Below are 57,008 nucleotides of genomic sequence, written 5' to 3' on the forward strand. Positions count from 1 at the left end.
GTCGGCGCACCGCGCCGGTGGCTGAAGAGCGTCTTGTCCTCGATGGTGCAGCGCGGGTCGACCGCGACCCCGGCGACCCCTGCGGCCGCGAGCTGCCTGCGGATACCGGCCCTGAGGTCGAGCGCCGGGGTGCCGCGCACGGTGGTGGCCGCGCTGCCGGGCAGGTGCGCCTCGACGTCGGCGCGCATGGCGGCGGGCACCTCGTACTGCCTGCCGGAGGCGGCCGGGCCGAGGAAGGCGCCGATCCGCTCGACCTGCGCGCCCACCGAGGTCATGGCGTCGAGCACGCGGGGCACGATGCCGATCCTGGCGCCGACCCGGCCCGCGTGCACGGCGGCGATCACGCCCGCCTCGTCGTCGGAGAGCAGCAGCGGGACGCAGTCCGCGGTGAGCACCACCAGCGCCAGGTTCGGTGCCGTCGTCACCAGCGCGTCGGTGGCCGGCACCGGCTCGGCGCGCGGGCCGTCGACGATCTCGATCGAGCGACCGTGGATCTGCTCCATCCAGACCAGCCGCTCCGGGGCGAGGCCGATGCCGTCGGCCAGCCGCTCCCGGTTCCGCCGCACCGCGGCCGGATCGTCGCCGACGTGGTCACCGAGGTTGAAGCTGTCGTACGGCGCGGCCGAGAATCCGCCGGTGCGCGTCGTGGTGACCCGGCGGACGGTGAGCGCGGGAGCGGAAGTCATGGCTCCGAGCTTAATCCGCGCCCGCGCGGGGCGATCGGTGCGCCGGACGCGCGCGGCCCCCGGCTCCGGGGCGGAGGCGGGGGCCGCGGACGGTCAGTGCCGCATGAAGTCGGGCACGTCGACGTCGTCGTCGTCCGGCGGGTCGACGCGGGAGCGCGCGTCGTTCCTGAGGGTGGGCTCCGCGGCCGGGCGCAGCCGGTCCGGTTCCCGGTAGTTCGGCACCGCGCCGCGGCCGCTGTCGTACGACGGCGGGTCGACGCCGCGCGCGAGGTGATCGCCGCCGCCGCGCTGGCCGATCTCGCCGGCCCGGCCGGAGCCGATGGTGCCGCGCACCGACCCCGGGTCGAAGACCCGCTTGGTCGGGCCGCCGCTGTCGAAGCCTGCGGCGATCACCGTGACCCTGACCTCGTCGCCGAGCGAGTCGTCGATCACCGTGCCGAAGATGATGTTGGCCTCGATGTGCGCGGCCTCCTGCACCAGCGAGGCCGCCTCGTTGATCTCGAAGAGCCCGAGATCGGAGCCGCCTGCGATCGAGAGCAGCACGCCGTGCGCGCCGTCCATCGACGCCTCCAGCAGCGGCGAATTGATCGCCGACTCCGCCGCCTTGACAGAGCGGCCCTCGCCGCGCGCCGAGCCGATGCCCATGAGCGCGCTGCCCGCGCCGGACATGACGCTCTTGACATCCGCGAAGTCGACGTTGATCAGCCCGGGGGTGGTGATCAGGTCGGTGATGCCCTGGACACCGTTGAGCAGCACCTCGTCCGCCGAGCGGAAGGCGTCCATCAGGCTGACCGCCGCGTCGCCGAGCTGCAGCAGCCGGTCGTTCGGGATGACGATCAGGGTGTCGCAGGACTCGCGCAGCGCGGCGATGCCGGTCTCGGCCTGGTTGCCGCGGCGCTTCCCCTCGAAGGAGAACGGCCTGGTGACGACGCCGATGGTGAGCGCACCGAGCTTGCGCGCGATGCTGGCGACGACCGGCGCGCCGCCGGTGCCGGTGCCACCGCCCTCGCCCGCGGTGACGAAGACCATGTCGGCGCCCTTGAGCACCTCTTCGATCTCGTCCTTGTGGTCCTCGGCGGCCTTCCGGCCCACCTCCGGATCGGCACCGGCACCGAGCCCGCGGGTGAGCTCGCGGCCGACGTCGAGCTTCACATCGGCGTCGCTCATCAGCAGCGCCTGCGCGTCGGTGTTGACCGCGATGAACTCGACTCCCTTGAGTCCCTGTTCGATCATTCGGTTGACGGCGTTCACGCCGCCGCCACCGATGCCGACGACCTTGATCACAGCAAGGTAGTTGTGCGGGGGCGTCATGAGCTCTCGCCTTCCTTCGATCTCGAGCCTGTCGTGTGCGGATCCCGGACCTCGGGCGGCGCCGTCCGGGAACCCGGCAAGCGGGCCTTCCCGGGGAACGGGCCGTCCCCCGGGCAAACCCTAAAGCTGAACCATAGGGTTAGCGTTATGTCAAGTCTCCGACTGGTACGGAACGCTATTCGCCGTGCTCGCGATCCGCTCGCAGGCGCGCCGGTACCGGATCGGGATTGTGTCGTGATCCCGCCCGCGCCTGCGCACCCCACACCGTAGCCCGCGCCATGCTCCCGACGCTCGGGCCGGGAAGACAGCGCAGGTCCGGAGCGCGGAGCGGGTCCCGCGCCGAGCGCCCGCGTCATCGAACGGTCACCAGGTTCGGGCTGGAGACGTCGAAGATCGTGCCCTCCCTGGTGAGCAGCGGCCCGACCACGGCCGCCTTGCGGGCGGCGTCGCCGGCGCCGCCCCACAATACGGTACGGCCGTCCCGGAGGGTCAGCACGATGTCCGAAGCCGAGCGCGCCTCCACCTTCGCCACCTCCGCGGTGAGCGCGGGCGGCAGCGCGGTCAGCACCGTCACGGCCACTCGACGGATCGCGGGCGCCGCACCGGCGGCGGCCAGCTCCGGGACACCGGCGGGCGCAGGCTCCACCGCGTACTCGATCGACTCGGCGTCCACCAGGTGCGCACCGCCGGGGCCGGTGAACCAGAGCACCGGGGTGCGCTCCCGCACGGTCACCAGGACGGTGCTGGGAAAGACCCGCTGCACCCGCGCGGTGCTGATCTTCGGGATGCTCGCCACCCGCGCGGCCATGGCCGTGGTGTCGATGCGCAGCATGGAGAGGCCGTCGGGCACCCCGAGCTCCGCCCGCACCTGGTCCTCCGGCACCGCGGCCGCGCCGTCCACCCGGACCGTCCGCACCGCGAAGACCGGCGTGAAGTACGCGACGGCGACGACGGCGACCAGCACCGCGACCCCGAGCGCGACCCGGGCCGGAACCCCGGGCAGCCCGCGCCGGCCCGCCGGCCGCGGTGCGCGCGGCCGCCGCCTGCCCGGCCGGGCCGCGAACCGGCCCGGCCACGCGGGCATCCACCTCACCGTCCGGCGTGCGGGCGCGCCCGCAGCCCGTCGAGGATCTGCCCGCCGAGCATGGTGACGTCGCCCGCGCCCATGGTGATCACCACGTCGCCGGGCAGCGCCAGCGCGGCCACCTGCCTGCCGACCCGGGACATGTCCGGCTGGTAGTGCACCGGGACGGTGACCCATTGCGCCACCAGCGCGCCGTTCACCCCGGGCAGCGGCTTCTCCCGCGCCCCGTACACGTCGAGCACGACCACCTCGTCGGCCAGGCTGAGCGCGGTGCCGAACTCGGCGGCGAAGGCGGCGGTGCGGCTGTAGAGGTGCGGCTGGAAGACCACGATCACCCGGCCCGGCCGCGCCCGCGCGCCGTCGGCGGCCTCCTGCTGCACCAGCTCGGCGGCGGCGCCGAGCACGGCGCGCACCTCGGTGGGGTGGTGCGCGTAGTCGTCGAAGACCCGGACGCCGTTCTCCCGCCCGGCGAACTGGAACCGGCGGTGCACGCCGCCGAATCCCTCCAGGCCCTGGATCAGCTCGTCCACGTCGGCGCCTGCCGCCCGGCCGGCCAGCAGCGCGGCCAGCGCGTTGGTCGCCATGTGCCTGCCGGGCACCGCGAGCCGCAGCGCGCGCGGCGCCGGCTCGCCGTCCAGCTGGAACTGGGCCAGCCCGCCGACGTCGCGCGGCTCCCAGCTCTGCAGTCTGGCCCCGACCGGGACCGGGGCGTCGGCGAGCTCGCCGGAGCCGAAGCCGAGCACCGCGACGCCGCGCTCGGCCAGCCGGGGGGCGACCCGCTCGGCGAGCGCGCGCGAGCCCGGGTCGTCCAGGCAGACCACGAGCAGCCCGCCGGGAGCGAGGCGGTCGGCGAAGTCGTCGAAGACCTGGGTGTAGGCCTCCGGGGTGCCGAAGAAGTCGAGGTGGTCGGATTCCACGTTGGTGACGACGGCGACGTCCGGGTCGTACTGCAGCAGCGAGCCGTCGCTCTCGTCCGCCTCGGCGACGAAGATGCCGCCGGTGCCGTGGTGCGCGTTGGTGCCCGCCTCGTTCAGCTCGCCGCCGACCGCGAAGGACGGGTCGAAGCCGCAGTGCTGCAGCGCGACGATCAGCATGGAGGTGGTCGAGGTCTTGCCGTGCGTGCCGGAGACCAGCAGGGTGCGGTGCCCGTGCATGAGCGCGGCGAGCACGGCGGGGCGGAGCAGCACCGGGATCTCGCGGCGGCGCGCCTCGACCAGCTCGGGGTTGGTCTTGGGGATGGCGGCGAAGGTGGTGACGACGGCGGTCGGGCCGCCGGGCAGCAGGTCGAGCGCGTTCGCGTCGTGCCCGATCCGCACCTCGGCACCGCGCGCCCTGAGCGCGAGCACGCCGCGGCTCTCCTTGGCGTCCGAGCCGGAGACGGCGCCGCCCCTGGCGAGCAGGATGCGCGCGATCCCGGACATGCCCGCGCCGCCGATGCCGACCATGTGCACGCGCTCCAGCTCCGCGGGCAGTGCGGAGCGCGCGGCGTCCTCGGCGATCGCCGCGGCCGAGGGGACGTGGCCCGCGGGTACAGCGGCAGCCGCGCCCCCCGCTTCCGGCTCGGTCATCGGCCCGCCACCTCGCGGACGATGCGGGCGACCTCGTCGGCGGCGTCGCGATGCCCGGCGCCTGCCGCGGCGCGGCCCATCCCGGTCAGGCGTGCGGGGTCCTGGAGCAGCGGAATCACCTCGTCGATCACGTACTTCGGCGTCAACTCCGAATCGGGGACAATTCTGCCACCACCGGCGGCGACAACGGGGCGCGCGTTGAGCTCCTGCTCCCCGTTGCCGTGCGGCAGCGGCACGTAGAAAGCGGGCAGCCCGACCGCGGAGACCTCGGCCACCGTCATGGCGCCGGAGCGGCAGACCACCGCGTCGGCGGCGGCGTAGGCCAGGTCCATCCGGGTCAGGTACGGCACGGCCACATATCCGGGCTCGGCCACGTCCAGGGTGTTCTTCGGGCCGTGCGCGTGCAGCACCGCGATGCCGGCGGCGGCGAGCTGCGCGGCCGCGCCGGAGACGCCCTCGTTCAGCGTCCGCGCGCCCTGCGAGCCGCCGAAGACCAGCAGCACCGGCCCGTCCGCGGGCAGCCCGAAGTGCGCCCGCGCCTCGGCGCGCAGCGCGGCGCGGTCCAGCGAGGTGATCGAGCCGCGCACCGGGATGCCGAGCACCTCGGCGTCGAGCCCGGAGCCGGGTACCGCGGCGAGCACCCGCGTCGCCAGCCGCGCGCCGATCTTGTTGGCGATGCCTGCCTTGGCATTGGCCTCGTGCACCACCACCGGCACCACCCGTCGCCTGCCGAGCAGCCCGCGCCCGGCCGCCAGGTAGGCGGGGAGCGCGACGTAGCCGCCGAACCCGACGATCACGTCCGCGCCGACCTCGTCGATCACCGCGCGGGTGCGGGCCACCGACGCGCGCACCCGGCCGGGCAGCCGGAGCAGGTCGGCGGTCGGCTTGCGCGGCAGCGGCACCGGCGGGATGAGTTCGAGCGGGTAGCCGCGCTCCGGCACCAGCCGGGTCTCCAGGCCGCGCTCGGTGCCGAGTGCGGTGATCCGCACGGTCTCGTCCTGCCTGCGCAGCGCGTCGGCGACCGCGAGTGCCGGCTCGATGTGGCCGGCGGTGCCACCACCCGCCACGATCACCGAAAGCCCGGATCGCCGCGCGGGTCGCACGTCACTCACCTGGATCTACCTCGTTCTCTCGCATGGGGCATGGGATAGCTCGGCTCCCAGGCCCTGGTCGCGCGGAGCGACCCGGTGCCACGGGATTCTCCGGAGCGCCTGCGTGGCGGCTCCGGAAGGTCGGGGCGGCCCCTGCCCTTGCGGCCGCCCTCGGCGCCGCCGCGGCCGTTGGGCGGGCGGCCGGGGCCGCGGCGGTTCACCGAGCGGGCCCGCGCCTGCTCGGCCCGCACCGGCGAGTACACCTCGGGCTTGGGCAGCCGGAGCAGCCTGCTCACCCGGCCGTCCTGCCCGGCGTTCAGCGCGGAGACGGCCTCGGGTTCGTGCCTGGCGGCGTTGGCGATGATGCCGAACATGAACAGCGTGATGGCCAGCGACGATCCGCCCGCGGAGACCAGCGGCAGCTGCAGCCCGGTGACCGGGAGCAGCCCGACCACGTAGCCGATGTTGATCAGCGCCTGGCTGGTGATCCAGGTGGTCGCGGTGGCGATCAGGATCTTCAGGAACGGGTCGACCGAGCGGGTCGCGATCCGCAGCCCGGTGAAGACGAAGAGCGCGAACAGCCCGAGGACGAGCATGCAGCCGAGGAAGCCGAGCTCCTCGCCGATGATGGCGAAGATGAAGTCGTTGTGCGAGTTCGGCAGGTAGCTCCACTTGGCCCGGCTCTGGCCGAGCCCGCGGCCCCAGATGCCGCCGTCGGCCAGCGAGTACATGGCCTGGCGAGCCTGGTAGCCGATGCCCTGTGGGTCGTCGCCGGGGTTGAAGAAGGCGCGCATGCGGTCCGAGCGGTAGCCGGCCGAGAGCGCGAGCACCACCGCCGCCACCACGCCGGAGGCGGCGATGGTGACGAAGAGCCGGGCGGGCAGCCCGCCGAACCAGAGCAGCGCCATGAGCACGATGCCGAGCGCGATGGTGGTGGAGAGGTTGGGCTGCAGCACGACGAGCAGGCAGACCAGCAGCCCGGCCGGAACCAGCGGGACGAGCAGCTCCTTGAGCGTGGCGCGCTCGGAGCGGCGCGAGGCGAGCAGGTGCGCGCCCCACACCACCAGGCTGACCTTGATCACCTCGGAGGGCTGGATGGAGATCGGCCCGATCACCAGCCAGCGCCGCGCGCCCTGCACCTCGGAGCCGATGCCGGGCAGCAGCACCAGCAGCAGCGCGAGCATCGAGAGCGCGAAGACCGGAAAGGACCACTGCCGCAGCCTGCGCAGCGGAATCCGGAGCGCCAGGTAGAACAGCACCAGCCCGATCCCGGCGAACATGGCCTGCTGCACGAAGAGCGAGTAGGCCGAGCCGCCGTCGGCGTACGCCTCGACGCTGGAGGCGGAGAGCACCATGACCAATCCGAGCACGGTGAGCAGGGTGGCGATCGTCACGATCAGGTGGAACGACGCCAGCGGGCGCGCCAGCCAGGCGCCGAAGCGCGTCGCGGTGCTGTCCAGCCGCCGGGTCGCCGTGGTCACGAGCGCCGCCCGATATCGCTCTCCTGGAGTGCGTTGACCGCCTCGGCGAAGCTGCGGCCGCGGTGCGTGTAGTCGGCGAACATGTCCAGCGAGGCGGCGGCGGGGGCGAGCAGCACGGCGTCGCCCGAGTCGGCGAACCCGGCGGCCAGCCGCACCGCCTCGGCCATCACCGCATCCGCCTTCATGGTTGCATCGTCTCGCGCCTGCACCTCGACCACGGGGACTTCCGGGGCGTGTCGCGCCAGCGCGGCCGCGATGATCGGCGCGTCCACCCCGATCAGCACCGCCCCGACGAGCCGCTCGGCGACCTCCTCGACCAGATCCTCGACCGCGGCGCCCTTGAGCTGGCCGCCCGCGACCCACACCACCGAGGGATGCGCCAGGATCGACGACCGCGCGGCGTGCGGGTTGGTGGCCTTGGAGTCGTCGACGAACTCGACCCCGGCCAGCTCCCGGACGAAGGCCGCGCGGTGCGGCCCGACCCGGTGCTCGACCAGCCCCTCGCGCACGAACTGCGGCGCCACGTCGATCGAGCGGGTCAGCGCCGCCGCGGCCAGCGCGTCCGCCACCCCGGACGGCCCGGGCGGGCTGATGTCGCCCACCTCGGCCAGGATGGCGGCCTTGGTGAAGGCCCGGTCCAGCAGTTTGCCGTCGACCACGCCGAGCTCGCCGTCGGCGGGGACGCCGATCCGGAAGCCGACGGTGCGCCGCGCCTTGGACTTGCGGGCCAGCGAGGCGGCCACCGGATCGTCCAGCCCGACCACGCCGACCCGCCCGACCAGCGCGCGGGCCTTCGCGGCGGCATAGGCGTCAAGCCCGCCGTGCCAGTCCAGGTGATCCTCGGCGACGTTCAGCACCACGCCCGCCTCCGGCCGCACCGAGGGCGCCCAGTGCAGCTGGAACGAGGAGAGCTCGACGGCGAGCACCTGCGGGCCGGGGTTGCGGCGCAGCGCGTCCAGGATCGGCAGCCCGATATTGCCGCAGGCCACGCTGGGGATTCCGGCGGCGCGCAGGATGGCGTGCGTCATGTTCGTCGTGGTGGTCTTGCCGTTGGTGCCGGTGATCACCAGCCACTTGCGCACCGGCCCGTACAGCCTGGCCTGGTCCACCCACCAGGCGAACTCCACGTCGCCCCAGACGGGGATGCCCGCGGTGACGGCGTTGACCAGCACCGGCGAATCCGGGCGCCAGCCCGGCGAGGTGATCACCAGGGCGTACCGGCTCAGATCGGCGGTCTCCAGCTCGACGCTGGTCGCCACCTCGAGGCCGAGCCCGGCGGCCTCGGCGAGCGCGCCCGCGCCCGCGTCGGTGACGACCGGGTGCGCGCCGATATCGCGCAGCGGCTCGATCAGCGAGCGGCCGGAGACGCCCCAGCCGGCGACCAGGACGTCGCGGCCGCGCAGGAACTCCAGCATGGGGCCGGGTGAGCGCAGGGCGCGCGGAGAGTGCTCGACCATTCCGCTCAGCCGACCTGGGAGAGGTATTCGCTGTAGAACAGCCCGAGCCCGAAGGCCGATGCCATCGCGGCGAGCAGCCAGAACCGGATGATGACGGTGGTCTCCGCCCATTTGCTCAACTCGAAGTGGTGGTGGAAGGGCGCCATCTTGAACAGCCGGTTCCGCGTGGTCCGGAAGACCACCACCTGCAGGATCACCGACATGGCCTCGGCGACGAAGAGCGCGCCGATGACGATCATGAGCAGCTCGGTGCGGGTGACGATGGAGAGCCCGGCGATCAGCCCGCCGAGCGCCAGCGAGCCGGTGTCGCCCATGAAGATCTTGGCCGGCGCCGCGTTCCACCAGAGGAAGCCGACGCAGGCCGCGCCGCCCGCCGCGCAGACCAGCGCCAGGTCCAGCGGGTCGCGGACGTTGTAGCAGCCGGTCTCCGGCTTGGTCGAGCAGGCGTGGTAGTACTGCCAGAAGGTGATCACCACGTAGCCGCCGAGCACCAGGCTCATCGAGCCGGCGGCGAGCCCGTCCAGCCCGTCGGTCAGGTTGACCGCGTTGGACCAGGCCACCACCACCAGGCAGACGAACACCAGGAATACGACGACGCCCATCGAGACGGTGGTGATGTCGCGGACGTAGGAGAGGTGCCTGCTCGCCGGGGTGAGCCCGTTCGCACCCTTGAACTGCAGCGCGAGGATGCCGAAGATGATCGCGGCCGAGATCTGCCCGATGTACTTGCCCGCGGCGGTGAGGCCGAGGTTGCGCTGCTTGCGCAGCTTGATCATGTCGTCCAGGAAGCCGACCAGGCCGAGCGCGGTGGCCAGCCCGAGGACCAGCAGCGCCGAGGCGGACGGGCCCTCCGCGTCGTAGCCGATGCCGATCAGGTGCGAGCCGAGGTAGCCGGCCCAGATGCCGATCACGATGGCGATGCCGCCCATGGTCGGCGTTCCGCGCTTCGCCTGGTGGCTGGCCGGGCCGTCGACCCGGATCTCCTGGCCGAATCCCCGCTTCGCGAAGATCGAGATGAGCAGCGGTGTGAGCAGGATCGATACGGTCAGCGCGATGGCCGCCGCGAACAGGATCTGTCTCATCGGGTTGCCTCCGTGCTTCCCGCAGGTGCGTCCGGCGGCACTGCCGATCCCCCTGTCAAATGGTCGGCGACCTCCCAGAGGCCGACCGATTGCGACGCCTTCACCAGTACCACGTCACCCGGTTCGACCTCCGCGTCGAGCAGGGCGATCGCCGCACCGATATCGGGTACGAGGATCGATTCCTCGCCCCACGAGCCTTCCATCACCGCTCCCTGGTGCATGGCCCGGGGCGGCCTTCCGGTCCCGACCACGACGAGCCGGTCCACATCCAGCCGCACCGCGAGCCGTCCGATCGCATCGTGTTCCACCACCGACTCCGGGCCGAGCTCGCCCATCTCGCCGAGCACGGCCCAGCTGCGCCGCCGCCGGTCGTCGGTCCTGGCCATGGTGACCAGGGCCTTGAGCGCGGCCCGCACGGAATCGGGGTTGGCGTTGTAGGAGTCGTTGACGACGGTGACGCCGGTCGCCGTCGTCCGCACGTCCATCCGGCGCGCGGAGGCAGCGGCGGCGCCGCCGAGCGCGGCGGCCACGGTATCCAGGTCGGCGCCGCACTCCAGCGCGACGGCAGCGGCGGCGAGCGCGTTGCCAACCTGGTGCTCGCCGTGCACGGCCAGCCGCACCGGCACCTCCCCGTCCGGGGTGTGCAGGGTGAAGGCGGCGCGCGCGTGCTCGTCCAGCCTGACCTCGGTGGCCCTGATCGCGGCGGTACTCGCCTGCCCGACGGTGACCACCCGTGCCGCTGTGCGCGACGCCATGGCGGCGACCTGCGGATCGTCGGCGTTCAGCACGGCGAGCCCGGTGGCCGGCAGCGCCTCCACCAGCTCGCCCTTGGTCTTCGCGATGGCCTCGCGGCTGCCGAACTCGCCGAGGTGCGCGGTGCCGACATTGAGCACGACGCCGATGGCGGGCGGGGCGATCTCGGCGAGTGCGGCGATGTGGCCGGGGCCGCGCGCGGAGAGCTCGAGGACCAGGAAACGGGTGTCGGCGGTGGCGCGCAGCGCCGTCCAGGGGTGGCCGAGCTCGTTGTTGAACGAGCCGGGCGGGGCCACCACGCTGCCGAGCGGGCGCAGCACGGCGGCGAGCAGATCCTTGGTCGAGGTCTTACCGGAGGAGCCGGTCACGCCGACCACGGTGAGCGAGCCCGCGGCGGCGAGCCGCCGCACGACGGCCCTGGCCAGCGCGCCGAGCGCGGCCAGCACCGCGGCGCCGGAGCCGTCGGTGTCGTGCTCGACCACCATCGCGCCCGCGGAGACCCGGCCCGGCCGCGGCTCGACCACGACGGCGGGCACGCCGACCGGGCGGGCCGCGAGCACCGCGACCGCGCCGTCGGCGACGGCGCCGGCCGCGAAGTCGTGGCCGTCCGCCCTGGCGCCGGGGAGGGCGAGGAACAGATCACCGGTGCCGACCTTGCGCGAGTCGAACTCGACGCCGCCGGTCACCGCCGCCTCGGGGTCGGGGACGTCGTGCAGCGTGCCGCCGACGATCTCCGCGATCTCCCGCAGTGTCATCACGATCATGGAACTCTCGGGTCCTCTGTCGTCGAGCCGATCGCCGCCAGCGCGGCGGCGAGCACCTCGCGGTCGTCGAAGGGGTGCTCGACCCCGGCGATCTCCTGGCCGGTCTCATGGCCCTTGCCCGCGACCAGCACCACGTCGCCCGCGCGCGCCCAGCGCACCGCGGCGGCGACGGCGGCGGCCCGGTCGCCGACCTCGCGGACCTCGCCGCGCTCGGCCTCGGGCACGGCGAGGGCGCCCGCGCGCAGCGCGGCCCTGATGGTGGCCGGGTCCTCGCCGCGCGGGTTGTCGTCGGTGATCACCGTCAGGTCGGCGCCGCGTGCGGCGGCCGCGCCCATCAGCGGACGCTTACCCGCGTCCCGGTCGCCGCCCGCGCCGACCACGACGGCCACCCGCCCGGAGGTCTGGGCGCGCAGCGTGGCGAGGACCGACTCCACCGCGGCAGGCTTGTGCGCGTAGTCGACGACGGCGAGGAAGTCCTGGCCGCGCTCCACCCGCTGCATACGGCCGGGGACGTCCACCGATGCCAGCGCGGCGGCGGCCTTGGCCGCGTCCACGCCCGCGGCGGCGCACACCGCGACGGCGAGCAGTCCGTTCGCCACGTTGTAGCGGCCGGGCAGCCGCAGCCGCACCGGGATCGGGCCGTCCGGCCCCGCGGCGACGAACTCCTGCTCGCCGCCGGGCGTGGTGGTGACGTCACCGGCGACAGTCCAGTCGGCCGCCACAGCGGCCAGCTCTTCGGTCGGCTGAGCGGAGTCCGCCGCGGTGACGACAGCATCGGCCGGGGATGCGGGCTCGGTGCGGACCGTGATGGGGTTCGGCAGGGCGGCGGCGAGTCGCCGACCCCACTCCTGGTCCACGCAGACCACGGCGGTCCGCGCCGCGATCGGCGACCCGACCTCGAAGAGCCTGCGCTTGGCGGCGAAGTAGTCCTCGAAGTCGGCGTGGAAGTCGAGGTGGTCCTGGGAGAGGTTGGTGAAGGCGCCGACGTCGAAGCGCACCCCGTCCACCCGGCCGAGCGCGAGCGCGTGGCTGGACACCTCCATCACCACGGCGTCCACCCCCTGCTCGACCATGGCCGCGAACATGGCGTGCAACTGCGGCGCCTCCGGCGTGGTCAGCGCGCTCGGCACCCGCCGCCCGCCGATCCGCGTCTCGATGGTGCCGATCAGCCCGGTGGCCAGCCCGGCCGCGGCCAGCCCCGCCTCGACCAGGTACGCGGTGGTGGTCTTGCCGGAGGTGCCGGTGATGCCGACGATCTTCAGCCGCTCCGACGGGTGGCCGTAGATCAGCGCGGAGAGCTCGCCGAGCGCCGCGCGGGGCTCCGCGCGCACCAGCACCGGGACCCCGGGGTCGCCCAGTTCGGCGGCGCCCGCGGGGTCGGTGAAGATCGCGACCGCGCCGCGCGCCACCGCGTCCGCGGCGAACCGGGCGCCGTGCGCGCGGGCGCCGGGCAGCGCGGCGAACAGGTCACCGGCCAGCACCGCATTCGAGCGCTGCTCGATACCGGTGACGGTCACCTCGGCAACGGGGGCCGTCGCGTGTGCTCCGGTGGCTTCCAGCAGGACGTGCAACGGCGTCGACGGCGGCTGGGCCGGCCGGAGCGTCTGCGGGCTGGACTGCGCAGCCACCTTGCTCCTTCTCTCGGGGCGGACATGTCCGATCGAACATGCCGCGTACGAACACGACTGGGACGGGGAGTCAGGTTACCGACGCGCGCCCCGGCACGAGCAACGCGCCTCTGGTTACCGCTCCGGCCCGGTCGCGCACCCGCGGCGACCGGCCGCCTGCCGCCGCCGAACCCGCTGGTCGTCACAGATCACCGGGGTTCCCACCGCTTCAGGACGCCTGCAGGACGAACGGCCCCGGCGCCGCGGGCGACGGCGGGACCGCGTCGCGCTGCAGCGCCCAGGAGGCGATGTTGTGGAAGAGCGGCGCCGCCGACTGCCCGCCGCCGCCGTCCGAGCTGCGCTGCGGATTGTCCAGCATGATCCCGACGACGTAGCGCGGGTCGTCGGCGGGCGCGATCCCGGCGAAGGTGATCCAGTAGCTGGAGCTGGAGTAGCACTTGCACTGCTGGTCGATCTGCTGCGCGGTGCCGGTCTTGCCCGCGATCTGGTACCCGGCGACGGCGCCGGAGGCGCCGGTCCCCATCTGCACGCCGCGCGGGTCGCGCTGCACCACCGACTGGAACATGGTGCGCAGCGTGGCCGCGGTCGCCGGGCTCACCACCCGGACCCCGTCCGGCTGCGGCTCGTCGGTGCGCGCGCCGTCCGGCCCGACGGTGGCCCTGACGATGCGCGGCGGAATCCGCACACCGTCGTTGGCGATGGCCTGGTACATGCCGGTCATCTGCAGGGTGGTCATCGAGAGGCCCTGGCCGATCGGCAGGTTGGCGAAGGTGCCGCCGGACCACTGGTCCCGCGCGGGCACCTGCCCCGCGCTCTCGCCGGGCAACCCGACGCCGCTGCGCCTGCCGAGCCCGAACCGGCCGACCAGGTCGGCGAAGCGGTCCTCGCCGACCCGCTGCGCCAGCATCAGCGTGCCGACGTTGGACGACTTCCCGAAGATGCCGGTGGTGGTGTACGGCGCGACGCCGTGCTCCCAGGCGTCGTTCACGGTGACCCCGGCCATCCGGATCTCGCCGGGCACCTGCAGCACCTCGTCCGGCGTCGTCAGCCCGTACTCGATGGCTGCGGCCGCGGTGATGATCTTGTTCACCGAGCCGGGCTCGAAGGGCTCGGTGACCGAGGGGTTGCTCATGTCCGCGTTCGACCAGAACTGCGGGCCGAGCGCGGGATTGAAGGTGTTGTCGTTGGCCATGGCGAGCACCTGGCCGGTGCGTGCGTCCAGCACCACCGCGGAGGCGCCCTGAGCGCCGGAGAGCTCCTTGGCCTGCTGCACCTGCTGCTGCACGTAGTACTGCAGATCCTGGTCCAGGGTCAGCTCGACGGTGTTGCCGTTCACCGCGGGCTGCCGGTCGCGCCAGCTGCCCGGGATCACCGCGCCGTCCGAGCCGCGGTCGTAGGTGTGCGAGCCGTCGGTGCCGGCCAGCAGCGAGTCCATCGATGACTCCAGCCCGATCTGGCCGTGGCCGTCCCACCCGGTGGCGCCGAGCAGGTTGGCGGCGAGTGCCCCGCCCGGGTATTCGCGCAGGTCCTGCCGCTCGGTGCCGACCTCGGGGAACTTCAGCTTGAGCTCGGCGGCGATCCGCGGGTCGACGCCGCGCGCCAGGTAGACGAAGGTCTCGTCGCCGCGCAGCTTGGCCAGCAGCTCCTTCTCCGACGGGCCAGCGGGGCCGAGTTTGGCGTTGACGGTGTCCGCGATCTCGATCAGCCGCTCGTCCGGCTCCGGGGCGGTGTCGTCCTTCGCCCTGGCGGCGGCGAGTTCCTGGCGCACCCGGACCGGCTGGAAGGTGAGCGCCTTGGCGGTCACGGTGAAGGCGAGCGGCTTTCCGTTGCGGTCCACGATCGGGCCGCGGGTGGCCGGCTCGATCTGCCTGGTGGTGCGCTGGCCCGCGGCCTGCGCGGAGAGCCCGGGCGCGGCGATGCTCTGCACCCAGAGCAGCTGCAGCGCGACAACGGCGAGCGCGACCAGCATGGCGATCCGGCCCGCGCCGAGCCGCAGCCGGGAGGAGCGGTCGGCCCCGAGCCTGGTGGCGCCGCTGGTGGCGTCGCGCGGGGCGCCGGTGGGGCGGGCGGCGGCGGAGCCGGTCGGGCGGGAGGCGGCCGAGCCGGAGCGGCGCTGCGGGCCGGGCGGGGTCCGGGCCCGCTGTCCGCGGCCGCCCCTGTTCTCCCTCACCGCTCGGCCGCCTCGGGGCGGGTGAGGCCGGTGGCGCCCGGAGCGGGGACCACGGTGCCCGGCGCGGCGATGTCGCCGGGCGCGGCGGGGTCACCCGCGGGGTCGCTCGGGCCGGGCGCGGCGGGGTCGCTCGGGCCGGGCGCGGCAGCACCGCCGGGCGCGGCAGGAGTGCCCAGGCCGGGCGCGGTGGCGTCGCCCGGGGCAGGAGTGCCAGGGCCGGGCGCGGCAGCGCCGCCCGCGCCCGGGAGCGGTGGGTTCGCCGGGTCCGGCACGGTGCCCGGGGGCACGGGGGTGCTCGCGCCGGGGGCGGTGGCGCCCGTTCCGTTCGCGCCCTCGGGGATCGGGCCACCGGTGACGGGGTCGATCGGGACGCCGAGCGTGCCGACTCCGGCGCCGGGCACGGCACCCGGCTGCGCCGCGGTGGGCGCGGGAGCGGGTGCGGGCGCCGAACCGGGGAGCGGCAGCGCCGTCACCGGGACCACCCGCTCACCTCGGTTGTTGTTCAGCGGCGGCACCGGCGCGCCCTGCGCGGGCGTCGGCTCACCGACCACGGTGACCGTTCCGTCCGGCGCGAGCACCAGCCGCGCCGGATCGATCGCCGGGATCATGCCGAGTTCCCGTGCGCGATTGGCGAGTTCGGGCGCCGAGTCGGCCGCCTCCACCTCGCGCTGCAGCGCGGCCCGCTCGTCCAGCAGCTTCTGGTTCGCCGCGCGCAGATCACTGAGCTGGTAGCTGTCCTCGGCGGCGCGGGTGGTGAGCAGCAGCGTGCAGGCGAGCCCGCAGCCGAGCAGCACGAGGATCACGATCACGAACGGAATCCGCCCGGTCGCCGCGGCGGTGCGCACGGCCGAGGCGGCGGGCAGCAACCCGAGCTGCTCGGCCCGCAGCCGCCTGCGCGTATACGCCCGCTGCGCCGCACCGGATTTCACCCGTTCCGCCGCCTGCACCCGGCGGGCGAGCCGCCCCGGCGCCTCCGCCGCCCGCGCCCGCACACTCATGAGCGGTACCCATCTCGCACGAGCGAGGGCCCTCCGTGGCTACGCTTCGCTCCCGCCTCCGGGCCTGACTCGCTCATGCTGGGTCCATTACGCACGAGCGAGGGCCCTCCGTGGCTACGCTTCGCTCCCGCCTCCGGGCCTGACTCGCTCATGCTGGGGCCACCTCCTCGATCCGCTCCACCGCGCGCAGCCGCACCGGGGCGGCGCGCGGGTTCTCCTCGATCTCCGCGTCGGTGGCCTTCTCCGCGCCGCGGGTGAGCAGCCGGAAGGTCGGGCCCATGCCGGGCAGTTCCATCGGGAGCCCGGCCGGGGTGCGGGAGACCGTGTGCTTCGCCAATTCCTGTTTGACCACGCGGTCTTCCAGCGACTGGTAGGCGAGCACGACGAGCCGCCCGCCGACCCGCAGCGCGTCGAGCGCGGCGGGCAGCGCGGCCCGCAGCGAGTCGAGTTCGGCGTTGACCTCGACCCGCAGCGCCTGGAAGGTGCGCTTGGCCGGGTGCCCGCCGGTGCGGCGGGTGGCGGCGGGGATGGTGGCGTAGAGCAGTTCGACGAGTTCGGCGCTGGTCCGGAACGGCCGCTGCTGCCTGCGGCGCAGCACCTCGGAGGCGATCTTGCCCGCGAACCGCTCCTCGCCGTAGGTCTTCAGCACCCGGGCCAGGTCGCCGTGGCTGTAGGTGTTGAGCACGTCGGCGGCGGTGGGGCCGGTGGTCGGATCCATCCGCATGTCGAGCGGCGCGTCGACGGAGTAGGCGAACCCGCGCTCGGCCAGATCCAGCTGCATCGACGACACGCCGAGATCCATCAGGATTCCGGAGACGCCGCCGCTGTCGACCCCGGCGCGCTCCAGCGCGGCCGGGATGCCGTCATAGCGGGTGTGCACCAGGGTGACCCGGTCGGCGTAGGGCGCGAGCCGGGCGCCGGCGAGTTCCAGCGCGGTGGTGTCCCGGTCCAGCCCGACCAGCCGGAGTTCCGGGTACTCGCGCAGGAAGTGCTCGGCGTGCCCGCCGAGGCCGAGGGTGGCGTCCAGGTAGACGGCGCCGGGGGCGTCGAGCGCGGGGCCGAGGAGGGAATCACACCGCCGGAGCAGCACCGGCACGTGCCGGGGGCCTGGCTGTGCGTCGTGCACCTCGACCTCCTGGATTCCGGCTGAGAAGCGCTGTCGGCGGCGAATGCGCCGTGGTCTCTGACCGAGGCGCGGCACCTGGCGTCGGGGAAGTACGTCAGGGTCCACGTCCGGGCAGAGGCCGCGGCGCACTCGCCTGCTCCGGGGGCTAGAAGATCGTGCCCAGCGACTCGTTGCTCCCTTGCGCGTAGTCCTCCTCGTGATCGGCGAGGTAGGACTCCCACGCCTGCTTGTCCCAGATCTCCAGGAATTCGATCGACCCGTTCACCACGCAGTCCCTGGCGAGGTTGGCGTAGCGCCGGTGATCGACCGAGAGGGTGATGCGCCCCTGGGCATCCGGACGCTGCTCGTCGGTGCCCGCCGCCAGTGCGCGCACGAAGGCGCGCGCCTGCGGATCGGTGCGGGACGCCGCCGCGGCGCGCTGCGCGAGTTCTGCGAACGCCTCCCGCGGATAGACGGCAAGGCTGTGGTCCTGACCCTTCGTGACCATCAACCCTCCCGCCAGATCGTCTCGAAATTTCGCGGGCAACGTGAGTCGCCCTTTGTCGTCCAGCCTCGGGGTGTAGGTACCGAAGAACACTTCGACACCTCCCTACCGAAGCAACCGGACGGCCTCCTGTAGTGCGCGCTCCACATTACCCCACTTTCCCCCACTTTCAATCGAAACCGGAGGTGATCTGGCTCCCCGGAAAACAGTTCGCGCAGGTCACTCCAGCTATCACCGGTGTGGGGGGTGCAATACGTGTTCGACCCGGCCCGGCGATTCCTTTCGGCTATGGCCGGGAAACGCTCAGCAAACGCCCTGGTGCGAGGGTTGCGAAGATCGCCGGGCGAGCCGGTGGGGACGGGTGGGGCGGTCCGTGGGGCGGAGTGGGAGACGGCCCGCGGGGGCGGTCGGGGGCACTCCGTATCAGGCGGTAAATGTCGGCGTGCCGCGGACACGCCGATGACGGCGGCGCCGGACCCCCGGGGGGGTGCGGCGCCGCCGTCATCGGTCGATGTGCGCGGAGGGGCGGAGCGTCAGTCCTGTTCGAAGCGCCTGCGGAAGCGGTCCTCCATACGCTCGGAGAAGCCACCGCCGGAGCGGCGCTGCTGCCGATTGCCGCGGGGCTGGGAGCGGCCGCCTGCGGCATCGCCGCCCGCTTCCGTCCCCTCGGCGCGCGCGGCCGCTCGGGAACCCCCGACCAGCAGCAGGACACCCGCGGCGAACATGACGATGAAACCGACCAGGCTGATGACGGGGAACCCGCCCGGCCGGACCGGAATGGCGATACCGGCGATCAGCAGCACGAGCCCGAGCACGAAGAGCGCTCCGGCCTGCAGTCTCCGGCGGCTCGTCGTCGTGCGGAGGCGCCCGCCGCGGACGGACGACGCGAATTTCGGATCCTCAGCATAGAGCGCGCTCTCGATCTGTTCGAGCATGCGCTGCTCGTGCTCGGAGAGTGGCACGGTACCTCCCCCGGCACTAGGGCGTGGCGGTCACCTACCCGGACGGTGCGTAGGCGACAGATAGCCGACCTTGGCGGCTGTCCGCTTCCCATGATACGAGTTCGATCAGGGGCGTACCACCTACTCGGTCATAACCACTCCGGTGTCGGCCACAACTACCGGGGCGGGTCAGGCCGACATTCCCCCGGTCCAGCCCGGAGCGGGGCGCAGCCGGGCCGCACTGGCCAGCAGATCTTCCACGTCGTGCAGGAAGGCGCCGACCCGGGAATGGAACTCGACCGCCTCCTGCCTGCCGATCTCGCGGTCCAGCCCGGCCTCCAGCGCGGCCCGCAGCTCGGAGTGCGCGCTGAAGTAATCGGCCCACATGACGAACTCGGGGGCGGCGCGCTGCAGCAGCACCCAGGCATTGCGCGAGCGGGCCCGCGGCGCGGCGTCGGCCCCGGTGTAGGCGAGCACGGCGCCTGCCCCACGCAGCGCGGCCAGATAGGCGGTGCGGAAGCACTCCCTCGGGTCCGGCTCGCCCGCCGCGGCCATGAGCAGGCCGTCGGCCTTCCGCAGCAGGCTGCCCGCCCGGCCGTGCCGCGCGGACGCATCACCGGTGGGCGGGCCCATCCCGCCCCGGCCCCTGGCCGAAGCACCCATGCCGGAGGCGGTTCGATTGCCGTCGGACATCAGCGGTCCCTCCACAGTCGCGCACCTGGACTATCGTGCTGACAGGGGCTGAGCAGCAGCCCGGACGGACAGCAGATCGAACAGGCATTCGAACGATTCCATTGACACCGACTATAGAGCGAGCCACCGACATGTCGACCGGATCCGCGATCCCGCGGGCAGGCGCACGTCCGCCGGCCGCCCCCGACCGACGGAAGACATGAGCGCCGCCACCACCGATCACCTGCCAGCGCCGACCATCGTCGACCTCTCGGTCCCGGCCCTGCGCGCCCGGCTGCCCGACGCACTCGGCGTCTACGTCGCGGCCATGGCGTACCCGCGCGGCACCGAGAACCACCGCGCCCCCATGTGGACCGAGCACACCACCAGGCCGGGCTGGCGCGCCGTCGCCGCGGTGCAGCCGGACGAGTACGGCCGGGTCGACCTCGGCTCCGCGCCGATCCTCGCCGTCGCCTACGGCTACCGGGGCGCACCGCACCAGTGGTGGCATCAGCAGGTGCACGCGGGGATGCGGCGCTGCGGCTGGTCCGAGCCGGCCACCAGGGACCTGCTCACCGACTACTTCGAGCTCACCGAGCTGCACGTGCACCCCGCCGCGCAGGGAAGGGGGCTCGGTTCGATGCTGCTCACCCGGCTGCTGCAGGACCGCCCGGAGCGCTCGGTGCTGCTCTCCACACCCGAGGTCGCGGCCGAGGACAACCGCGCCTGGCGGCTCTACCGGCGCACCGGCTTCTCCGATGTGATCAGGCACTTCGTCTTCGCCGGTGACAACCGGCCGTTCGCGGTGCTCGGCCGCTCACTGCCGCTGTGAGCGCGCCCTGCGACGTCGCCGTCGTCGGCTCCGGCCACAACGCCCTCGTCGCCGCCTGCTACCTGGCCCGCGCCGGGGAGCGGGTGGTGGTGCTGGAGCGCGACGAGGTGATCGGCGGCGCCGTCTCCACCGTGGAGCGGTTCCCCGGGTACGCGGTGGACCGCGGCTCGTCGGCGCACCTCATGGTGCGGCACACCGGGATCGTCGAGGAGCTCGAGCTGGATCGGTTCGGGCTGCGCTACGTCGACTGCGACCCGTGGGCCTTCGTGCCCGGCGAGCCGCCGCTGATCTTCGCCCGCGACCTGGAACGCACCTGCGCGAGCATCGAGGCGGCCTGCGGCGCGCGCGACGCCGACGCCTACCGCCGCTTCGTCGGGGTGTGGGGGCCGCGCAGCGCCCGGGTGATGCGGGCCTTCGGGGTGCAGCCGACCGGCGGCAAGCTGGCCCGCGCGTTCTGGGGGCTGAGCGCGCCGGCCGGAGGCGCCGCGCTGTCCAGGGAGTTCCTGCAGTCCGGGGACGCACTGCTGGACGCGACCTTCGAGAGCGAGCGGCTGCGCGCCGCGCTGGCCTGGTTCGGGGCGCAGTCCGGGCCGCCGATGTCCGAGCCGGGCACCGCGCCGATGATCGGCTTCGCCGCGCTCATGCACACGCTGCCGCCCGGTCGCGCGGTCGGCGGCAGCGGGGCGCTCACCGCCGCGCTGGCCGCCCGGCTGCGCGCTGACGGCGGCGAGCTGCGCACCGGCGACGCGGTCGTCGCGCTGCGCGGGAACGGGGACGGCTGGGAGCTGCGCACCGAGTTCGGGCAGGTGCTGCGGGCAGCCACCGTCGTGGCCGGGGCGCACGTGCTGGAGACGCTGGAGCTGCTCGGCGCGGGCGGGTTCGACGCCGCGCCGCTGGCCGACTGGCGGCGGCGCATCCGGGTCGGGCCCGGTATCGGCATGGTGGTCCGGCTCGGGACCACCGCGCTGCCCCGCTACCCCGGCGCGGAGCAGGCCGACTCGGCCGCGGGGCTGCAGCTGCTGGTCCGCGACCGGCGCGCGCTCTGGGGCGCGCACGGTGCCGCGCTGGCCGGGCAGCTGCCGCCGCGGCCGGTGGTGCTCGCCATGAGCTTCAGCGCACTCGACCCGACCATCGCGCCACCGGAGCGCCACCAGCTCTCGCTGTGGGCGCAGTGGCACCCGTACCGGCTCGCCGAGGGCGACTGGGATTCGGCCGGTGAGCGCGAGGCCGATCGCATCATCGCCGAGCTGGACGGCTTCGCCCCCGGTTTCGCCGACACCGTCGAGCACCGCTACACCCAGACCCCGCTCGACCTGGAGCGCGAGCTCGGGCTGCGCGGCGGCAACGTCATGCACGTGGAGATGTCGCTGGACCAGATGATGATGTGGCGGCCGCTGCCCGAGCTGGCGAAGGGCACCGTGCCCGGCGCGCCGGGGCTGTATCTCACCGGCGCATCCACGCACCCGGGCGGCGGGGTCTCCGGCGCCGCCGGGCGGCGGACCGCGCAGGCGGTGCTCGGCCGGGGCGGGCCGCTGCGCCGGTCGGCGCGGGGCAAGCGGCGGTGAGGTCACGCCGGGACGCCGACGGAGCGAAGGCGGCCGATCGGCGGGAGGCAGGCGGGCACGCCGACACGGGTCGGCGGTTCGCGCAGGGCGCGCCGGTGGCGGCGGTGTTCGCGGTGCTGCTGGTGCTGGCCCAGATCGCCTACCCGCTCACCGACGGCACCGCCCGCGACCGGGTCACCACGCTGGTGGTGGTGCTGCTCGCGGGCACCGCGCTGGCGCACGCGGTGGCGGCGCTCGGCGCGGCGTACGCGCTGCGCACGCTCGCCATCCTCTCCGGGATCGGGCTGCTCTCCGAGCTGATCGGCACCGCGACCGGCTACCCGTTCGGCTGTTACGGCTACGCCGTCGGCAAGCTGGCGCCCGCGCTGGCCGACGTGCCGCTGGCCGTCCCGCTGGCCTGGACCGGCGGCATCTACCCGGTCTGGGTGGTGGCCGGGCTGCTCTGCCGGACCCCGCTCGCCCGCATCCCGCTCACCGCCGTCGGTGCCGTCGGCTGGGATCTCTTCCTCGACCCGCAGATGGTCGGCGACGGCCAGTGGAGCTGGTGCGTCACCGACGCCGGGCTGCCGGGGCTGCCCGCCATCCCGCTCACCAACTATCTCGGCTGGTTCCTGGTCGCGCTGTTCATGGGCGCGCTCATGACGGCCTCCGAGCGGCGTGCCCGGCGCGACCGGGACACCGCGGGCGCCGGGCCCGCGGTGCCGGTGGCGGTGTTCCTCTGGACCTGGCTCGGCTCGGCCCTCGCGCACCTGGCGTTTCTCGGGCTGCCGTGGTCCGCGGGGTACGGGCTGATCGGCATGGGGCTGCTCGGCGTTCCGCTGCTGGTCCGCGGGGTGCGGGCTTTCGCGCGCGAGCGGGCCGCCCGTCGCTTGGCATCCTGAGCGGCGCGCCTGGCACGATGTGAGCCGTGCAACCGAGTCCCCGCTCCGTCGTGCCCGTCGCTCCGGCTCGTCCGGAGCCCCCGCACGGGTTCCGCGCCGTTCTCCGCTCCCGGGTCGCCCGGACCCGGGTGATCGGCGCCCTGCTGCTGGCCACCCTGCTGGTCCCGGCACTGGCAGGCTGCCTGCGCGCGCAGGTCTCGATGGGCGTCTCCTCCAACGACCGGGTCTCCGGGCGGATCGTGGCCGCGGTCGTCCCGGTGGAGCCGGGCGACAAGGGCCCGCAATTGACCGTGCCGGAGACGCTCGCGGGCAAGCTCCGGGTCGAGGCCTACACCCAGGACGGGTACGTCGGCAGCCAGGTGTTCTTCGACGATCTCTCGTTCGGCGAGGTGCAGCAGCTCTCCGGGCTCTCCGAGCAGACCCAGGGCATGTTCCAGCTGCAGTTCACCCGGACCGGCGACCTGGTCAGCCTGCTCGGCCGGGTCGATCTCAAGACGCTGCCGCCGCACGGCTCCGACGTGCAGTTCACCGTGGCCTTCCCGGCCAGGGTGGCCAAGACCAACGGCAATCGCGAGGGTGACGACGTGGTCTCCTGGAAGCTGCCCGCCGGTGACGTCTCCACGCTGCGCGCCGAGGTGAGCTACGCCGACCCGAACACCCGCTCGTTCGCCGGCTGGGCCGGGATCATGGGCGGCATCACGCTGGCCGTCGCCGCGGTGGTGGCGGCGGTGGCGTACCTGGATCGCAATCCGCCGGTCCCCGGCGCGCCGAAGGGGTTCACCCCCGGCCGCTGGTGGAGTTCGGTGCGCGGGAACCGCTGAGCGGGATGATCTTTCGCGCTGCCGCGCGAGCGTGGCGCGGCGCACCGGGTATCGCACGGCCGGTCGGCCCCGCGCGCCGCGCCCTTCCGCGTGTCCGCGCGGTCACCGTGGTGCGGGCGGGCTCGGCGCTGGCCGGGCTGAGCGCGGTGCTCGCCGGGTACAACCTGCTGACCGTGCGCAGGCTCCCGCCACCGGGCGCTGCCGTGCTGGAGCCGGTGACGGTGTGCGTCCCGGCCCGCGACGAGGTCACCCTGCTCCCCCGCCTCGTCACCGACCTGCGCGCGCAGACCGGCGTGCCCCGCCTGCGGGTGCTGATCCTGGACGACGCCTCCACCGACGGCACCGAGGAGGCGGCCCGCCGCGCGGCGCAGGGCGACCCGCGGATCACCGTGCTCCGCTCCGACCGCGAACCCCCGCCCGGCTGGACCGGCAAGGCCGCCGCCTGCGCCCGCCTCGCCGAACTCGCCGACACCCCCGTGCTCGTCTTCCTGGACGCCGACGTCCGCCTCGCCCCCGGCGCCGTCGCCGCCGCGGTGACCGCACTGCGCGCCGACGGCCTCGGCCTGCTCTCCCCCTGGCCGCACCAGCTGGCGGGCTCCTGCTACGAGGCGCTGCTCCAGCCGCTGCTGGTCTGGTCGTGGGCGTCGACGCTGCCGGTACGGCTCTCCGAACGCGGCCTGCGCACCTCCACCGCGCTCGGCTGCGGCCAGTTCCTGGTCATGGACACCGCCGCCTACCTGGCCGCGGGCGGCCACCAGGTGGTCGCGGCCAGCGCCACCGAGGACATCGACCTGGCCCGCGCCGTCCGCCGCGCCGGGCACCGCACCGCCGTCGCCGCCGCGGGCCCGCACGCCCGCACCCGCATGTACCGCGACGCCGCCGCCCTGGACGCGGGCTACACCCGCTGGCTCTGGTCCGCCTACGGCGGCTCCCCCCTTGCCGCCATTGCCGTAGGCGCCGTCTCCACCCTCACCTACACCCTCCCCCCGCTCGCCGCCCTCCTCGGCCGCGGCCGCACCCGCCGCGCGGGCATCGCCGGCTACGCCGCCGCCGTCACCGCCCGCCTCCTCGCCCGCGCCCTGGACACCGGCGGCCGCCCCACCCCCGCCGACACCATCTCCGCCCTCGCCCACCCCCTCGCCGTCACCGCCTACACCCGCCTCTCGATCCGCTCGCACCGCGCCAAGGCCCGCAACACCCTGCGCTGGAAGGACCGCACCCTCACCGAACACGCTCCGGAGTCCGGCTGACCCGTGGAACCGCCGATCACCGGTCAGCGGATCTCGACCACGTCCGCGTCGACCGGGATTCCGCGCTTCGGCTCGTGGTGCCGCCCTGCGACGAGTACGAGGCGTGGTCGCTGACCGGCCCTAACGGCCACCGGTAGGTCTGCATGCCCGGCGGTGAACCGGCGGTGCGGACGGCGGGCTGACGGACTCCGCCGAGACCGGTCAGGCGGAGATGATGCCGACGGTGGGGAGGAAGAAGCAGGAGGTGTCGCCGTTGCGGACCGAGCCGAAGACGGCGGCGAGGACGGTGCCTCGGCCGGTGTCGACGGGGACCGCGCGGACGCCGCCCACCGGGATCGCTCTGGTCAGGAAGTCACGCACGGCGGCTTCGGCGATGGCGCGCAGCTCGGGCGGGAGGGCGGCGGGGAGGAGGCCGGCGGCGACGTCGCCGAGCGAGCCCATGGCGGCGCTTCCGCCGCGGCCGGTCGAGGTGTTGAACCAGAGCACCTGTATGCCGGAGCCGTCGGCGATGCCCGCGGGCAGGAAGGTGAACATGACCTGGCCGGCGCGCACCGCGGCCTGATCGAGGCCGGGGACGGGGAGCAGCGCGCCGGGCCACGGGCCCGGCACCGCGCCCGCCACCGCGGGCACCAGGCCGAGCGGCGCGCCGTCGGCGCAGAACGGCGCCGCGGTGGGGTACAGGAACGGCTGGACGCCGAGCGCGCCGAGCGTCTCGACGATCGAGCGGTAGGCGGCGAGCGGGTCGCCGGGGACGGGCGCGGCGCCGGCCGGCCCCGAGGTCCCGGCCAGCGCGAGGGTGATCGCGGCGACAGCGGCACCGCGGGCGAGGATGCGGGTCGGCAGGCGCATGGCGGGACTCCTCATTGTCGGTGAGGCCCCGGACGGTACTCGGCTATCGAACCGAACTGGCATAACCACGCCGAGCGAATATCCAGCAATCATCCAGCAGGCGCACGTCTCCCCTCGGCCCCCACATTCTCCGCAGCCCCGGAGCAAAGTCGAAGGACTCCGTTCACGCTGATTTCTACCCTTGGCCGCCCCCGCCACCGGCTCGCATGATGACTCGGCTCGAGCTACCGGTGGGACCGATGGAGGAACGACACATGAGGACCCCGCGATGAGTGCGTCCGTCGCCGCGGCACCACCGGAGCACCGGGCCGATCCGGAGCTGCCCGCCGTCGCCAGGCAGTACCACCCGTGGCGCTGGGTGGTCGCGATCGCCGCGCTGGTGGTGGTGGCGCAGTTCGCACACGGCCTGGTGACCAACCCCGGCTGGGACTGGCCGACCTTCGCGCAGTACTTCACCGCCGGCTCGGTGCTGGCCGCGCTGAAGCTCACCATCGAGCTCACGCTCTGGGGCACCGTGCTCGGCTTCCTGCTCGGCACCCCGGGTGCGCACGGTGCTGCGCGAGGCCACCACCACCGTCCCGCGCGGGGCCACCCGATGACCGCCGCGGTCGAGCTGCGCGGCGTGCGCAAGAGTTTCGGCGCCACTCCGGTGCTGCGCGGGATCGACCTCACCGTGCGCCCCGGCGAGGTCGTCGCGGTGATCGGCCCCTCCGGGTCGGGCAAGTCGACGCTGCTGCGGGTGCTCAACCACCTGGAGCCGCTGGACGCGGGCACCGTGCACGTGGCGGGCGAGCTCATCGGCTACAAGCTGCGCGGCGGCGAGCTGCACGCGCTGCCCGACCGCGAGGTGCGCGAGCAGCGCTCCCGGATCGGCTTCGTCTTCCAGCAGTTCAACCTCTTCGGCCACCTCACCGTGCTGGACAACGTCACGCTCGCCCCGCGCACCGCGCAGCACCGGCCGCGCGCCGAGGTGGAGGCCGAGGCGCGCCAGCTGCTGGAGCGGGTCGGGATCGGCGGGTTCGCCGACGCCTACCCGCGCCGGCTCTCCGGCGGCCAGCAGCAGCGGGTGGCGATCGCCCGCGCGCCGGCGCTGCGGCCGCCGGTGATCCTCTTCGACGAGCCGACCTCCGCGCTCGACTGGGTCCGGGTGCCGAAGGTGGACGAGATCGCGGCGCTGGTGCCGCGGGCGATCCGCGACCGCGGCACGCTGGTGGTCACCGGCTCGTCGGGCACCGCCCCGCCGCTGCGCTTCTACGCCACCGACGACAAGACCGTTGTCGGCTCCGAGGTCGACTTCGCGCAGCTGGTCGCGGACACGCTCGGGCTGGAGCTGGAGATCCAGGTCGCGGACTGGTCGAACAACGTCGTCCGCGTCGACTCGGGTGAGGTGGGCGTCTTCATCAGCAACGTCACCGTCACCGAGGAGCGCAAGGAGAAGTACGACTTCGCCACCTACCGGCAGGACAACGTCGCGCTGGAGGTGCCCGCCGACGGCGGCCTGGAGTACAGGGACCGGACCAGCCTGGCCGGCAAGCGGATCGGCGTCGGCACCGGCACCAACCAGGAGCAGCTGCTGGTGAAATGGAACGAGCAGAACCGGGCGGAGGGGCTGGACCCCATCGACGTCGCCTACTTCCAGCAGACCAGCGACTACTACCTGGCGCCCGCCTCCGGCAGGCTGGACGGCTACATCGGCCCGAACCCGACCGCGATTCACCACTCGGCCACCACGAAGGAGTCGAAGATCGTCGCCACCTTCTCCGGCGCGGGCGAGCAGCTACAGCACGTGATCGCGGACGGCAGCTACCGCAAGGTGATCGACCGCTGGTCGCCGCGGACCGAGGCGCTGACCGACTCGCGGATCAACCCGCCCAGCCTGCCGAAGCAGAAATGAACCGTCGAGACAACCGGAGCAGCACTGTGATTCGTTACCGCCGTCCCCTCGCCGCGCTCGCCGTCGCCGCCACGGCCACCGCCGTGCTGGCCGGCTGCGGTGGCGACACCGGCGGCTCCGGCGGCGACGCCGGGCCGCCGCAGCCGGGCGGGACCCTGCGCTACGGCCTGTCCCAGGCCCCGACCTGCGCGGACCCGGCCCAGGCGGGCAGCAACCAGACGATCTACGTGACCAGGCAGGTCGTCGACTCGCTGACCGACCAGGACCCGGAGACCGGCGAGCTGAAGCCGTGGCTGGCACAGAGCTGGGAGATCTCCCCCGACGCCACCACCTTCACCTTCGAGCTGGCCGAGAACGCGACCTTCAGCGACGGCAGCCCGGTGACCGCCGATTCGGTCAAGCGCACCTTCGACGCCGTCGGCGAGCTCGGCGGGGCGAAGGCGCCGCTGGCCGCCAGCTACCTGACCGGCTACACCGGGACCACCGTCGTCGACCCGCGGACCGCGCGGGTCACCTTCGACCGGCCCAACGCCCAGTTCCTGCAGGCCTCGTCGACCTCGCAGCTCGGCATCCTCTCCGACGCCACCAACGCGGCCTCGACCGAGGAGCGCTGCCAGGGCGAGAAGATCATCGGCAGCGGGCCGTTCACCTACGCCTCCTACACCCAGAACGTCTCCGCGACGCTGGTCAAGCGGGCCGGGTATGCCTGGGGCTCGGCGGTCTTCGGGCACGACGGCGAGGCCTACCTGGACCGGATCGAGTTCACCGTCGTCCCGGAGTCCGGTGTGCGCACCGGCAGCCTCTCCTCCGACCAGCTGGACGCGGTGAGCGACGCGCTGCCGCAGGACGCCCCGCAGATCGAGGCCACCGGCGGCAGCGTGCTCACCACCGCCAACCCGGGCGTGGTGTTCGGGCTGCAGCCCAACGTGACCCGCGGCCCGCTGCGCGACCCCGCGGTGCGCACCGCGCTGCTGACCGCGATCGATCGGCAGGAGCTGATCGACACCGTGCTCGGCCCGCAGTTCGCCCCTGCCACCAGCGTGCTCGGCGCGAAGACCCCCGGCTACCGGGATCTCTCCGCCCGGCTGAAGTTCGACCAGGCGGCGACCAGGACGGCGCTGGACCGGGCGGGCTGGGTGCCCGGCGCGGACGGGACCCGGGTCAAGGACGGCGAGCGGCTCAGCTTCGACGTCACCTTCAGCCAGGTCTTCGCGGGCAACCAGGCGATCCTGGAGTTGGTGCAGCAGCAGCTGCGCCAGGTCGGCGTCGACCTGCGGCTGGAACTGGTTCCCGCGGGCGAGTACACCGCCAGGCAGAACTCCGGCGACTTCGACTCGATCTACTACAACTCGACCAGGGCCGACGGCGACATCCTGCGGGCCACCTTCGGGCTGGAGGGCCGCAACCTGAACCGCCGCGGGGCCGTGCCCGCGCTGGACCAGACGCTCGACGCCCAGCTGCGCACGGTCGACACCGCCGCGCGGGCCGAGCTCATCCGCACCGCGCAGGGGCAGGTGTTCGACGCCGGGCTGTGGATTCCCACGGTCGAGCTGTCGCAGGCGATCGGGGCCGGGCCGGACACCAACGACCTGAGGTTCGAGGCGTCGGCGCGGCTGCAGTTCTTCGACACCTGGCTGAGCGGGCGCCGACCGTGATCCGCTATCTGGGAACGCGGCTGCTGCAGGCGGTGTGGGTGCTGTGGGCGACGTTCACCGTCTCCTTCGTCGTCCTCTACCTGCTCCCCGCCGACCCGGTGGCCATCGCGGCCGACGGCGGCGCGGGCGACACCCCGGTCGACGCCGCCGCCATCGACGAGCTGCGCGCCCGCTACGGGCTGGACAGGCCGCTCTGGCAGCAGTACCTGGATGCGCTGTGGAACGCGCTGCACGGTGACTTCGGCCGCTCGGTGGCGACCGGCCAGCCGGTCACGAGCGCCATCGTGGAGGTGCTCCCCGCCACGCTGGCGCTGGCCTCCCTCGCGCTGCTGCTCGCGCTGACGGGCGGAATCGCGCTGGCCGTGGCGGCGAGCACGACCCGGCTGCGGCGGCTGCGTGCCGCGCTGCTCGCGCTGCCGCCGATCGCGGTCGCGGTGCCGACCTTCTGGACCGGGCTGCTCCTGCTGCAGGTCTTCTCGTTCCGGCTGCACTTGGCGCCCGCCTTCGGCGGCTCCGGGCTGCGCGGCACCGTCCTGCCCGCGATCACTCTGGCGCTGCCGATCGGCGCGGTGATCGCGCAGGTGCTCGCGGCCGGGTTCGCCACCACGTGGAAGCAACCGTTCACCGCGGTCGCGCTGGCCAAGGGCGCCTCCAGGGGCCGGGTGCAGTGGCGGCACGTCACCCGGCCCGCCGCGGTGCCCGCGCTCACCATCGCCGGAGTGCTGGTCGGCACCATGCTGGCCGGCTCGGTGGTGGTGGAGACGGTCTTCGCCCGTCCGGGGCTCGGCCGGCTCACCCAGACCTCGGTGCTGGCCCAGGACATCCCGGTGGTGCAGGGGATCGTGCTGGCCACCGCGCTGGTCTTCGTCGTCGTGAACCTGACCGTCGACCTGCTCTACCCGCTGCTCGACCCGCGGATCGCGACGGTCGGCGAGCGGGAGCGGGCGGGCGACGCGCTCGAGGAGGTGGCTGCCCGTGGTTGAGCTGCTGAAGCAGGGTCGAGCCGGGGGTACCGGCCCGGGAAGTGGTCCGGCCGCCGGTCCGTCCGGCGCCGCGGCGCGGACAGCCGACGGGTCGGAGGCGCAGGGCGGTGCGGGCGCGGAGGCCGCAACGCAGGGCAGCGCGCCGCCGATCCGGACGGGCGCGGACGCGGCGGGGGCGGCGGCCCGCTCCGCGACGTCCGGCGGTGTGGCGAAGCGCCGGGGTGCCCTGGCCGCCGGCGCGCTGCGCGGCCGGATCCCGCTGATCATCGCGGTGCTGGTGCTGCTGACCGTGGTGGGCTGGGCCGTGGCCCCCGCGTTCTTCGCGAGCGGCGACCCGCTGACCGGCGTCCCGAGGGAGAAGTTCAGCGCGCCGAGCGCGGCGCACTGGTTCGGCACCGACAACCTGGGCCGCGACCTCTACACCCGGATGGTGCACGGCGCCGCCGCCTCGCTCTCCGCGACGCTGCTCGCGGTGGGGATCGCGCTGGTCGCGGGCACCCTGCTCGGGCTGATCGCGGGCGCGGCGGGCGGCATCGTCGACGCCGCCGTCATGCGGGTGGTCGACGTGCTGCTCTCCATCCCGCAGTTGCTGCTGGCGCTGGCGCTGGTCACCGCGCTCGGCTTCGGGACGCGGAACGTGGCGATCGCCGTCGGCATCTCGCTGGTCGCCAACTTCGCGAGGGTGATGCGCTCGGAGGTGCTGCGGGTGCGGCACGCCGACTACGTGGAGGCGGCGCACGCCGCAGGGGTGCGCTGGTACACCAACCTGGCCAGGCACGTGCTGCCGAACTCCTGCCGGCCGGTGCTCGCACTGGCCACGGTCGAGTTCGGGATGGCGGTGCTCGCCGTCTCGGCGCTGAGCTTCCTCGGCTACGGCGCCGAGCCGCCGGACCCGGAGTGGGGCTCGCTCATCTCCGAGGGCCGCAACTTCCTCGCCACCGCCTGGTGGATGACCACCCTGCCCGGGCTGGTGATCGTGGCGGTCGTGCTCGCCGCGCAGCAGACCGGGCGCGCACTGAGCAGGCAGGACATCCCATGATCGAGTCAGGCCCGAAGGCGGGACAACGCCGCACGACCGAGCCGCGGCGGAAGGCGGGCGCACAGCGACACCGCGGAGCGCCCGCGACCGGGCGAGGAGAAACCGCGTGACCGCCGTCGCCGAACCCGTCCGCACCGCGCTGCTGCGCGTCACCGACCTCCGCGTCCGCTACCGCACCGGCGACGGGCCGGTCACCGCGCTGGACGGCATCTCGCTGGAGATCCGCCCCGGCGAGGTGGTCGCGCTGATCGGCGAGTCCGGCTCCGGCAAGTCGACGCTGGCGCAGGCCGTGATCGGGCTGCTCCCGGAGAGCGCCGAGATCGACGGCGGCGCCGTCGAATTCGACGGCGAACCGGTCGACCACACCTCCGAGCGGGCGCTGCGCGATCTGCGCGGCGCGCGCATCGGTTTCGTGCCGCAGGATCCCGGGCTCTCACTGAACCCGGTGCGGCGCATCGGCGTCCAGGTGGCCGAGGCGCTGCTGGTGCACGGCAGGGCCACCCGCCGCGGTGCCCCGGGGCGCGCGGTCGAGCTGCTCGGTGAGGCCGGGCTGGACCGCCCGGCGGACCGGGCGAGGCAGTACCCGCACCAGCTCTCCGGCGGCCAGCGGCAGCGGGTGCTGATCGCGACCGCGCTGGCCTGCTCCCCCGACCTGGTGATCGCCGACGAGCCGACCAGCGCGCTGGACGCCACCGTCGCGCGCCGGGTGCTGGACCGGCTCACCGAGCGCACCGCCGCCCGCGGCGCCGCCGTGCTGCTCATCACCCACGACCTGGCCACCGCCGCCGAGCGCGCGGACCGCCTGGTCGTGCTGCGCGACGGCGCCGTAGTCGAGGAGGGGCCGACCGCCCGGCTGCTCACCGCGCCGGAGCACACTTACACCAGGGAGCTGCTCGACTCCTCCCCCGGGCTGGCCGCGGCCGGTCCCGGTCGCGCGGAGCGCGAGCGCGCGGAGCTCCCGCTGCTGCGGATCACCGCATTGCGCAAGCGGTTCCGGCTCGGCGGCGCCGCGCTGACCGCGGTGGACGGGGTCTCGCTCGAGCTGGACCGCGGCGAGACGCTGGCGCTGGTCGGCGAGTCCGGCTCCGGCAAATCGACCACCGCGCGGCTGGCGCTGCGGCTCGCCGATCCGGACGCGGGCACCGTCGAGTTCGACGGGCAGCCGCTGACCGCGCTGCGCGGCCGGAAATTGCGCGAGCTGCGGCGGCGTTTCCAGATCGTGTACCAGAACCCCTATGGCTCGCTCGACCCGCGGCAGCGGGTGGCCGACATCGTGGCCGAGCCGCTGCGCGCGTACCGCACCGGCGACCGGGCGGCGCGCACCGCGCGGGTCGCGGAGCTGCTGGAGCAGGTCGGGCTCGGCTCCGGCTTCGGCGGGCGGCGCCCGGCCGAGCTCTCCGGCGGGCAGCGGCAGCGGGTCGCCATCGCGCGCGCCCTCGCGCTGCACCCGGAGCTGCTCGTGCTCGACGAGCCGGTCTCCGCGCTGGACGCCTCGGTGCAGGCGCAGATCCTGGCGCTGCTGGACGAGCTGCAGCAGCGGCTCGGGCTCGCCTACCTCTTCATCTCGCACGACCTCGCGGTGGTGCGCCGGATCAGCGACCGGGTGGCGGTGCTGCGGAACGGCCGGATCGTCGAGACCGGCGGCACGGCGGACATTTTCGCCGCCCCGGAGCACGAGTACACCCGCGAATTGCTGGCCGCGGTGCCGAGGCCGCGAAAGGAGCCCTCCGCCGGGCCGGGGCCGAGCCCGGCGGCGGTAGCGGCACGTGACCACGCAGGGCTCCCCGGCCCGGACAAGGAGACATTGTGAGCGTTCCCTTCCTGCTCGGAGTCGAGGCGGCGGGCACCGGCGCGCACCCCGCGTCCTGGCGCCGCCCCGACTCCCGCGCCGAGGAGCTCTTCACCGGCGGCTACTGGGCCGACGCGGTGGCCGCGCTGGAGGCGGCCGGGGTCGACCTGCTCTTCCTTCCGGACTCCTTCGCCCTGCAGCAGGGCGGCCCCGGCGTCACCCGCGGCCGGCTGGACGCGGTCGCCGTCGCGGCGCGGGTCGCCGCCGGCACCCACCGAATCGGGCTGCTCCCGCAGGCCGCGGTGACGCACACCGAGCCGTTCCACCTGTCCAAGTCCATCCAGGCGCTGGACTACGCGAGCCTGGGCCGGGCCGGCTGGGAGGTCACCGTCTCGCCCGGCGCCGAGCAGGCCGCCGCCTTCGGCCGCAAGCCGGAGCAGGACGACCCCGCGCTCTGGCACGAGGCGGACGAGGCGATCGACGTCTCGGTGCGGCTCTGGGACAGCTGGGAGGACGACGCGGAGATCCGCGATATCCGCACCGGCCGGTTCATCGACCGGGAGAAGCTGCACTACATCGACTTCGCCGGCGACAACTTCTCCGTCAAGGGGCCTTCCATCACCCCGCGCTCGCCGCAGGGGCAGCCCGTCGTCGCGGTCAGGGCGGGCGCCGCGGGCGACCCGGCCACCGCGGTCGCGGTGCGCCGCGCGGACCTGATCCGGGTGGCCGCCGCCGAGCCGGAGGCGCTGGCAGCGCAGCGGGATCGGTTGCGGGCCGCCGTCGCCGCCGCGGGTCGCGACGCCGAGCAGGTGTTCGTGCTCGCCGAGCTCGACATCCACCTGGCCGCGACCGTCGAGCGGGCGGAGGCCGAGGTCGCCGAGCTGAACGGCTGGTTCCCCACCCAGACCTCCGCCGCCCACATCGGCACCACCGACACCCTGCGCGCCACCCTGGTCGCGCTCGCCGGCGCGGTCGACGGCATCGTGCTGCGCCCGCTCGCCCTTGCCGCCGCCCTGCCCGCGCTGGGCAGGCTCGGCCACACCCCACCGGATTCCGGCAGCACCCTGCGCGACCGCCTCGGGCTGGAGCGCCCGGCGAGCCGCTACGCACTCGGAGGAGCACCCCTATGACCAGCAAGAAGAAGCAGGTGCACCTGGCGGCGCACTTCCCCGGCGTCAACAACACCACGGTCTGGAGCGACCCGGAATCCGGCAGCCAGGTCGACTTCGCCTCCTTCCGGCACCTGGCGGAGACCGCCGAGCGCGGCCTCTTCGACTTCTTCTTCCTGGCCGAGGGGCTGCGGCTGCGCGAGCACCTGGGCCGGATCCACGACCTGGACGTGGTCGGCCGCCCGGACACCTTCACCGTGCTGGACGCGCTGGCGGGCGTCACCGAGAAGCTCGGGCTGGCCGGCACCATCAACAGCACCTTCAACGAGCCGTTCGAGCTGGCCAAGCAGTTCGCCTCGCTGGACCACCTCTCCGGCGGCCGGGCCGCCTGGAACATCGTGACCTCGTCGGATGCCTTCACCGGCGAGAACTTCCGGCGCGGCGGCTACCTGGACTACGAGCAGCGCTACGAGCGCGCCGCCGAGGTGATCGACGCCGCCCGCGCGCTCTGGGACGCCTGGCCGGCGGACGCGCTCGTGGTCGACCGGGACGCCGGCGTCTTCGCCCGCGACGTGCCGGAGACCGCGTTCCACGGCGAGCACATCGCCTTCACCGGCCGGTTCGTGCTCCCGCCGAGCCCGCAGGGGCACCCGGTGCTGCTGCAGGCGGGCGACTCCGACGGCGGCCGCGAGTTCGGCGCCCGCTCGGCGGATGCCATCTTCACCGGGCACGGCACGCTGGAGGCGGGCCGGGCGTTCTACGCGAACGTCAAGGACCGGCTCGCCAGGTACGGCCGCGACCGCGACGAACTCAAGATCCTGCCCGCCGCCACCTTCGTGCTCGGCGACACCGACGCCGAGGCGCACGAGCGCGCGGCGCAGATCCGGCTGCAGCAGGTGAGCCCGCAGACCGCGATCTCCTTCCTGGAGCAGATCTGGGGCCGCGACCTCTCCGGCTACGACCCGGAGGGGCCGCTGCCCGAGCTCGAGCCCTCCGGCGACGTCACCATCACCCGCGGCCGGGTGCGGCACCGCGGGGACCCGCTCGCCGTCGCCGCCGAGTGGCGGGCGAAGGCCGAGGCGGAGCAGCTCAGCATCCGGCAGCTGGTCATCGAGGTCACCTCGCGGCAGCAGTTCGTCGGCACCCCGGCGGGCGTCGCCGAGCAGATCGACACCTACGTGCAGACCGACGCCTCCGACGGCTTCATCCTCGTCCCGCACCTGACCCCGCACGGCCTCGACGAATTCGTCGACCGGGTGGTGCCCGAGCTGCAGGAGCGCGGCAGCTTCCGCACCGAGTACACCGGCAGCACCCTGCGCGAGCACCTCGGGCTCGCCCATCCGGCCGAGCGATCTTCTGTTTCCGAACACCGCAGCGAAGGAGTCCGCGCGTCATGACCGCCGTCACCGCCGATTCGGCCACCCATTTCGCCCGCGAGTGGGAGCGCTGGCACCACGCGCGCGTCGACCGGCTGCGCGACCCGCTCGGCTTTCTGAGCCTGACCGCGCTGCACTGGCTCACCGACGCGCCCGAGCGCATCGACGGCATCCCCGGCACCTGGTGGGTGACCGACGACAAGGTCTTCGTCACCGCCCGCCCCGGCGACCGGCTGGATCACGAGGGCACCCGGATCGCGGGCGTGCACATCGTGCGCCCGGCCGAGGGCGCGCCAGGGATCGCCGTGCGCCACGACGACCGCGTGCTGGAGATCATCCGGCGCACCGGGCAGTACGCGGTCCGGGTGCACGACCCGGCCTCGCCCGCGCTGGTCACCTTCCGGGACATCCCGTCCTACCCGCCCGCCGCCGAGTGGGTACTCGAGGGCCGGTTCACCCGGTTCGCCGAGCCGGAGACGGTCACCACCGGCGCGGTGGTCGCGGGGCTGGAGCACAACCACAGCGCCGTCGGCACCGTCGAGTTCGAGCTGAACGGGGTCACCGAGCGGCTGGTCGCCTTCGGGGCCGGTGACGACCTGCGGGTGCTCTTCACCGACGCCACCAGCGGCATCACCAGCTACCCCGGCGCGCGGGCGCTGAGCATCGCGGCCCCGGCCGCGGACGGCGCGGTCGTGCTCGACTTCAACCGGGCCACCAACCTGCCCTGCGCCTTCACCGCCTACGCGACCTGCCCGGTGGCACCGGAGCGCAACCGGCTGCGGGGCGCGATCGAAGCGGGCGAGCAGGATCCGCGGGCGGAGCGGGCATCGTGAGCATTCCGCTCTCCATCCTCGATCTCGCGCCGATCAGCGCGGGGAGCAGCGCCGCACAGGCGCTGCGCGACACCGTCGACCTCGCGCGGCAGGCCGAGCAGTGGGGGTATCACCGGTACTGGCTGGCCGAGCACCACTTCGTGCGGGTAGCGAGTTCGTCGTCGGTGACGCTGCTCGGGCTGGTCGCCGCGGCCACCGAGCGGATCCGGGTCGGCACCGCGGCGGTGCAGGTCGGGCACCACACCTCGGCCTCGGTGGTGGAGGCGTTCGGCACCATCGACGCGCTGTACCCGGACCGGCTCGATCTCGGCATCGGGCGCTCCGGGCACCGGAGGGCGCAGTTCGGTTCGGAGGCGGGCAGGCCGTCCAAGCCGCCGGTACCGCGCGGCACCGAGGTACGCGACGGGATCGTGGTGCCGCCGCCGTTCGACCCGGGGCGGATCACCGACCGCTCGCGCTTCGTCGCCGCACTGCAGGCGCTGCAGCTGCCCGGCGCGCAGCCGCTGGACTTCCCGGAGCAGGTCGAGCAGATCCGCGGGCTGCTCGACGGCAGCTTCGTCACCGGCGACGGCGTCGAACTGCACGCGGTGCCCGGTGAGGGCGCGCAGGTGCGGCTGTGGATCTTCGGCAGCTCGGCCGGGGAGAGCGCGGAGCTGGCCGGGCGGCTCGGGTTGCCCTTCGCGGCGGCCTACCACGTCGCGCCGGGCACCGCGCTGGACGCCATCGCCGCCTACCGGGCCGCTTTCCGGCCGTCGGCGGTGCTGGCCGAGCCGTACGCGGTGATCTCCGCCGACGTGCTGGTCGGGCCGGACGCGGAGACGGCGGAGTACCGGGCCCGCGGGTACGGGCACTGGGTGCACGGCATCCGCACCGGCGCGGGCGCCACCGACTACCTCGCCCCGGATGCGGTGCCCGAGCTCACCGAGGAGCAGAAGCGGCTGGTCGACGACCGGCTCGCCACCCGCTTCGTCGGCACCCCCGGCGACGTCGCCGCCCGCCTCGCCGCCCTGCGCCGCGTCAGCAACGCCAACGAGGTCCTTGCCACCACGATCGCCTTCGACCACCGGCACCGCCTGGAATCCCACCGCCTCCTCGCCGAGGCATGGGCCGCCCGCGGCGAACAACTCGACACCGCACAGTCCGGCGCGGCCTGATCCCGATCCCGGCGCCGGGCGAGCTCGCCCGCTCCGCAGCGGCGAGCGTCCGGACTCCGGCCGCGGGAGCGCCGGTCGGCGCGTCGGCGCCACACCAACCCCTGCCCGGCGGCAGCCGGAAAACTTCCTACGCCGGGACCGGCGCGGCCGTCACGCCATACCCGAGGTTCGTCAGCACCTCGGTCGTCGCCTTGGCGAAGTTCAGCGTGATGAAGTGCAGGCAGGGCGCGCCCTCGTCGATCAACCGCTGCGCCATCTCGGTGGCGATCTCGATCCCGGCGGCGCGGACGGCGGCCCGGTCCTCCTCCGGGCCGTCCCCGGCCGCGGCGGTCAGCCGGTCGACGACGGCGGCGGGCAGCGGCCGCCCGCAGAGCTCCTCGGCCCGGCGCACGGTGCGCAGCGAGGTGATCGGCATGAGCTCCGGGATGATCGGCTTGGCGCCCTGCTCGGGGTCGAGCGCCACCAGCCGGTCGCGCAGCCGCAGGTAGTGCTCGACGTCGAAGAACATCTGGGTGATCGAGTACTCGGCCCCGGCCCGCAGCTTGGCGGCCAGGTGCCTGGTGTCGTGGTCCAGATCCGGCGACCGGTGGTGCCCCTCCGGGAACGAGGCCACCCCGACGTGGAAATCACCGAGGTCGCGCACGATCCGGACCAGCTCCTCGGCGTACTCGACGCCGTCCGGGTGCCGCACCCACTCGCCGAGCGGGTCGCCGGGCGGATCGCCGCGCAGCACCAGCACGTTGCAGATCCCGGCGTCCGCGTACGAGCCGACCAGCGCGCGCAGCTCGGCGACGCTGTGCGAGACCGCGGTCAGGTGCGCCACCGGCAGCAGCGTGGTCTCCCCCGCGAGCTGCCCGGTGACCCGGACCGTGCGGTCCCGCGTGGTGCCGCCCGCGCCGTAGGTCATGGAGACGAAGGCCGGGTGCATCCGCTCGAACTCGCGCACCGTGCGCCACAGCCGCGCCTCGGCCGCCGCATCCCGCGGCGGGTTGAACTCCACCGAGAACGGGACGAGCCGCTGCCCGTGCGTCCGCAGGCTCCGCACCACCGACGGCGTGCCCGAAGCGCGCCGTCCCCCCAGATCGTCCACAGTCACCGGCCCAGTGTAGAGGCCGCGCCGCGCCCGCCGGGGCGCCCGGCCACCGCCGGTGTGCGGCGCGTGAACGGGAGCGCGTATCCTACGGCAGACGGCTGTGCATCGATTGAGCCGTGCTGTCATGCCCCGAGCATCTCCTGTGCGGGCACGTCGTCGTGCCCGCACCGGCCCCGAGAACCGATCCCGGGAGGTTCCCCTGTCCGCCGGACCAGGCACCCCGTCGCCCGCCGCCACCGGGCGCACCGCCGCGGCGACGGCCACCCTCGCGGCGCCCGACCCGCGGCAGGCACTCCGCGCCTTCGTCACCGCCGTCGAGGGCGCGCTGGTCGAGTTCTTCGAGGCCAGGAGGGCACTGGTCGAGCCGCTCGGCCTGCCCTTCGTGGAGGCCACCGACGTGCTGCGCGAGTTCGTGCTGCGCGGCGGCAAGCGGACGCGGCCGTCGTTCGCCTGGACCGGCTGGCTCGGTGCGGGCGGCGACCCGGACGGCCCCGACGCCGCCCGGGTGCTTCGCGCCTGCGCGGCGCTGGAGCTGGTGCAGGCCTGCGCGCTGATCCACGACGACATCATCGATTCGTCGCGGACCAGGCGCCGGTTCCCCACCGTGCACGTCGATTTCGAGCAGCGGCACCGGGAGCGCGCGCTCACCGGTGACGCGGCGCACTTCGGCGTCTCGGTGGCGGTTCTGGTCGGCGATCTCGCGCTGGCCTGGGCCGACGACATGGTGAACGGGGCCGGGCTCGACCCGGCCGCGCTCGCCAGGTTCGCCACGGTGTGGGCGCGCATGCGCACCGAGGTGCTCGGCGGGCAGCTGCTCGACATCCAGGGCGAGGCGGGCGGCGACGAATCGGTCGCGGCGGCGCTGCGCATCTGCGAGTTCAAGACCGCGGCCTACACCATCGAACGTCCGCTGCACCTCGGTGCGGCGCTGGCCGACGCCGGCCCCGAGCTGGTCGCGGCGTACCGGACGTTCGGCAAGGATATCGGCGTCGCCTTCCAGCTGCGCGACGACCTGCTCGGGGTGTTCGGCGACCCCGAGGTCACCGGCAAGCCGTCCGGTGACGATCTGCGCGAGGGCAAGCGCACCGTGTTGCTGGCCGAGGCGCTGCGCCGCGCCGACGCCGCCGACCCGGCCGCCGCCCGACTGCTGCGCTCCCGGATCGGCACCGACCTCGGTGCCGACGAGGTGGCGCAACTGCGGGAGCTGCTCGTCGACCTGGGTGCGGTCGACGACGTGGAGACCCGCATCACCGACCTCACCGAGCGCGGCCTGACCGCGCTCGAATCCAGCTCGGCCGAGCCCGTCGCGAAAGCGCAGTTGCGCGCGATGGCGCTGGCCGCCACCAGGAGAGCCCTATGAGAGCCTTCGTCGCCCCGCAGGACCGAGTGATCGTCGTCGGCAGCTGCCCGCCCGCACCGCGGGGCAGCCGCAGGCCGGGCCCGACGCCGGGCGAGCGCCGGGTCGTGCTCGGCGCCGGGCTGCCCGCCCCGCGCACCATCCCCACCGGCCGCCGCAGGCGCACGGTGATCGTCCCCGCCGGCTTCCCCGGCGCGGAGTTCGAGCCGGAGGCCGGGTTCGAGCCCGGCCCGGACGGGGAGCGCACGGACGACACCGAGCACCCCGCCGAGGCGGACGTCGAGACCCGGAGCGAAGCCGAGACCGGCCCGGAGTACGACGCCGCCGACCTCGTCCGGGAGGACGACGAGCCCCGCCCGCTGATCGCGCGGCAGCGGCGCGTCACCCAGCGCCGCCCCGAGCCGGAGCCCGACGAGTTCGAGATCGAGTACCGCGCCCTGCAGATCGCCCGCGACCGCGCGGCCGAGGACCGCACCCTGGCGGGAATCGCCGAACTGCTCGACGCATGAGCCGCGGGCCCGCGCCCGCCACCGTCCCCGGCCACCCCGAACGGGTGGTGGTGGTCGGCGCGGGCCTCGCCGGCCTCGCCGCCGCGCTGTACCTGACCGGCGCGGGCCATCGGGTCACCGTGCTCGAGCGCGCCGACCACCCCGGCGGCCGGGTCGGCCGCTACCGGGGTCCGGACTACGAGATCGACTCCGGCGCCACCGTGCTCACCCTCCCCGAGCTGGTCACCGAGGCCCTCGCCGCGGTCGGCAGCACACCGGAGCACTGCGACCCTCCGCTCCGGATGCGCCCGCTCACCCCCAGCTACCACGCCCGCTTCGCCGACGGCGACGACCTGCGCGTCTTCGCCGACCCGGAGGCCATGGCCGCCGAGGTGGAGCGCTTCGCCGGTCCCGAGGCGGCGCGCGGATACCGTGCCCTTCGCTCCTGGCTGGCCCGGATCTACCGGGCCGAGTACGGCGAGTTCATGGACACCAACTTCGACTCCGCGCTGGACATGGTCCGCTACCCGGCCAAGCGCGCCGCGCTGCTGCGGCTGCTGCGGCTCGGCGGCTTCGGCAGGCTCGGCCCCGCGGTGGCCGGGTTCGTCCGCGACCCGCGGATCGCCAGGGTCTTCACCTTCCAGGCGCTGTACGCGGGCACCGCGCCCGCGCAGGCGCTCGCCGTCTACGGCGCCATCCCGCACATGGACACCTCGCTCGGCGTCTTCTACCCCGAGGGCGGCATGCGCGCCATCGCCGCCTCGATGGCAGGCGCCTTCACCGCGGCGGGCGGCACCCTGCGGCTCGGCGCCGAGGCGGCGGGCGTCACCTACCGCGGCCGCCGCGCCACCGCGGTCCGGCTCGCCGACGGCAGCGCGGTCGAGTGCGACGCCGTCGTGCTCACCGCCGACCTCGGCGAGCTCGGCCGCTTCGGGCTGCGCCGCAGGCCGGGGCTGCGCGCCTCGCCGTCGGCGGTGGTCGCGCACGGCACCGTGCCCGCCGCGGTCGCCGCGCGCTGGCCGATCCAGGCGCACCACACCATCGACTTCGGCGACGCCTGGGAGCGCACCTTCGCCGAGATCACCGCGGGCCGCGGCCGGGGCAGGCTGATGAGCGACCCCTCGCTGCTGCTCACCCGCCCCGCGCTGACCGACCCGGCGCTGCTGATCCAGCGCCCGGACGGCCCCGCCGAGCCCCTCTCACTGCTCGCCCCGTGCCCCAATCTCACCGCGGCGCCGCTGGACTGGGACCGGCTCGGCCCGGCGTACCTGCGCGAGCTGCTCGCGCTGCTGGAGACCCGCGGCTACACCGGCATCTCCCGCCACTTCGCCGTCGACCACCTCGACACCCCGGCGACCTGGCTGGCCCGCGGCATGCTGGCCGGGAGCCCGTTCTCCGCGGCGCACCTCTTCCGGCAGACCGGGCCGTTCCGCCCGCGGAACCTGCCGCGCCGGTACGACAACGTCGTGCTGGCGGGCTGCGGCACCACACCCGGCGTGGGGGTGCCGACCGCGCTGCTCTCCGGAAAGCTCGCGGCGCAACGGATCACCGGGGCCGGGCCGCCCGCCCGGCTCGATCACCGCGCACCGGCGGGTTAGTGTTCTCCGGACGGCTCGTAGACTGGGCAGCCGTACCGGCCGGCCCACCGGTGAAGCCGGCGCAGACCTATTCGCTCCGCGGTTGCGACCGCCGACCACGACGGGGGGATCCGCTCCGGATGGCTTCCCCCGACACGTCCCGAGACCGATGACCGAAACGCTTTCCACCGTGACCACCGCAGACACCGCGCACCCGCGCGGGCGGGTGCGGGTCGCCGCCGACTTCCTGCGCAGCCCCGAGGGGCACGCCGCGCTGCTCGGACTGGCAGGCGCGGTCCTGATCACCTTCGGCGGGTTCGGCGCGGGCAGCGTGCGCAAGCGGGATCCGCTGCTGGAGGCCGCGCACCTGTCCTGGCTGCGCTTCGGCCACGGCTACGCGCTGTCGACCATCCTGATCTGGATCGGCGTGCTGCTCATGATCACCGGCTGGGTGCGGCTCGGCCGGGCCACGCTCGGCACCGGCGGCGCCCGCTCCACGGTGACGCTGAACGAACTGCGCGCGATCGTCGGGATCTGGATCTTCCCGCTGCTCTTCGCGGTGCCCATGTTCAGCCGGGACGCCTACTCGTACCTGGCGCAGGGCGCGCTGCTGCGCGACGGCTTCGACCCGTACCAGGTCGGCCCGGTCGCCAACCCCGGCGTGCTGCTGGACAACGTGAGCCCGGTCTGGACCACCACCACGGCCCCGTACGGCCCGATCTTCCTGCTGCTCGGCCGCGCCATCACCATGCTCACCGGGGAGAACGTGATCGCGGGCACCATCGCGCTCCGCCTGGTGATGCTGCCCGGCCTCGCACTGATGATGTGGGCGGTGCCCTACCTGACCAAGCACCTCGGCGGCAAGCCGACCGTGGCGCTCTGGCTGGCGGTGCTGAACCCGCTGGTGCTGATCCACCTGATCGGCGGCGTGCACAACGAGATGCTCATGGTCGGGCTGCTCTGCGCCGCCATCGCGCTGGTCCTCGAGCGCCACCACGTGGCCGGGATCGTCGTCGTGGCGATCGGCGTCGCCATCAAGGCGACCGCGGGCGTCGCGCTGCCCTTCCTGGTCTGGATCTGGATGATCCACGAGCGGGAGCGCAGAGCCGCGCGGATAGCCGCGGGTGACGACTCGGAGAGCGCCGAGCTGCCGCACCCGACGCTCATGTTCGCCAAGATCGCCGGGCTCGGGCTCGGCGTCTTCGCCCTCGTCTTCGTCGCCGCCTCCGCGCTGGCCGGGGTCGGCATCGGCTGGCTCACCGCGCTCTCCGGCTCGAAGAAGATCATCAACTGGCTCTCGCTGCCGACCGTCATGGCGCACGCGCTCACCTGGGTCTCCCCGCTGCAGATCGGGCAGGTCCTGGACATCACCCGGCTGCTCTGCATGCTCGCCCTGGTCGCCGTGCTGGCCTGGACCTGGTGGCGGTTCAAGGAAAGCGAACGCGAGGCGGTCGCCGGGATCATGATCGCCTTCGTCGCGATCGTCATCCTCTCCCCCGCCGCGCTGCCCTGGTACTACTCCTGGCCCCTGGCGCTCGCCGCCGGTTTCGCCCTCTCGCTCGGCACCCTGCAGGTGCTGGTCGGACTCTGTACCTGGCTCATGCTGGTCTTCCAGCCGGACGGGTCGATCGGGCTCTACAACTTCTGGCACGTCGCGCTCGCCATCTTCGCCGCCGTCGTCGCCGCGCTCTCCCTGCGCACCGTCGACCCGCTGCGCCTGCGCTCAACCCGCTCCCCCGTCACCACCCCGACGGTGGTCCCGGCCCGCAGCTGATATCTCTGCCCGGGACGCGCTGCCGGTGCTGGATATCTCAGCCGTCCAGCACCTGGCGAACCAGCCTTCGCGCGGCATCCCCGGTCACCGACGACTCGGCCAGCTCGGCGAACAGTCGGGCGTAGGTTTCGATCTCGCGAGGCCGAGTTACCGACAGCTCGGCGGTGGGTGTCTCCACCAGCACCAGCCGGGCATCGAACATCACGAAGTTGGTGGATTGCATCGGCATCGGCCGATCGGCCGGGATGACCCCCAGCAGTACCCGCGGAAGCCCCGACACAGTCAGCAGCCGATCCAGCTGTCCCCGGTGGACACCGGAGCCACCGACGGGATTGCGGACGGCTTGTTCGCTCACCACCACGTGGAACCGCCGGTCTCCCCGGTACAACCACTGTTGCCGCTCGATCCGCTTCGATACCCCGGCGTCGACGTCGTCGGGGATTCCGTAGAACCGCACCGCGCGCCGGAGTATCTGCTCGGCGTACTCGGGCGTCTGAAAGATCCCCGGAATGATCTGGGGTTCGTAGATGCGCTGGAGCCGGGTGTCCCGTGCCAGCGTCACCGACCGCTCCTGGCGTCGCCGCGTGCCGGTGGCGAGCGACCGCCGAAGTTCGACATACGCCGCTTCGACCCCGCGCAGGGTGGCTATCAGATCGGCCAGCTGATCCTGAGTGCCGGTGTGATCGACGTAGGCGCGCAGGTCGGCCTCGCTGGGTGGTCTGCTGCCTGACTCGATCTTGGAAACTTTCGATTCGTGCCACCCGGAGAGCTGGGCCAACCGGCGACCGGTCAGCCCGGCATCCCTCCGCATCTCGCGGAGTCGCCCACCCAGCGTCTCCCGAGCCTCCCGGGGCGAAGTCACCTGAGCGACCCCGCGTACTCATCGAACGCCGTCGCCGACGGCCACAGTTGATCACGCGTCTGCACGCAGTACCGGACCAATCCCGGATCGGTGGTCACCACCATCGCGAGACCCCGGTTCCTGGCATCCCTGGCATGGAACGCCACTCGGGAGTCGTCGAACAGCCAGAAATCTTCCGTCGGCACCTCCCCGGCGAGATGCCGGGGCAGATAGCGAATGTCCTCCCCCGCGGTGATGTTCTCCGGCGTCAGCGTCAGCAACCAGCGGTGATAGTCGGTCAACGGTTGCGTGACCACCCGAACCCGGCGCACGGACACACCCCGACCGGTGGCGTCCGCCAGCACGGCTCGCCACGGGTCGAACCAGCTCGTGTCGGCCGGTTCACCGTCAAGGAACCGGCGCAACGGCTCGGACTCGGACGCTACGGCGTAGGCGTCCAGGGTCTCCAGGTGGAATGCCGACCGCTCACACTCGGCGAACAGCGAACCCCAGAGGTCCGGCTCATCATTGGGGCGAAGCAGCATGCCCGTAGAACCTCCGTGTCTGCTTGGGAACCTCGATCGCCGACTCGTCGTCGGCGAGGTTCATCTGCGCCAGCGTCCCAGGGTCGGTGATAGGTCGGCCGACAAGGGTGAAGGTTCCCCGGCCGGTGTCGGCGAGCTCGGCCCCCACGAACGTGTCGGGCTCGGCGAACCCGACGAGCAGGTGCGGGATTTCCACCGTTTCGGCCCGGCCGGTCGTCCAGCCCTGCACCGCGTAGGTGCCTTGATCCGTCGCGTACAGCGTCGGGCATTCGCCCGTTCCGCTTCCGCCGGCGCCGAGGAATTTCAGTGTCAGCATCGCGTGATCCCCCCATTAGTTTGGCTTTGTTTGGCGTCACCAACATCCAGTGTTACGCAGAACAGCCCGATACACGGCAGCTGGGCACATATCCGGGCAAGTTCGGGCAAGTCAGTGGATAGTCTCCGTGACCCGTTCGTAGCGTCTTGCTCAGCACTCGGCACCGGTGTCCGCCCCGGTGTCGAGTGCGAACCAAGCGTCCGAGAGGGAACCGGTGAGTAAGCAACTACCGCAGCGTGTTCGGTTCCCTCGGGCGCAACACCAGCGGCGCACGGTCTCGGTGGAGACGCTGGAAGCAGTCGCGCTGGCTCTCCGAACCTGGGATGGACCGGTCACCGGGCATTATGCGCGTGCCGTGGGCTCGGTGACGCTGGGGGAAGCACTGGACATAGCGGACGGCCGGGCCTGGTAGGTGATAGTGGCCCAGTCTCCGAGACCGAATGAGCCGGATGTGCATCTGAGCATCCGGCTCGGTGGGATACCGCTGGACTTCGTCGCCTGTCTGACGGCAGCGTTGATCTTCGTGCAGGAGCACGCGGAACGTCGGTACGTGGATGCGGTGAGCGTGGATACCGAGTGCACTCCGCTATACAGCCGGCTGCCGAACGAACGGCTGTACCTGATGGGATAGGCACTCGCGCCCCGACCGGCCCGCCCACCACATCGAGGTCCGACTCGGCTCCTGATCACCGATCATCGGTACCCCTTGAAACACGACTGGACCACGAGGAGCAGCTGATGAGCGACCCCCGCGGCGGAACCCGCTACAGCAAGCCCGCTGTAGTTCCCGACGACCTGCGACTGCTCACCGGCCCTACGGCCGGTGTCGTCCACCTGCCCGTGCACCTCGACTGGTCGGGACGCGCCGTCTACGACCTCGATCGTCCCGGCAGGATCGTCGATCTGTATCGCGCGGTCATCAACGAAGCCGCCAGCCCCGCTGACCTGCACATCTACCTCGATGCGGCGACGTTGAAGCGGCTGTGGTCCCACATCTGGCTTCCGGTGGGTATCAGGCGTGCATGGGAAAGCCGCTTCCCCGAACTCGCCGAGCTCAGCCGGCTCGCCTCGGTCTGAGGAAGTGGGGCCGGGCTCCCGCCGGACAACAGGACCCAGTCCTCGCACTGTCCGGACCGCTCACCGGCGACGGCGGTCTACTCGACGACGACGCTTTCCAGGAAGGTAACTACGGCTCCAGGTACAGCCGCTCATTCGGCAGCCGCGGCAAGCCCTCGGCACCGAGCGCTGCGACGGTAACAGCGTCGACATAGCGCCGCTGCTGGTGCTCCAGAACGAACAGCAGCGCGGCCGTGAGGCAGACGGCGAAGTCGAACTGGGTGCCGTGCAAGAACACCGACAACCGCACATCGGGCTCGTGCGGCAGCGGAGAGGTTCCGAGCGTCCTCATCGATACATCGCCCGCGCACCCAGCGCGATCCGCTGACCACCGTGCAGGATGCGCGGGCAGATTGCACAAGATGCGGTGGCAAGTGCAGCGCGAATGCGATGTTCCGCCGTTCCTGTCGGCGTGCCGTGATCCACGTGTTCGACCATCGAGAACAGCTGGTTCATGGCGAGCAAGTAGGCAGTGGCCATCAGGTCCGGGAAACTCCGGGTGCGGGCCTCCCGACCTTCGACGGAAGACGAGCGGGGCTGAGGTACCCGGCACCGAGGGCCTGGGGGAAGGCCACGGACGGCCCTGTCTGTCGGACCGCCGGTGCGCCACCCGGGCGGGCAGGCTGGGCGGCGTCGCCCCGGTGCCGGGTACCGCTTTAGACCTTGCGCCACAGAGGGTTTGGCGCGGACTGGCCCGGCGGGGGCAGAATGGGGGCGGAGCGTGGGGGTTTCACAGGGGTTTGCCCAGGTCAAGACTGAGATTGAGGCATTGAAGCGATGGTACGCGGGCGGGAATGGACGGGCTTCGAAGCAGCGGCGCTGCAAGAAGCCATGCGCAAGTCGATCCGGGACTATGCCGCGCTGCTCGGTGTGGAAACCACCACGATCAACAACTGGCGCAGCGGACTGGGCAGTGTCCGGCCTCGCTCGATGACCCAGGGCATCTTGGACACCACCCTCGAACGCCGGACCACACCCGAAGACCGAGCCCGCTTCGAACAGATCGTGGCCGAAGGCGAAGCCGCGTGGCGAGCGCGGCACGGGCGCCCGTCCGACGATGCCGAACCCATATTGCCGTCGTCCCCGCCCCTGCTCGGCCCGCCCTCCGCGGCAACGGCTATCGTCTCCGCTGATCTCGACGACGACTATGTCGAATCGCTGCACAGCCGCATCCGCCAGTTGGTGGATCTCGATGCCACCTTCGGTGGCGATCAGTCCTCGGGGGCGGCATTACAACTGTTCCGCTCAGTACACCGCAAGCTCGGTGCAGCTCGCTGTGAGCCAGCGGTCGAGCGAGATCTCTACGCTGCCGCCGGCGAACTCGGCGAAGTCGCCGGGTGGCTGCTCTACGACGCAGGCGAACATGAACTCGTACGCCATGTGAACAGCGAAGCTCTGCAATTCTCGCGTCTTGCTGGTGACCGCAATATGGAGCTGCTGACCTTGCAGAACATGTCGATGCACGCCGGCTACCTCGGCCGACCTGTCGAAGCGCTGCGCATCGCGCGCATGGTGCTGGATCAGGGGTCGCTTTCACCGCGGCTGGAAGCGATGTTCCGTGTCCGTGAGGCTCGTGCCCTGGCACGGGGAGGCGATCAGCAGGGGGCTGCCCGCGCCTTCGCCCAGGCTCGGTCGCGCTACCTCGACGGCGTGACGGACAACGATCCGCCGTGGGTGTGGTGGATCAGCAACCAGGAGCTGGGGTGGCACGAGGCGATGGTGTGGGCCGACGACGGCAAATGGACCCGCGCGGTCGATGCCTTCCACGCCTCCGCCGAGGCCGTTCCACGCCGGGAGATCCGATCCCGCTACATCCACCTGGCGTCATTGTTCAGTGCTCAGATCCATGCGCACGCCTGGCGAGAAGCCGAGAACACACTCCGGCCGCTCGTACCGCTCGTCGATGAAGTGCGCTCGACCCGAACAGCCACCGGTCTGCTGGAAGCGATTGCCCACCTCGAAACCATCGCCCCCGCACCACCCGTCCGTGCCGAGGCCCGGCAGCTGAGGGAGTTTCTGGAAGGAGCCGGGTATGGACGGTCCAAGCAGGCGCGACGCTCATCGGAATGCACTGCGTAAGCGGATCGCCACCGGACTCCGCAGTCCCGAAGTGCGCGAAACCCTCGACCGCTGAGCGATCTACAGGCGACGCCATGGCCCCGGTGCTTACCCGTCCGCAAGACCAGCGCATCCAGTCGATTCGCGACCATCTGGGCCGCACCGATCAGCACCTCACCGCCGACCACCACGGCAACCGCGCGGAGATGACCAGGGCTGTCTCGCGCGCATTCCGCGCCTACGGCTCCAGCCGCGGGTTCGATCCCGGCCTGGTGTACCTGCCCGCAGCCGAGATGAGTGGCGTCTCCGGCAAGGTCCATATGCGCCCGGGCGAACACGCCGCCACCACCGCGCACCTGCGGGACGTGATCGCCGGTTCCAGCGTCTGGCCACGCGAGCGGGCCTCCTGGCAACTGCATCTGACGCACAACTCGATTCGGAGCGGTGACGTCGCCGCCGGCGGACAGCTCACCGACACCTTCGCCACCATCACGGAGCTGGCATCGGCCCGGTTGCAGCGCCGGCTGGCCGACGTGATCACCCTCGTGCATCCGTACTCCACGGTGCCCGAGGTGCGCGAACTCCTCGGCTTGTGGGCGAGTAGCTGAGCGAACTACCCGCTCAGAATGGATCCGCAGCCGCCCGGCGCACGACCTCGCGCGCCAGATCCCCGTGCAGGGCATCGACCGGCTTACCCGGCAGCGTCGGGTCGTCGGTGAAGACCCACTCCAGGATCTCCTCGTTGGTGTACTTGCCGTCGCGCATGACGGTGATCAGGCCGGGAAGCATCTTGACGACGGCGCCGTCCGCGTCGAGGAACCGCGCGGGCACGCCGGCGATACCGTCCCGGCGGACGGCGAGCAACTGGTGGTCGCGCAGCATCTGGTGCACCCGGGTGACCGGGACACCGAGTTGTTCGGCGACGTCGGGCAGGTTCAGCAGCTCGACGTCGGCCGGAAGCACATCCTCGCTGCAGGGAAAGGAACTCACGGGCAACTACCGTAGACGGTCGGTTCCCGCACGTCGTGATCCACCCGGGGCCGCCGCGCCGATACCATCGACACCGGCCGCACCGGCGGCCGCATCGCCCGTCGCCAGGCACGGCGAGAGGTGGACGTTCGGAATCCGGAGGAACACGTGATCGGCCAGATGCTCGAAGGGCGTTATCGCATCGATGCGCCGATCGCCCGGGGCGGGATGTCGACGGTCTTCCGCGGCGTCGACACCCGGCTGGACCGCCCGGTCGCGATCAAGGTGATGGATCCGCGCTTCGCCTCCGATCCGCAGTTCCTCGCCCGCTTCGAGTTCGAGGCGCGCTCGGTGGCCAAGCTCAAGCACCCCTCGCTGGTCGCGGTCTACGACCAGGGCGTCGACGGCGAGCACCCGTTCCTGATCATGGAGCTGGTCGAGGGCGGCACGCTGCGCGAGCTGCTCCGCGAGCGCGGCCCGATGCCGCCGCACGCGGTGCGCGCGGTGGCCGAGCCCGCGCTGGGCGCGGTCGGCGTCGCGCACCGGGCCGGGCTGGTGCACCGCGACATCAAGCCGGAGAACGTGCTCATCTCGGACGCGGGCGAGGTGAAGATCGCCGACTTCGGCCTGGTCCGCGCGGTCGCCGCGGCGACGACCACCTCGGCCAGCGTCATCCTCGGCACCGCCGCCTACCTCTCCCCCGAGCAGGTCACCAGCGGCACCGCCGACGCCCGCTCGGACGTCTACGCCTTCGGCATCCTGATCTTCGAGCTGCTCACCGGCCGGGTGCCGTTCACCGGCGACACCTCGCTGTCGATCGCCTACCAGCGGATCGAGAACGACGTGCCGCCGCCGAGCGCCTTCATCGACGGCGTCCCCCGCGAGTTCGACGAGCTGGTGGCCCGCGCCACCGCCCGCGAGCCGAGCCACCGCTTCACCGATGCCGCCGAGATGGCCGCCGAGCTGCGCGGGATCGCGGCCGCGCTGGCGCTGCCCGCCTACCGGGTGCCCGCCCCGCGCGAATCCGCCGAGCACACCAGCTCCAGCAGGCGCGTCGCCGAGACGCCTCCGCCGCCGCCCCCGCAGCAGCATCAGCACACCCGGGTGCAGACCGCGGCGCGGCCGGTCGACCACGGCACCGCCGTGCACCACGAGCCGGGGCTGCCGCAGCCCCAGCGCTACGACCCCTACGAGCAGCAACAGCACCCCTATGCAGCCGATCCGCACCGCCGGAAGCACACGGTGTGGCTGTGGGTCGCGCTGGTCGCGGTGCTGACCCTGCTGGTCGGCGTCGGCGGCTGGTGGTTCGGCGCAGGCCGCTACGAGCCGGTGCCCGCCATCGCCGGGATGCCGACCGAGCGCGCGGTGGCCGCGCTCACCGAGGCCGGGTTCGAGACCGAGATCAGGCAGAAGGCGTCGGACACCGTCCCGGTGGGCGGCGTGGTCGGCAGCGACCCGTCGGCGGGCTCGAAGGTGACCAAGGGCTCGACCGTCGGCGTGCTGGTCTCCAGCGGCAGGCCGCGGGTACCGGAGGCGAGCGCGGGCGCCGATATCGCCGCGATCAACCGCGCCATCCGCGATGCCGGGCTCACCCCGGTGGACGCGGGCGAGGCCGGGAGCAGCGCGCCGAAGGGCACGCTGGCCAGGGTCGAGCCCGCGCCCGGCACCGTGCTGCCGACCGGCGGCCAGGTCAAGGTCTTCAAGAGCCGCGGCTCGACGCCGGTCAAGGTGCCGGACGTGAGCGGCCGCAGCACCGAGGAGGCGGCGAGCATCCTGCAGGCCGCCGGGCTGGAGATCTCCGAGACCAGGGAGCAGTACGACCCCGACACCGCGGGCGGCAAGGCGATCGGCACCGACCCTCGGCCGGGCACTCAGCTGCAGTCCGGCGACCCGGTGGTGCTGCTGGTCTCGAACGCGGTGGACGTTCCGTGGGTGGTCGGCAAGAACGTCGGCACCGCGCGCGCCGAGTTGCAGCAGCTCGGGTTGCAGGTGCAGGTGCGGCAGCTGACGCCGTCGGACGGCTCGGTCGTGATCGGCCAGGCGCCGGGGGTCAACGCGAACGTGGAGGCGGGCTCCACGGTCACGCTCACCGCGCTCCCCTAGTTATCGCAGCATCTCCGCGACGAGGAAGGCCAGCTCCAGCGACTGCTGGGTGTTCAGCCTCGGGTCGCAGGCCGTCTCGTAGCGCCCGGAGAGATCGAGGTCGGAGATCTCCTGGGCGCCGCCGAGGCACTCGGTGACGTCCTCGCCGGTGAGCTCGATGTGCAGCCCGCCCGGGTGCGTGCCGAGCCCGCGGTGCACCTCGAAGAAGCCCTGCACCTCATCGACGATCCGGTCGAAGTGCCTGGTCTTGAAGCCGGTCGAGGCCTCGTGGGTGTTGCCGTGCATGGGGTCGCACTGCCAGATCACCTGGTGCCCGGTGGCCTGCACCTTCTCCACGATGGGCGGCAGGATGTCGCGCACCCGGTTGTTGCCCATCCGGGAGACGATGGTGAGCCGGCCCGGCTCGTTGTTCGGGTCGAGCCGCTCGACGTACTCGACCGCCAGCTCCGGCGTCGTGCTCGGCCCGATCTTGATGCCGATCGGGTTGGCCAGCAGCTCGGCCAGCGCGATGTGCGCGCCGTCCAGCTGCCTGGTGCGCTCGCCGATCCACAGGAAGTGCGCGGAGAGGTCGTAGAGCACCGGCTCGCCCGCCGCGTTCTCCGCCAGCCGCAGCATGGCGCGCTCGTAGTCGAGGACCAGCGCCTCGTGGCTGGCGTAGATCCTGGCCTGCTGCAGGCTCGGGTCGTTCACCCGGCAGGCGGTCATGAAGCGCAGCCCGCGGTCGATCTCCTCGGCCAGCGCCTCGTACCTGGCGCCCGCGGGCGACTGCGCGACGAAGTCGCGGTTCCAGTCGTGCACGCGGTGCAGGTCGGCCATGCCCGCGCCGGTGAGCGCGCGCACCAGGTTCATCGCGGCGCTGGCGTTGGCGTAGGCGCGGACCAGCCGGGAAGGGTCGTGCACGCGCAGCGCCGGATCGGCGACCAGCGAGTTCACCATGTCGCCGCGGTACGACGTCAGGCCGAGCGCGTCGGTGTCCGACGAGCGCGGCTTGGCGTACTGCCCGGCGATCCTGGCCACCTTCACCACCGGCAGGCTGGCGCCGTAGGTGAGCACGACGGCCATCTGCAGCAGGGTGCGGATATTGCCGCGGATGTGCGGCTCGGTGTTGTCGGCGAAGGTCTCCGCGCAGTCTCCGCCCTGCATCAGGAATGCCTCGCCGCGGGCCACCTCGGCGAGCCGCTCGCGCAGCTCGTCCACCTCGGCGGGCAGGCAGATGGGCGGCACGCTCTCCAGCACGGTGCGCATGGTGGCGGCCTGCTCCGGATCCCAGGACGGCTGCTGCAGCGCGGGTCGCGCGAGCGCCTCGTCCAGGCGGCTGCGCAGCTCGGTGGGGAGCGGCGGCAGTTCCGGCAAGCGGTCGATCGGTACGTCGACGGTCCAATTCACCAGTTCAGAATACGTACCGCGGCACCGCATAGGGTGAACGGGCGGTGCCGATCCCCGGCGCCCACCGAGCCGAGGAGCCACGCTGCGCTACTTCTACGACTGCGAGTTCATCGAGGACGGCGTCACCATCGACCTGGTCTCGATCGGCGTCGTGTGCGAGGACGGCCGCGAATACTACGCCGTCTCCACCGAATTCGACGAGAGCAGGGCCGGGCCGTGGGTGCGCAGACACGTGCTGCCGCAGCTGCCGCCGCCGCACTCGCCGCTGCGCCGCTCCCGCGAGCGCATCCGGAACGACCTGGCGGCGTTCCTCCTGCCCCGCCCGACCGTGCAGCCGGAGCTCTGGGCCTGGGTCGCCGCCTACGACCACGTGGCGCTCTGCCAGCTCTGGGGCTCGATGGTGGAGCTGCCGACCGCGCTCCCGCGCTACACCAACGAGCTGCGCCAACACTGGGACGCGCACGGCAACCCCGAGCTGCCCCCGGTCCCGGCCGACGCGCACGACGCGCTCGCCGACGCCAGGCACAACCTGGCCAAGTTCGACGCCATCGAGGCGTTCCGGCGGCGCAGCCGCTGAGCGGCGCTCCCGCAGACGGGACGGGCCCCGGATCCGCGTGGATCCGGGGCCCGTCCCGATCGGGACCGCTGAATCAGTGGTGCCCGTTGCTTCCGTTGTGCCCGTTGCGCTCGGCTTCCTCCTGCACCCGCTGCAGCACGGCGAGCTGCTTGCGCTCCTCCGCGTGCTCGTGGGCGAAGTTCTTCTCGCTCTCCTGCACCGGGTCGGCGCGCAGGAACGAGCCGGTGCCCGGCTGGCCGGCCGAGCCGAGCTGGTTCATCCGCTTGGGCACGACCGCGCCCTGGTACTCCAGCGGCAGCGGGTGGCCGTGCGAGTCGACCGGGCCGAGCGGCTGGTGCACCTCGATGTACTCGCCGTGCGGCAGCCGCTTGATCACGCCGGTCTCGATGCCGTGCTCCAGCACCGCCCGGTCGCTGCGCTGCAGGCCGATGCAGAAGCGGTACGCCAGGAAGTAGGCGATCGGCGGTGCGATCAGCAGGCCGATCCGGCCGATCCAGGTGGTCGCGTTCAGCGAGATGTCGAACTTCAGCGCGATGATGTCGTTGACGCAGGAGAGCGTCAGCACCACGTAGAAGGTGATCGCCATGGCGCCGATCGCGGTCCGGACCGGGACGTCGCGCGGCCGCTGCAGCAGGTTGTGGTGCGCCTGGGTGTCGCCGGTGAGCTTGCGCTCGATCCACGGGTAGGCGACGAGCAGGGTGAACACCAGCCCCATGATGATCGCGACCCAGAAGGCGGCCGGAATCGTGTAGCGGCCGAGGTAGAGCTCCCAGGCGGGCATCAACCTGGCCATGCCGTCGGTCCACATCATGTAGAAGTCGGGCTGCGAGCCCGCGGAGACCTGCGACGGGTTGTACGGGCCGAGGTTCCAGATCGGGTTGATCTGCAGCACGCCGCCCATGATCGCCACGATGCCGAGGGTGAAGGCGAAGAACGCGCCCTGGTCGGCGGCGAAGACCGGCACGATGCGGGCGCCGACCACGTTGTTCTCGGTGCGGCCCGGGCCGGGGAACTGGGTGTGCTTCTGGTACCAGACCAGCGCGACGTGCGCGGCGATCAGCGCCAGGATGATGCCGGGCAGCAGCAGCACGTGCGCGATGTAGAGCCGCGGGATGATGATGTCGCCGGGGAAGTCACCGCTGAAGATCAGCCAGTGCATCCAGGTGCCGATCACCGGGATCGAGATGGTGATGCCGGAGAACGCGGCGCGCAGGCCGGTGCCGGAGAGCAGGTCGTCCGGGAGCGAGTAGCCGAAGAAGCCCTCGAACATCGCCAGGATCAGCAGCAGCGAGCCGATCACCCAGTTCGCCTCACGCGGCTTGCGGAACGCGCCGGTGAAGAAGATGCGGAACAGGTGGATGATGATCGAGGCCGCGAAGAGCAGCGCCGCCCAGTGATGCACCTGGCGCACGAACAGGCCGCCGCGCACCTCGAAGGAGATGTTCAGCGCGGTTTCGTAGGCCCGCGACATCCCGACGCCGCGCAGCGGCTGGTACGAGCCGTCGTAGACGACGTGCGTCATCGACGGGTCGAAGAACAGCGTGAGGTAGATGCCGGACAGCAGCAGGATGATGAAGGCGTACAGCGCGATCTCACCCAGCAGGAACGACCAGTGGGTCGGGAAGACCTTGTTCACCGACCGCTTCACGAAGGCGGCGGCGCGGTAACGCTCGTCCAGTTCGTTCATCTGGCCGGCCGCGCGGCCGCCCGATGCTTCAGCACTCATGATCGACGCTCCCAATAGGCGGGCCCGAGCGGCTCGATGAAGTCGCGGGCGGCGACGAGGTACCCCTCGGCATTGACGGTGATCGGCAGCTGCGGCAGGGCGCGGGCGGCCGGACCGAAAATCGGTTTGCCCCATTCGGTCGCGGAGAACTGCGACTGGTGGCAGGGGCACAGGATCCGGTTGGTCTGCTGCTCGAACAGCGAGGTCGGGCAGCCGAGGTGGGTGCAGATCTTCGAGTAGGCGAAGTAGTCGCCGTAGTTGAAGCTCTCCTGGCCCTTGCGCTTGATGGCGCTCTCCGCGTCCTCGGTGCGGAGCCGGATCAGCATCACGGCATTGCGGATGCCGCGCAGCGACTGCAGCGTCTCGTGCGAGTCACCGCGCCACTTCTCCTTCCACGGGAACACCGTCTCCATGGCGCCCGCGTCCAGGTCCTCGGGCCGCACCAGCACGACGTCCTCCGGACGTCCGGTGTCGCGGCGCAGGTAGATGGTCTCGCCCGGGTAGTCCGGGGTCCAGCCGGAGACCCAGAGCGGCGACTTGTCGCGCTTGGCCCACGGGTTCTTGATCAGACCGCCGACGAAGACCAGCAGCGCGCCGACACCGAGCACGCCGACACCGGCGCCCGCGGTGCGGGTGATCATCTTGCGGCGGCCGAGCGTCGTGGTCTCCATCGCGTCCGACATCTGGGCGGCGAGGGTGCGCCGCTCGACCTCGTCGGACGGCCCGTCGTGGCGGGTCTGGATGGAGAGCTCGTGCGGGATGAACCGCTTCCTGATCAGCACCACGGCGATGCCGATGACCAGCACCGAGATACCGAAGGTGAGCCCGACCAGCGGGGTGAAGAGCGCGTACTCGGCGTGCCCCGCCTCGTTCGCGCCCTTGAACTCCCACGGCCAGAAGAGGAAGACCCCGACCAGCGCGGCCGCGGCGATGCCGGAGACGGCGAACCAGAAGCTGACCGCCCGCTCCGCGCGCTTCTCGGCGCGGGTGCCCGGCTCCGGGAACCGCTCGGCCCGGTAGGCGACGTCGACGTCGTCGCGCGCGGTGCCGATCGCGACCAGCTCGTCCCGGGTGAGCCCGTCGAGCTGCTCGGAGGTGAAGGTGCCCTTGGGGTCGAGCTTCCGCTCGGCAGTGTCGTGCCGCTCGGCAGTGTCGTGCCGCTCAGCGGCGGACTGCCGCTCGGCGCTCTCGGACCCCTCGTCCGGCCGGACCATGTCGTTGCGCTCCTCTGCACTCATACCCGGGTTCCGATCCACATCGCGGCACCGACGACCGCCGTGACGCCGATCACCCAGAGGGCGAGCGCCTCGGTCGCGGGGCCGAAGCCGCCGAGGTCCCAGCCGCCGGGAGCCTTTTCTTCCCTGACGTTCAGCACGTACGCCACGATGTCCCGCTTCTCCTCGTCGCTCAGCTGGCGATCGGAGAACTTCGGCATGTTCTGCGGGCCGGTGAGCATGGCGGCGTAGATCTGCTGCTCGCTGGCCGGCGCCAGCGGCGGGGCGTACTTGCCCGAGGAGAGCGCGCCGCCGCGTCCGGTGAAGTTGTGGCAGGAGGCGCAGTTCATCCGGAACAGCTCGGAGCCGCGGCCGATGTCGGTACCGCGCAGCGACTCCTGGGCGATCTCGCCGTTCGCGTCGCGGATGACGGTCGGGCCACCGCCGTTGGCCGCCACGTAGGCGCCGAGCGCGTCGGTCTGCTGCGGGTCGAACTTCGGGGGCTTCCGCTCGGCCTGGGCCTCGTTGCGGGTCATCGGCAT

The 57,008-nt window shown here is 72.9% G+C and carries 52 protein-coding genes (1 of these 52 cut by a window edge); 24 read left to right on the plus strand and 28 right to left on the minus strand.

All coding sequences use genetic code 11. From position 1 onward, the window contains the following. The 16 genes from pgeF to ACFO0B_RS28730 all read right to left on the minus strand — a co-directional run. A partial coding sequence (gene pgeF, locus ACFO0B_RS28655) for a peptidoglycan editing factor PgeF (RefSeq protein WP_378616328.1) occupies positions 1-686 on the minus strand: 686 nt, incomplete at its 3' end. Between the two features lie 93 nt (positions 687-779). Beyond that, entirely contained in the window at positions 780-1,997 is a 1,218-nt protein-coding gene (gene ftsZ, locus ACFO0B_RS28660; RefSeq protein WP_378616330.1) for a cell division protein FtsZ, read from the minus strand. 352 nt (positions 1,998-2,349) lie between these two features. Next, complete coding sequence (locus ACFO0B_RS28665) at positions 2,350-3,081, minus strand: cell division protein FtsQ/DivIB (protein ID WP_378616332.1); 732 nt, start codon at positions 3,079-3,081, stop codon at positions 2,350-2,352. A 5-nt stretch (positions 3,082-3,086) separates the two neighbouring features. Next, positions 3,087-4,526: a UDP-N-acetylmuramate--L-alanine ligase gene (murC, locus tag ACFO0B_RS28670; RefSeq protein WP_378617247.1), complete on the minus strand. Its 1,440-nt coding sequence runs from the start codon at positions 4,524-4,526 to the stop codon at positions 3,087-3,089. A gap of 119 nt (positions 4,527-4,645) precedes the next feature. Next, positions 4,646-5,752, minus strand: coding sequence for an undecaprenyldiphospho-muramoylpentapeptide beta-N-acetylglucosaminyltransferase (gene murG, locus ACFO0B_RS28675; protein WP_378617249.1), 1,107 nt, complete (start codon positions 5,750-5,752; stop codon positions 4,646-4,648). Between the two features lie 5 nt (positions 5,753-5,757). Then, complete coding sequence (ftsW, locus tag ACFO0B_RS28680; RefSeq protein WP_378616334.1) at positions 5,758-7,221, minus strand: putative lipid II flippase FtsW; 1,464 nt, start codon at positions 7,219-7,221, stop codon at positions 5,758-5,760. After that, complete coding sequence (gene murD, locus ACFO0B_RS28685) at positions 7,218-8,636, minus strand: UDP-N-acetylmuramoyl-L-alanine--D-glutamate ligase (protein WP_378617251.1); 1,419 nt, start codon at positions 8,634-8,636, stop codon at positions 7,218-7,220. Before murD ends, ftsW begins: the two co-directional genes overlap by 4 nt. 47 nt (positions 8,637-8,683) lie before the next feature. Further along, positions 8,684-9,760 carry a phospho-N-acetylmuramoyl-pentapeptide-transferase gene (mraY, locus tag ACFO0B_RS28690; RefSeq protein WP_378616336.1) on the minus strand — a complete coding sequence of 359 codons (1,077 nt, stop codon included), beginning with the start codon at positions 9,758-9,760 and terminating at the stop codon, positions 8,684-8,686. Continuing rightward, positions 9,757-11,277, minus strand: coding sequence for a UDP-N-acetylmuramoyl-tripeptide--D-alanyl-D-alanine ligase (locus tag ACFO0B_RS28695; RefSeq protein ID WP_378616338.1), 1,521 nt, complete (start codon positions 11,275-11,277; stop codon positions 9,757-9,759). Before ACFO0B_RS28695 ends, mraY begins: the two co-directional genes overlap by 4 nt. Beyond that, the gene (locus ACFO0B_RS28700; RefSeq protein WP_378616340.1) at positions 11,274-12,905 is read right to left on the minus strand and encodes a UDP-N-acetylmuramoyl-L-alanyl-D-glutamate--2,6-diaminopimelate ligase; all 1,632 of its coding nucleotides are present in this window, start codon (positions 12,903-12,905) and stop codon (positions 11,274-11,276) included. Before ACFO0B_RS28700 ends, ACFO0B_RS28695 begins: the two co-directional genes overlap by 4 nt. 208 nt (positions 12,906-13,113) lie before the next feature. Continuing rightward, on the minus strand, positions 13,114-14,874 hold the full coding sequence (locus tag ACFO0B_RS28705) for a peptidoglycan D,D-transpeptidase FtsI family protein (RefSeq protein WP_378617253.1): 1,761 nt from the start codon (positions 14,872-14,874) through the stop codon (positions 13,114-13,116). Between the two features lie 197 nt (positions 14,875-15,071). Then, positions 15,072-16,073, minus strand: a complete 1,002-nt coding sequence (locus ACFO0B_RS28710; RefSeq protein ID WP_378616342.1) for a hypothetical protein — start codon at positions 16,071-16,073, stop codon at positions 15,072-15,074. Positions 16,074-16,221: 148 nt separating this feature from the next. Beyond that, positions 16,222-17,199, minus strand: a complete 978-nt coding sequence (gene rsmH / locus ACFO0B_RS28715) for a 16S rRNA (cytosine(1402)-N(4))-methyltransferase RsmH (protein ID WP_378616344.1) — start codon at positions 17,197-17,199, stop codon at positions 16,222-16,224. Between the two features lie 145 nt (positions 17,200-17,344). Beyond that, positions 17,345-17,776, minus strand: a complete 432-nt coding sequence (gene mraZ, locus ACFO0B_RS28720; RefSeq protein ID WP_378616346.1) for a division/cell wall cluster transcriptional repressor MraZ — start codon at positions 17,774-17,776, stop codon at positions 17,345-17,347. A 440-nt stretch (positions 17,777-18,216) separates the two neighbouring features. Continuing rightward, positions 18,217-18,645: a DUF3040 domain-containing protein gene (locus tag ACFO0B_RS28725; RefSeq protein ID WP_378616348.1), complete on the minus strand. Its 429-nt coding sequence runs from the start codon at positions 18,643-18,645 to the stop codon at positions 18,217-18,219. A gap of 168 nt (positions 18,646-18,813) precedes the next feature. Next, positions 18,814-19,257: an SAV_6107 family HEPN domain-containing protein gene (locus tag ACFO0B_RS28730; RefSeq protein WP_378617255.1), complete on the minus strand. Its 444-nt coding sequence runs from the start codon at positions 19,255-19,257 to the stop codon at positions 18,814-18,816. Positions 19,258-19,516: 259 nt separating this feature from the next. Between ACFO0B_RS28730 and ACFO0B_RS28735 the strand changes: the two genes are divergently transcribed. The 5 genes from ACFO0B_RS28735 (at position 19,517) to ACFO0B_RS28755 (ending at position 24,645) form a co-directional block, all read left to right on the plus strand. After that, complete coding sequence (locus tag ACFO0B_RS28735; protein WP_378616350.1) at positions 19,517-20,128, plus strand: GNAT family N-acetyltransferase; 612 nt, start codon at positions 19,517-19,519, stop codon at positions 20,126-20,128. Beyond that, on the plus strand, positions 20,125-21,693 hold the full coding sequence (locus ACFO0B_RS28740; RefSeq protein WP_378616352.1) for a phytoene desaturase family protein: 1,569 nt from the start codon (positions 20,125-20,127) through the stop codon (positions 21,691-21,693). The genes ACFO0B_RS28735 and ACFO0B_RS28740 overlap by 4 nt, the downstream gene beginning before the upstream one ends. A gap of 95 nt (positions 21,694-21,788) precedes the next feature. Beyond that, positions 21,789-22,574 carry a carotenoid biosynthesis protein gene (locus ACFO0B_RS28745; protein WP_378617257.1) on the plus strand — a complete coding sequence of 262 codons (786 nt, stop codon included), beginning with the start codon at positions 21,789-21,791 and terminating at the stop codon, positions 22,572-22,574. 128 nt (positions 22,575-22,702) lie between these two features. Continuing rightward, the gene (locus tag ACFO0B_RS28750; RefSeq protein ID WP_378617259.1) at positions 22,703-23,395 is read left to right on the plus strand and encodes an LppM family (lipo)protein; all 693 of its coding nucleotides are present in this window, start codon (positions 22,703-22,705) and stop codon (positions 23,393-23,395) included. Between the two features lie 5 nt (positions 23,396-23,400). Beyond that, positions 23,401-24,645 carry a glycosyltransferase gene (locus ACFO0B_RS28755; RefSeq protein WP_378616354.1) on the plus strand — a complete coding sequence of 415 codons (1,245 nt, stop codon included), beginning with the start codon at positions 23,401-23,403 and terminating at the stop codon, positions 24,643-24,645. Between the two features lie 201 nt (positions 24,646-24,846). Here the strand turns inward: ACFO0B_RS28755 and ACFO0B_RS28760 are convergent, their stop codons facing one another. Then, positions 24,847-25,494, minus strand: coding sequence for a hypothetical protein (locus ACFO0B_RS28760; RefSeq protein ID WP_378616356.1), 648 nt, complete (start codon positions 25,492-25,494; stop codon positions 24,847-24,849). 595 nt (positions 25,495-26,089) lie between these two features. Between ACFO0B_RS28760 and ACFO0B_RS28765 the strand changes: the two genes are divergently transcribed. From ACFO0B_RS28765 to ACFO0B_RS28805, 9 genes are all read left to right on the plus strand, one after another. Next, entirely contained in the window at positions 26,090-27,388 is a 1,299-nt protein-coding gene (locus tag ACFO0B_RS28765; protein WP_378617261.1) for an ATP-binding cassette domain-containing protein, read from the plus strand. Then, positions 27,385-29,043 carry an ABC transporter substrate-binding protein gene (locus ACFO0B_RS28770; RefSeq protein WP_378616358.1) on the plus strand — a complete coding sequence of 553 codons (1,659 nt, stop codon included), beginning with the start codon at positions 27,385-27,387 and terminating at the stop codon, positions 29,041-29,043. Before ACFO0B_RS28765 ends, ACFO0B_RS28770 begins: the two co-directional genes overlap by 4 nt. Next, on the plus strand, positions 29,040-30,026 hold the full coding sequence (locus ACFO0B_RS28775) for an ABC transporter permease (protein WP_378616360.1): 987 nt from the start codon (positions 29,040-29,042) through the stop codon (positions 30,024-30,026). Before ACFO0B_RS28770 ends, ACFO0B_RS28775 begins: the two co-directional genes overlap by 4 nt. 226 nt (positions 30,027-30,252) lie before the next feature. Beyond that, a complete protein-coding gene (locus tag ACFO0B_RS28780; RefSeq protein ID WP_378617263.1) occupies positions 30,253-31,065 on the plus strand; it encodes an ABC transporter permease in 813 nt (270 codons plus the stop codon). Between the two features lie 106 nt (positions 31,066-31,171). After that, positions 31,172-32,875, plus strand: a complete 1,704-nt coding sequence (locus ACFO0B_RS28785) for a dipeptide ABC transporter ATP-binding protein (protein WP_378616362.1) — start codon at positions 31,172-31,174, stop codon at positions 32,873-32,875. Further along, positions 32,869-33,984, plus strand: coding sequence for an LLM class flavin-dependent oxidoreductase (locus tag ACFO0B_RS28790; RefSeq protein WP_378617265.1), 1,116 nt, complete (start codon positions 32,869-32,871; stop codon positions 33,982-33,984). Before ACFO0B_RS28785 ends, ACFO0B_RS28790 begins: the two co-directional genes overlap by 7 nt. Next, positions 33,981-35,360 carry an NtaA/DmoA family FMN-dependent monooxygenase gene (locus tag ACFO0B_RS28795; RefSeq protein ID WP_378616364.1) on the plus strand — a complete coding sequence of 460 codons (1,380 nt, stop codon included), beginning with the start codon at positions 33,981-33,983 and terminating at the stop codon, positions 35,358-35,360. The genes ACFO0B_RS28790 and ACFO0B_RS28795 overlap by 4 nt, the downstream gene beginning before the upstream one ends. Beyond that, entirely contained in the window at positions 35,357-36,172 is an 816-nt protein-coding gene (locus tag ACFO0B_RS28800; protein ID WP_378616366.1) for a DUF1684 domain-containing protein, read from the plus strand. The genes ACFO0B_RS28795 and ACFO0B_RS28800 overlap by 4 nt, the downstream gene beginning before the upstream one ends. Next, the gene (locus ACFO0B_RS28805) at positions 36,166-37,326 is read left to right on the plus strand and encodes an LLM class flavin-dependent oxidoreductase (protein ID WP_378617267.1); all 1,161 of its coding nucleotides are present in this window, start codon (positions 36,166-36,168) and stop codon (positions 37,324-37,326) included. Before ACFO0B_RS28800 ends, ACFO0B_RS28805 begins: the two co-directional genes overlap by 7 nt. A gap of 127 nt (positions 37,327-37,453) precedes the next feature. Here the strand turns inward: ACFO0B_RS28805 and ACFO0B_RS28810 are convergent, their stop codons facing one another. Further along, a complete protein-coding gene (locus tag ACFO0B_RS28810) occupies positions 37,454-38,422 on the minus strand; it encodes a methylenetetrahydrofolate reductase (protein ID WP_378616368.1) in 969 nt (322 codons plus the stop codon). A gap of 139 nt (positions 38,423-38,561) precedes the next feature. Here ACFO0B_RS28810 and ACFO0B_RS28815 point away from each other — a divergent pair, with 139 nt between their 5' ends. From ACFO0B_RS28815 to ACFO0B_RS28830, 4 genes are all read left to right on the plus strand, one after another. Further along, the gene (locus tag ACFO0B_RS28815) at positions 38,562-39,779 is read left to right on the plus strand and encodes a polyprenyl synthetase family protein (protein WP_378616370.1); all 1,218 of its coding nucleotides are present in this window, start codon (positions 38,562-38,564) and stop codon (positions 39,777-39,779) included. Beyond that, entirely contained in the window at positions 39,776-40,285 is a 510-nt protein-coding gene (locus tag ACFO0B_RS28820) for a hypothetical protein (RefSeq protein ID WP_378616372.1), read from the plus strand. The genes ACFO0B_RS28815 and ACFO0B_RS28820 overlap by 4 nt, the downstream gene beginning before the upstream one ends. After that, a complete protein-coding gene (gene crtI / locus ACFO0B_RS28825) occupies positions 40,282-41,862 on the plus strand; it encodes a phytoene desaturase family protein (protein ID WP_378616374.1) in 1,581 nt (526 codons plus the stop codon). The genes ACFO0B_RS28820 and crtI overlap by 4 nt, the downstream gene beginning before the upstream one ends. 148 nt (positions 41,863-42,010) lie before the next feature. After that, complete coding sequence (locus ACFO0B_RS28830; protein ID WP_378616376.1) at positions 42,011-43,615, plus strand: alpha-(1->6)-mannopyranosyltransferase A; 1,605 nt, start codon at positions 42,011-42,013, stop codon at positions 43,613-43,615. A gap of 37 nt (positions 43,616-43,652) precedes the next feature. Here ACFO0B_RS28830 and ACFO0B_RS28835 read toward each other — a convergent pair whose 3' ends face one another. The 3 genes from ACFO0B_RS28835 to ACFO0B_RS28845 are packed head-to-tail and all read right to left on the minus strand — an operon-like array spanning position 43,653 to position 45,317. Beyond that, a complete protein-coding gene (locus ACFO0B_RS28835) occupies positions 43,653-44,477 on the minus strand; it encodes a helix-turn-helix domain-containing protein (RefSeq protein ID WP_378616379.1) in 825 nt (274 codons plus the stop codon). Beyond that, positions 44,474-45,001, minus strand: a complete 528-nt coding sequence (locus ACFO0B_RS28840) for a DUF6879 family protein (protein WP_378616381.1) — start codon at positions 44,999-45,001, stop codon at positions 44,474-44,476. Before ACFO0B_RS28840 ends, ACFO0B_RS28835 begins: the two co-directional genes overlap by 4 nt. Next, entirely contained in the window at positions 44,982-45,317 is a 336-nt protein-coding gene (locus tag ACFO0B_RS28845; RefSeq protein WP_378616383.1) for a hypothetical protein, read from the minus strand. The genes ACFO0B_RS28840 and ACFO0B_RS28845 overlap by 20 nt, the downstream gene beginning before the upstream one ends. 451 nt (positions 45,318-45,768) lie before the next feature. Between ACFO0B_RS28845 and ACFO0B_RS28850 the strand changes: the two genes are divergently transcribed. Further along, positions 45,769-45,948: a hypothetical protein gene (locus ACFO0B_RS28850; protein ID WP_378616385.1), complete on the plus strand. Its 180-nt coding sequence runs from the start codon at positions 45,769-45,771 to the stop codon at positions 45,946-45,948. A gap of 107 nt (positions 45,949-46,055) precedes the next feature. After that, on the plus strand, positions 46,056-46,394 hold the full coding sequence (locus tag ACFO0B_RS28855) for a hypothetical protein (protein ID WP_378616387.1): 339 nt from the start codon (positions 46,056-46,058) through the stop codon (positions 46,392-46,394). Positions 46,395-46,503: 109 nt separating this feature from the next. Here ACFO0B_RS28855 and ACFO0B_RS28860 read toward each other — a convergent pair whose 3' ends face one another. Both ACFO0B_RS28860 and ACFO0B_RS28865 read right to left on the minus strand, forming a co-directional pair. After that, positions 46,504-46,725, minus strand: coding sequence for a hypothetical protein (locus tag ACFO0B_RS28860; protein WP_378616389.1), 222 nt, complete (start codon positions 46,723-46,725; stop codon positions 46,504-46,506). Beyond that, positions 46,722-46,913: a hypothetical protein gene (locus ACFO0B_RS28865; protein ID WP_378616391.1), complete on the minus strand. Its 192-nt coding sequence runs from the start codon at positions 46,911-46,913 to the stop codon at positions 46,722-46,724. Before ACFO0B_RS28865 ends, ACFO0B_RS28860 begins: the two co-directional genes overlap by 4 nt. 351 nt (positions 46,914-47,264) lie before the next feature. Here ACFO0B_RS28865 and ACFO0B_RS28870 point away from each other — a divergent pair, with 351 nt between their 5' ends. Both ACFO0B_RS28870 and ACFO0B_RS28875 read left to right on the plus strand, forming a co-directional pair. Then, the gene (locus ACFO0B_RS28870; RefSeq protein ID WP_378616393.1) at positions 47,265-48,512 is read left to right on the plus strand and encodes a hypothetical protein; all 1,248 of its coding nucleotides are present in this window, start codon (positions 47,265-47,267) and stop codon (positions 48,510-48,512) included. A gap of 74 nt (positions 48,513-48,586) precedes the next feature. Beyond that, positions 48,587-49,099, plus strand: coding sequence for a hypothetical protein (locus ACFO0B_RS28875; protein ID WP_378616395.1), 513 nt, complete (start codon positions 48,587-48,589; stop codon positions 49,097-49,099). A gap of 13 nt (positions 49,100-49,112) precedes the next feature. Here the strand turns inward: ACFO0B_RS28875 and ACFO0B_RS28880 are convergent, their stop codons facing one another. After that, a complete protein-coding gene (locus ACFO0B_RS28880) occupies positions 49,113-49,481 on the minus strand; it encodes an Rv2175c family DNA-binding protein (RefSeq protein ID WP_378616396.1) in 369 nt (122 codons plus the stop codon). A 147-nt stretch (positions 49,482-49,628) separates the two neighbouring features. Here ACFO0B_RS28880 and pknB point away from each other — a divergent pair, with 147 nt between their 5' ends. After that, positions 49,629-51,563 carry a Stk1 family PASTA domain-containing Ser/Thr kinase gene (gene pknB, locus ACFO0B_RS28885; protein ID WP_378616397.1) on the plus strand — a complete coding sequence of 645 codons (1,935 nt, stop codon included), beginning with the start codon at positions 49,629-49,631 and terminating at the stop codon, positions 51,561-51,563. Here pknB and ACFO0B_RS28890 read toward each other — a convergent pair whose 3' ends face one another. Continuing rightward, positions 51,564-52,949, minus strand: a complete 1,386-nt coding sequence (locus ACFO0B_RS28890) for a class II 3-deoxy-7-phosphoheptulonate synthase (RefSeq protein WP_378616399.1) — start codon at positions 52,947-52,949, stop codon at positions 51,564-51,566. An 82-nt stretch (positions 52,950-53,031) separates the two neighbouring features. Between ACFO0B_RS28890 and ACFO0B_RS28895 the strand changes: the two genes are divergently transcribed. Next, positions 53,032-53,526: a polyadenylate-specific 3'-exoribonuclease AS gene (locus ACFO0B_RS28895; RefSeq protein ID WP_378617269.1), complete on the plus strand. Its 495-nt coding sequence runs from the start codon at positions 53,032-53,034 to the stop codon at positions 53,524-53,526. A gap of 73 nt (positions 53,527-53,599) precedes the next feature. On the opposite strand, the gene qcrB is transcribed toward ACFO0B_RS28895, so the two are convergent. The 3 genes in view from qcrB to qcrC are tightly spaced (at most 20 nt apart) and all read right to left on the minus strand, a layout consistent with a single transcriptional unit that may run on beyond the window. After that, positions 53,600-55,252: a cytochrome bc1 complex cytochrome b subunit gene (gene qcrB / locus ACFO0B_RS28900; RefSeq protein WP_378616401.1), complete on the minus strand. Its 1,653-nt coding sequence runs from the start codon at positions 55,250-55,252 to the stop codon at positions 53,600-53,602. Next, positions 55,249-56,466 carry a cytochrome bc1 complex Rieske iron-sulfur subunit gene (gene qcrA, locus ACFO0B_RS28905; RefSeq protein WP_378617271.1) on the minus strand — a complete coding sequence of 406 codons (1,218 nt, stop codon included), beginning with the start codon at positions 56,464-56,466 and terminating at the stop codon, positions 55,249-55,251. The genes qcrB and qcrA overlap by 4 nt, the downstream gene beginning before the upstream one ends. 20 nt (positions 56,467-56,486) lie before the next feature. Beyond that, positions 56,487-57,008, minus strand: the 3' portion of a protein-coding gene (qcrC, locus tag ACFO0B_RS28910; RefSeq protein WP_378616403.1) for a cytochrome bc1 complex diheme cytochrome c subunit. It continues 342 nt past the right edge of the window; 522 of the gene's 864 nt are visible here — the last part of the coding sequence; its start codon lies off the right edge, out of view; it ends in the stop codon at positions 56,487-56,489.

Source organism: Nocardia jiangsuensis, from assembly GCF_042650385.1.
GTDB classification, from domain to species: Bacteria; Actinomycetota; Actinomycetes; order Mycobacteriales; family Mycobacteriaceae; genus Nocardia; species Nocardia jiangsuensis.

Coding starts and splice junctions, on each gene's coding strand:
- ftsZ (WP_378616330.1), bottom strand. CDS start 1,997: ATGACGCCCCCGCACAACTACCTTGCTGTGATCAAGGTCGTCGGCATC.
- ACFO0B_RS28665 (WP_378616332.1), bottom strand. CDS start 3,081: ATGCCCGCGTGGCCGGGCCGGTTCGCGGCCCGGCCGGGCAGGCGGCGG.
- murC (WP_378617247.1), bottom strand. CDS start 4,526: ATGGTCGGCATCGGCGGCGCGGGCATGTCCGGGATCGCGCGCATCCTG.
- murD (WP_378617251.1), bottom strand. CDS start 8,636: ATGCTGGAGTTCCTGCGCGGCCGCGACGTCCTGGTCGCCGGCTGGGGC.
- mraY (WP_378616336.1), bottom strand. CDS start 9,760: ATGAGACAGATCCTGTTCGCGGCGGCCATCGCGCTGACCGTATCGATC.
- ACFO0B_RS28695 (WP_378616338.1), bottom strand. CDS start 11,277: ATGATCGTGATGACACTGCGGGAGATCGCGGAGATCGTCGGCGGCACG.
- ACFO0B_RS28705 (WP_378617253.1), bottom strand. CDS start 14,874: ATGCTGGTCGCGCTCGCCGTTGTCGCGCTGCAGCTGCTCTGGGTGCAG.
- ACFO0B_RS28710 (WP_378616342.1), bottom strand. CDS start 16,073: ATGAGTGTGCGGGCGCGGGCGGCGGAGGCGCCGGGGCGGCTCGCCCGC.
- ACFO0B_RS28730 (WP_378617255.1), bottom strand. CDS start 19,257: ATGGGCCCGCCCACCGGTGATGCGTCCGCGCGGCACGGCCGGGCGGGC.
- ACFO0B_RS28735 (WP_378616350.1), top strand. CDS start 19,517: ATGAGCGCCGCCACCACCGATCACCTGCCAGCGCCGACCATCGTCGAC.
- ACFO0B_RS28755 (WP_378616354.1), top strand. CDS start 23,401: ATGATCTTTCGCGCTGCCGCGCGAGCGTGGCGCGGCGCACCGGGTATC.
- ACFO0B_RS28760 (WP_378616356.1), bottom strand. CDS start 25,494: ATGCGCCTGCCGACCCGCATCCTCGCCCGCGGTGCCGCTGTCGCCGCG.
- ACFO0B_RS28765 (WP_378617261.1), top strand. CDS start 26,090: ATGACCGCCGCGGTCGAGCTGCGCGGCGTGCGCAAGAGTTTCGGCGCC.
- ACFO0B_RS28770 (WP_378616358.1), top strand. CDS start 27,385: ATGAACCGTCGAGACAACCGGAGCAGCACTGTGATTCGTTACCGCCGT.
- ACFO0B_RS28795 (WP_378616364.1), top strand. CDS start 33,981: ATGACCAGCAAGAAGAAGCAGGTGCACCTGGCGGCGCACTTCCCCGGC.
- ACFO0B_RS28800 (WP_378616366.1), top strand. CDS start 35,357: ATGACCGCCGTCACCGCCGATTCGGCCACCCATTTCGCCCGCGAGTGG.
- ACFO0B_RS28820 (WP_378616372.1), top strand. CDS start 39,776: ATGAGAGCCTTCGTCGCCCCGCAGGACCGAGTGATCGTCGTCGGCAGC.
- crtI (WP_378616374.1), top strand. CDS start 40,282: ATGAGCCGCGGGCCCGCGCCCGCCACCGTCCCCGGCCACCCCGAACGG.
- ACFO0B_RS28830 (WP_378616376.1), top strand. CDS start 42,011: ATGACCGAAACGCTTTCCACCGTGACCACCGCAGACACCGCGCACCCG.
- ACFO0B_RS28840 (WP_378616381.1), bottom strand. CDS start 45,001: ATGCTGCTTCGCCCCAATGATGAGCCGGACCTCTGGGGTTCGCTGTTC.
- ACFO0B_RS28845 (WP_378616383.1), bottom strand. CDS start 45,317: ATGCTGACACTGAAATTCCTCGGCGCCGGCGGAAGCGGAACGGGCGAA.
- ACFO0B_RS28855 (WP_378616387.1), top strand. CDS start 46,056: ATGAGCGACCCCCGCGGCGGAACCCGCTACAGCAAGCCCGCTGTAGTT.
- ACFO0B_RS28860 (WP_378616389.1), bottom strand. CDS start 46,725: ATGAGGACGCTCGGAACCTCTCCGCTGCCGCACGAGCCCGATGTGCGG.
- ACFO0B_RS28865 (WP_378616391.1), bottom strand. CDS start 46,913: ATGGCCACTGCCTACTTGCTCGCCATGAACCAGCTGTTCTCGATGGTC.
- ACFO0B_RS28870 (WP_378616393.1), top strand. CDS start 47,265: ATGCGCAAGTCGATCCGGGACTATGCCGCGCTGCTCGGTGTGGAAACC.
- ACFO0B_RS28875 (WP_378616395.1), top strand. CDS start 48,587: ATGGCCCCGGTGCTTACCCGTCCGCAAGACCAGCGCATCCAGTCGATT.
- qcrB (WP_378616401.1), bottom strand. CDS start 55,252: ATGAGTGCTGAAGCATCGGGCGGCCGCGCGGCCGGCCAGATGAACGAA.
- qcrA (WP_378617271.1), bottom strand. CDS start 56,466: ATGGTCCGGCCGGACGAGGGGTCCGAGAGCGCCGAGCGGCAGTCCGCC.